A 55,554-nucleotide genomic window follows, 5' to 3' on the forward strand; every position below is an offset into this window, starting at 1 on the left:
TCCAAGTATGTGCTAGGGCTGTATGGTTTCAAACATGCATCCTATTTTCATCCATGGGGGTGGCCGTCAGGTCATGGGAGTTTTGAACAACCTCTCTAAGAGGGACCCCTTCATATGTTATAAATAGCTACTATGACAAGAGTGTTAATTTATTACATATGGAGGCTTCAATATATACCACTTGTCAAGGTCTTCTATACATGAGTAGCTTGTGATGGAGCTTCTTACTGCTATAAAGATATCCCCCTTTTTATCTTCATCCCCACTCGCTGCATGCCCTTGAGTGATATTTTCGATCAAATGAGCTTGTGATTTATCCTGCTGATGAGTATCATTAGCTTGAGGTGACTTTTGATAATGGAAAGATTACAGAAAATATTAGCACAAGCAGGAATCGCATCGAGACGTAAATGCGAAGAATTAATCGTTGCAGGTAAAGTGGAAGTTAACGGGGAAACCGTAACTACGCTAGGAACAAAGGCGGACCCCGACCAAGATATCATTACGGTAGCTGGTAAGCCGATTAAGCATGAGAAAAAGGTATATGTGGTTATGAACAAACCTAAAGGGGTTATTACAAGTGCATCAGACCCTGAGGGACGTAAAGTTGTATCTGATTATTTAAAGGGAATTCATGAGAGAGTATATCCAGTCGGTAGACTTGATTATGATACAGAAGGATTGCTTCTGCTCACAAATGATGGCGAGTTTGCTAATCTGCTTACACACCCCAAACACCATGTGCCAAAAACATATATGGCCACAGTAAAAGGTGTGCCGCACGGTAGTGAATTGGACAAGCTGAAGGCAGGTATTATGCTTGATGACGGCATGACAGCACCAGCGGAAGTGGAATACAAGGATATCGATACAGCCAAGAATGAATCCATTATTTCAATAACGATCCATGAAGGACGTAACCGCCAGGTTCGCCGGATGTTTGAAGCTATTTCCCATCCCGTTATTAAGTTGAAACGGATCGCATTTGGTGAATTGTTGCTGCATAATTTGAAGCGTGGTTTGTATCGTCATCTCACCAAAGATGAAGTGAATGATTTGATACAATTAGCTAAATCTCCGAAGCCTGCGAAAAAGAAATGGTAAAGGTCACATAACTTTCAAATATAGCGGCTACATTTATGACAAATTTCGTTATAATTGTTCATAGGATGTTCACAACATATGAATGAATTATGATTAATGTCATAGAAGAGGGGCTTCAAAATGGGGAAATCCAGAAAAAAAATTCAAATTATAATCCTCCTTGTGATCGTCATACTCGGAGGATATGCTATTGTATCGAATGTAATGGGCTCGAATAGTAAAGCTGAAGCAGGTAAAAAAGTACCTGATTTCAATTTACTGGGACTAGATGGTACAGTGCATAATTTGGATGAATACAAGGACAAAGCATTGGTTATAAATTTCTGGGGCACATGGTGTGAGCCATGTGTTAAAGAAATGCCGGCTTTGCAAGCGCAATCGGAGAAGTGGAAAGACAAGGATGTGGTGGTCATCGGGATTAATGCCGGAGAAGACCGGATGTCTGTTGAGAACTTTGTGAAGCAAGTGAAAGTTAGTTTCCCAGTGTTACTCGATCCCAACAAAGAAGCGGTTCAGAATTATGGCATATCGCCCCTTCCGACCACCATTTTTGTGTCGGCTAATGGTAGGGTGAATAACATCCATATTGGGCAACTGGATCTAAATACACTGGATACTCAAATTGAACAGTTGGTGGGATCACAATGATGAATAATTTGGTGTCTTTTAAGAATACGAAATGTGATTGTGGCCACCAGAACCCTGTTGGAACTGTGTTATGTGAAGCTTGTGGTAAACCCCTAGCTGAAGAGGATCAACAATCTCAAGAAGTATTAGAAATGAGATATGACGGGATGGCTCGGCGTTCTCAACGCGATAATCCCAATATCATTGACCGCATTTGGAATTTTTTCTCCTCGGTTAAGATCGCTGTGTACATGATTATATTCACACTTGTAGGTTCAATGCTAGGCACCATTTTCCCACAGGAGAGTACGTTCTTGAATGTCGATCCGTCAACTTATTATCCAGATACATACGGTACGGCGGGAACAATCTATTACAAGTTGGGTCTGTCCCACACTTATGAATCATGGTGGTTCGTATCCTTGTTAGTCATGATCGGAGCTTCACTCGTGATTTGTAGCTTGGATCGTGTACTCCCGCTATACAAAGCTCTTACTAAGCAAAAAATACGTAAACATATTCAATTTCTAACGCGTCAAAAAGTTGTGCTCCAAACTCCAATTGAAGGAGATCCCGAAGCGTGGGTGCAGAATATCGTGGCTCCGCTTAAGAAAAGAGGGTATCGAGTTCATACGGAAGGTACTGCGTTGCTTGCTGAGAAATACCGTTTCAGCCGTTGGGGGCCTTATGTCCTTCATATTGGTCTTATCATATTTCTACTGGCTGTATTGGCAAGAGGGCTTCCTGGTCTACATATGGACCAACATATGGCTTTTCCTGAAGGGGAAATTAAACATATTACGAATACCTCTTTATATTTAAAAAATGAGAAGTTCACCGTTGAGTATTACACAGAGGATGATCTTCCTGATGAATTTAAAGGTAAAGGGAAAATAATGCCTAAGCTATTTCAGACACAAGCTGTGCTTTATGAATGTACATCAGAATGTGATGATGTCACCAAGGAACCTGTTCTGAAGGAAGTTGCACGACATGATATTCAAGTAAATGATGCCTTAAATTATAAAGGACTCAAAGCCTATCAGTTTGATTATGATGTCACTCCGATTCTAAGATCCGTAACTCCAACACTTATTGATAAGACAACAGGTAAGGAATATGGCAACTTTAAATTAGATATCAAAAACCCAGAACGTAAATATGAGCTAGGTGATTTAACCCTTGAACTGAAAGAGAAATATATGGATTTTGGATTGAATGATCAAGGTGTGCCTGTTACTAAGTCACCTAATCCGAATGCGCCAGCTTTTCTCTTTCTAATCAAGGGACCGAATTTACCAGCTGAAGGTGTGCAATATTTCTACTTCCCTAAACAGATCGATAAAGAGCGTTTTCAACAAGATCAGATCAACGCTAGACTAGGCGGAGAAGATTACTCGTATGAATTAGATGTAAAAGGGATGGAGAATGTCGATTTCGCCATGTCTACCTCCTATTTAAACATTAGAGTAGATAAAGCTATGCCGTTCATATGGGTGGGTGCAGCTATTGTTATGTTAGGTCTGATTATGGGCTTTTACTGGCAGCATCGGCGGATCTGGCTTCGTATTGACGAAGGCATGCTAACTCTAGGTGCACATACGAACAAAAACTGGTTCGGGATTCGACGAGAAGTTTGTACTGTGTTGCAAAAGGTGAATTTGGAAGTGGACGAAAAGTCCTTGGAAAACGGAGGGAATCAAGCATGAATTTATTAGATATTAGTAGTGACTTTTTTATGATCTCATTCTTTATTTATTGTGTAGCCTTTATTCTATATGGTGTGGCCGTCATGGGACGCAATTGGAGAAATCGAGATGCTGAGAAGCATACGAAAAAATGGGGAAATATAGCTTTCGTTGTATCCTCTTTAGGTTTAGTTGCTCAACTCGTCTATTTTTTTACCCGCTGGAAGGGTGCAGGTCACACTCCTGTTAGTAACATGTTCGAGTTCATGGCTTTTCTGTCCATGATGATTATCGTAGCATTTACGGTTGTTTACATGATTTATAAGAAGACACTATTGGGACTCTTCGCTGTTCCTATTACCATTGTCATTATGGCATATGCGGCCGTATTCCCGCAGGAAGTGCAGCCGCTTATTCCATCACTTCAATCCTACTGGTTGAAAATTCATGTGACCATGGCGGCGTTAGGCCAATCCTTCTTTGCCATCGGTTCTGCTGCAGGCTTTATGTACCTCTTGCGTACTGTGAATTTTTCTAGCAAGAGTAAATCGGATCGACGTCAACAACGTGGCGTAGAGTTCACGTTATTCTCTATCGTCATTATTATTGGATTTCTTGTAGCCGTATTTGCATTCCGTCTTGGGGGATATGAATCCGTATTCACCCAAGAAAAAGCTGCACAAGGGGTGGAGACCGCAGCTACTATTACCACAGTAGAGTATAATTTACCTCCTATTGTAGCTCCCTATGATAGTAAAATTGAAAGTTATCAATCCTTCTTAGGCGTTAGCAAGCCTCTATTCGATGCTCCTTCTTGGATGAATGGGATTAATGCAGGTAAGAAGTTGAATACCGTAATCTGGTCCATTATCTCTGGAATAATTTTATATGCGCTCATTCGACTTATTCTTCGCAAATCTATTGGTAAGGCAATCCATCCTTTATTAAATGGGATAGATCAAGATGACTTAGATGAAATTGCTTATAGAGCCATCGCGATCGGATTCCCTATCTATACATTAGGTGCACTGATTTTCGCCATGGTGTGGGCACAGATTGCCTGGGGACGCTTCTGGGGATGGGATCCCAAAGAAGTATGGGCACTTATTACATGGCTCTTCTATAGTGTATACTTACACTTAAGATTATCACGTGGTTGGCAAGGTCAGAAGTCAGCTTGGCTTGCGGTAATAGGGTTTATCGTGGTAATGTTTACTCTTGTAGGTATTAATTTAGTTGTTGCTGGACTACACTCTTATGCAGGTACAAATTAGTTTATTCGTTAAAAAATAGTGTAATTCGACAATCCGTTTCACATTTGCTGTTGAATGTTGAAACGGATTTTCGTTATAATTGGTCTTTAGAAGTGGATCTTTTGTGGAGTGAGGTCTATCTTGATCATGAATAAGACTTTCTGCTTGGATGCCTTCTTAGGATAATAAAGGGGTTGTTGATGATGTCGGAGCATGTGAACCGAATACTAGTAGTGGACGATGAAGAACGAATTCGCCGCTTGCTCAAAATGTACTTGGAAAAAGAAGGTTATGAAGTTGATGAAGCTGAAGATGGTGAAATAGCACTACAAAAGGCTACAACCAATGAATATGGATTGATTGTGCTGGATTTAATGCTGCCTGGAATAGATGGGGCAGAGGTATGTTCGCGTCTCAGACAAGTGAAATCGACTCCGGTGTTGATGTTGACAGCAAAGGGAGAAGAGATTAATCGGGTACAAGGATTTGAAGTTGGTGCTGATGATTATGTTGTAAAGCCGTTTAGTCCACGTGAAGTCATCTATCGTGTGAAGGCGATTTTACGTCGTTCGTCTGCAACTGCTTATTTATCAAAAGAGAGCAATTCAAGTAATAATATTGTATTCCCGTATTTGATTATCGAACATGATGCGCACAGAGTAACCGCAAGCGGTGAGGAAGTCAGTCTGACACCTAAGGAATATGAATTGCTACATTATTTGGCGATTTCACCGGATAAGGTATTCTCTAGAGAAGAGCTACTGAAGGATGTATGGAACTACGAGTTTTTTGGCGATTTACGTACAGTGGATACCCATGTGAAGCGTTTGCGTGAGAAGTTGAACAAAGTGTCTCCAGAATCAGCAGCTATGATTACTACTGTATGGGGCGTTGGCTATAAGTTAGAGGTCGCGAAGTAACGTGAACTTCTGGAGATCACTTGTAGGTAAGCTGTGGATTACAATCATTTGTCTGGTGGCTTTTGTGCTCATCACATTAGGGCTGTTTCTACTTCCGTATATAGACACGAACTTTACGAATTCCGGTGATATCAAACGTTTGTTTACATACACCTGTATCATTGGGTTTTCTATGACCACTTTTTTCGCTTTGTTTCTATTAACTAAGATTACTCAGCCCATGAAGAAATTAATATTGGCAGCTGATGCGATCCGCCAAGGTGAATATGGAACCAGGTTATCCTTTGTTACTAGCGATGAAATTGGAGAACTTGCTAATACGTTTAATCATATGGCAGCTGAGTTAGAAGATAACATTCGTAATCTCAATCAAGAGAAGGAACATCTGGCAAGTGTACTCCGAAGTATGAGCGACGCTGTGATTACCTTTGATAACTCAGGAAAGGTCATCTTGACGAATCCTCAAGGTCAGAATGTGATCGAACTGTGGAAAGATTTGGATTGGGATTATGATTCTAAAGAGGGTCACATCAATGAAGTTCCCGGACCTTTGCTTGATTTATTTGATATGACGCTGAATGGTAGTGGAGATTCGAGCTCACAAGTACATGTTAAGGATGGCGTGTGGTCTATGCATATGACACCTTTGTATTCCGATGATCATATTCGTGGGGCAGTAGCAGTCATGCGGGATGTAACGGAACAAGTAAGGTTAGAGAAGATGCGAACAGACTTCGTAGCCAACGTGTCACATGAAATAAGAACACCACTATCGATGATGCAAGGTTATAGTGAAGCTTTATTGGATGGTATGGCAACATCTCCAGAAGAAAGCCAAGAGTTGATTCAAGTTATTCATGACGAATCGCTCCGGATGGGTCGACTTGTGAAAGATCTGTTGATTCTGGCAAGGATGGAAGCTGGACATACAGATGAAGCTATGGCTATGCTTGATCTACATGAGTTACTTGAGCGTGTGTTTCGCAAATTCTCTGTTCTTTCTAAAGAATATGGGATTAAGCTCCATTATATCAAGCATTCCGACAACCTGATTCTTGAATCAGCCGATGAGGATAAGTTGGAGCAAGTACTGACGAATTTACTTGATAATGCTTTCCATCATACACCTAGTGGTAAAAGTGTATATATTATAGCCGAACGAATTCAGAAGGATGATGCAGGAACGCTTCAACTGCAAATTATTGATGAAGGAGTCGGCATACCGAAAGAAGATATACCGTTTATTTTTGAAAGATTCTACAAGGCGGATAAGGCAAGAGTTCGTGGAAAGACCGGTGGAACAGGATTAGGTCTCTCCATTGTCAAGAATATTATTGAATTCCATCATGGGGGTATTAAAGTGGCAAGTAAACTTGGTGAAGGGACTTCGTTCACAGTGAGTTTACCTGTCGAATATCGGAAATAATGAAGAATTGTTTAGATGACACCTCTTACCAGAGGTGTTTTTTGTAGAAGTATACACATAAATATTGTTCAACGTGGAACAAATAGGGTTAATAAATAGAGTGAGTAAATATGGTAAATTAAGTAATTTTTATTCTTCGCTTGTATGGCAAGAACCTAAGGAGGATTAGCAATTGATGAGTAAACCTTATATATTAGCCCTTGATCAGGGGACAACAAGTTCACGGGCCATTATATTTGACAACAAAGCCATTGCTGTATCGCAAGGACAGACTACGATCAAGCAGAGTTATCCCGCTCCAGGTCTAGTTGAACATGATGGTGAAGAAATATGGGAATCGCAATTGCTCGCGGCGAAAGAAGCTTTGCATGCAGGTGGAATTTCATCAGACCAGATTCGTTCTATAGGGATTACGAACCAACGAGAGACAACGATCATATGGGACCGTGTTAGTGGGGAAACGATTCATCCGGCTATTGTATGGCAAGATCGACGCACTGCCACACTCTGTGAAGAGTTAAAAGCTCGAGGGCTTGGACAAAGGGTAACGGACAAAACGGGCCTTCTAATCGATGCGTATTTCTCAGCTACCAAAATCGCTTGGCTTCTTGATCATGTCTCAGGAGCAAGGGCCAAGGCGGAGAAGGGACAACTACTAGCGGGGACGATGGATACATGGATGATCTGGAAGTTGACTAGCGGCAAGGTGCATGCAACAGACGTCACGAATGCATCCAGAACGATGTTATTTAATTTAGAGACTAGAAGCTGGGATGAAGAGTTATTGTTAGAATTAAACATTCCCCGGTCGCTGCTTCCTCAGGTGTATATGTCGGGACACCATTTTGGCGATACAGATCCGAAATGGTTCGATGGTGTGTCTATTCCCATTCATTCAGTACTTGGTGATCAACAAGCTGCTTTATTCGGTCATACTTGCCTTGAAGCAGGGAGTGCTAAGAATACCTATGGAACCGGTTGTTTTATATTGATGAACACAGGCAATGAACGAGTCACATCCTCTCATGGACTACTTACAACAGTGGCTTGGGGTATAGGCGAAGAAATGTATTACGCACTAGAAGGTAGCGTATTCGTAGCTGGGGCTGCTGTCCAATGGTTAGAAGAAGGTCTGGGTCTAATTCATGAGCCTGCACAATCTGAAGAGGTTGCTCTTGGCGTGTCCAGCAGTGATGGAGTAGTGGTTGTACCTGCATTCACAGGTCTTGGAGCTCCTTACTGGGATATGTATGCTCGCGGAGCTATATTTGGCCTTACAAGAGGGACCACTGCGAATCACATCGTACGTGCGACGCTAGAGTCGCTTGCTTATCAATCAAGGGATGTCATTAATGCCATGGAGAAGGATGCAGGGATGCCGCTTCGAGAGCTTCGTGTTGATGGTGGAGCTGTATCTAACAATCTATTAATGCAGTTCCAAGCAGACGTTCTTGGTGTGGAGGTCATACGTACTCAGCATACAGAGACGACAGCACTTGGGGCGGCGTTACTCGCTGGCTTAGTTAGTGGAGTATGGACGAAAGAACAATTAAAGGAATTCAATACGGCTGAGAAGTCGTTTGAACCTCTTATGGACCAAGAAGAGCGTGAACGGTTATATCTCATTTGGCAGGATGCGATTCGTCGGACAATGGGCTGGGAACAGCACGAGATACAAGAGTAATCATTTGAAATAATAACAAAAAATATCAATTGGAGAAACGGGTCGATCGTGGAGCGTTTACTTGCCAGCGTATTCCTGCATATTTGTTATAAAAAAAGGCGTCCCTAAGCCATTTTCATGACTTTTGGGACAGCCTTTTTGTTATGACTATTAGACGATTAATATATCAGTGCTATATACCTATATTTTAGTCTAAAACAATCTCTATAGCGGTATTAATTTCTTGTAGTGCAGCTAATTGAATCAATACATTCTTAGGTACCTCTTTATCTACAGTAAGAATCATGATCGCTTCACCGCCAACAATTTTGCGTCCTACTTGCATCGATGCGATGTTGACATCATTTTGTCCTAGAAGTGTACCTACTTTACCAATGATGCCTGGTTTATCGTTATGAGAGATTAATATTTGATGTCCCGCTGGTGCGATATCAACTGGGAACTTATCTAGCAATACGATACGCTCTCCGTAACCTTGTAGCAATGTACCTGCAACGAGGGAATCTTGATTATTCTGTGTTTTTAAAGTGACAGAGATCAAGTTTGTGAAGCCTTTTGTTTTTGGTGCTTTAGATACAACGACATTCACATCGCGGGCTTTAGCAAGGTGTGTGCAGTTGACGATATTGACTTCGCTACCAAGGTGATGAGAGAGCACACCTTTAATAATATAACGAGTGAGTGGTAAAGTATCAACATCAGAGAGATCACCGGCATAGTCTACTTGGATCTCACTTACAGCCTGATTTGTAACTTGGGCAGCAAAGCGACCAAGCTTTTCACCAAGGGAGAAGTAAGGTTGTAGCTTATTCATCACACTAGGAGCAACAGGTGGAATGTTAACAGCATTTTTGAACGGTTCGTCGCGTAAGATGTGTAATACTTCTTCAGATACATCAATGGCTACATTCTCTTGCGCTTCGATTGTCGATGCACCTAAGTGAGGTGTAACGATAATTTGTGGATGACTTAAGAAAGGATGGTCTGCTTGTGGAGGCTCGTGTTCGAATACATCAAAAGCAGCTCCGGCTACAATACCTTGATCAATGGCTTCGATTAGGGCGTTCTCATCGATGACACCGCCGCGTGCACAGTTGATAATACGCATTCCTTTTTTCATCACTTCGAATTGTGGGCGAGAAATCATATTGCGTGTCTCAGGTGTCAGAGGCGTATGGACGGTAATAAAGTCCGCACCTTTAATAATATCATCGACAGAAGCTAGCTTCACTTCCATTTTCTCTGCACGTTCTTCAGTAAGGAACGGGTCATATGCAAGGATATTCATTCCGAACGCTTTAGCACGTCTTGCAACTTCGCTACCGATCCGTCCCATTCCCATAACACCTAATGTTTTGTTGTTAAGCTCAACACCGATAAATGTTTTACGATCCCATGTTCCTTTAATCGTCTTGGCATAAGCTTGTGGAATATGACGCGCTAGAGCCATCATCATTGCAAAAGTGTGTTCACATGTCGTAATCGTGTTACCGTCAGGTGCATTAATAACGATAATTCCGCGCTTCGTTGCTGCTTCAAGATCTATATTATCCACGCCAACTCCCGCACGTCCTACAACCTTAAGGTTGGTTCCAGCTGTCATGATGCGTTCCGTTACTGTAGTCTGGCTACGAACCAACAATGCATCGTATTCGCCGATAATTGCTACCAATTCGTCTTCGCTAAGACCTGTCTGTTTCACAACCGTTACATCACTTGCGTCCATCAATTGCTGAATTCCGAGATCACTGATAGGATCCGATACCAATACTTTAAACATGAGTTTGTCCTCCTTAAATGATTAAGCTAATATAATAAGGAATGCGCCTCTTTAAGATACATTCCGCAAAACCGTTGTAACGCGTTGACGCATCAAAGGAAAGGGATAACAAAAAAACTCTTAATCCGCATACTACTGGCGTGTAGTAAGGGACGAGAGTTGTTCGTGGTACCACCCTAATTCACTGCTAGACATCAGCAGCCTCAATGGTCAATCAAGACCATAACTGATAACGGATGTCATCCGACTGCACCTACTTCATTTCAATGCAGTTTCTCAGGAATGCTAAGAACACAACTTCGCCACCGGTTTGCACCATACACCGGCTCTCTGTAGACTATGTAATGTCTTGTTTCCATCATCGTTGTTTTCGAACTTAATTTTGTCATAATGTATCATGGTGACGTAATACCTGTCAATAGCAGTGCGCACAATTCTACAAGTGAGCCCCGAAATCCGGTTTCTTGAAATGTTCGGCAATATTCGCTATGCTATTTTGTAGAGTATTTCATGGGTTTACTAGATTTTTATTCGTAGAAAAAAGGGATTTGAGGAAGAAGTTCCTCCTGATATAGGTTTTTCTTTTTCATAAAGTCATTTTCTTTGACTGCATCGGTACGGTTAAGCAAATTGATGATAGATTGTACAGTTGTTAATTTAAGAGATTGGGCACTACCTGTATTAAGCATATAATCGATTTTTGCTGTCATATCATGTGGATCGTAAGCACCATACATGGAGTTATTTAATAGAATTGCCGATACAGCAGCATTTTTGACAATTAAAGGATACTCATCCCATTCTTTTAGTGAGAGTTGTTTTTGATATGCATATTGCTCAGGAATATCAGGATTTACTTTAGCTCCCCATTTTAGCATAGCAGCATAAAAATTCTTTTGTGCAAGAAGACCATATTTGGTAGCACTTTTGTAATAGGTTTCTTGTTGAAGTTCCTTCATGATCTGCTCGCTACTCTTCTGATTGGAGGCAGACAGATTAGTTATGGAATCTCCAAATAAACGAATGCTTTTGAGTAGATTCGTTTGGGCATCTTGCAGTAGTGGGGAGGAAGTATACATGGTATCTTTCATAACCTCATTATATTTTTTATCTGCAAGATTGCTCAGTTTTTTGAGCAACTTTTTATTCTTGCTTGCATCTTCATTCCGAATGAATGCTTCAGTCTGAGAGACCCATTCTGATTTGAACTCGCGATAGGGTAAAAATACGGTATGATAGAAAGTAACTAAATCCTTTTGCTGATAAGAATCTGAGAATTCAGGTGCGGTAGGGGATACTTTTAAATATTCGTATTTAGCATCCGTTCGATCTGCTCCCACCTTTACGCCCGAAAAAAAGGCGGCTACAGCTAGAATAAGTACGAAAATAAAGGCTAAGCTGAAGTACATTTCACTTCTAGAGGATTTGTTTTTCATCGTTAATTAGCTCCTTTAATAAAAAATAAAACAAATTGTAGAACAGGTAGGCCATAATGAAAAAAATCAAACTAAAAATTCCGAAAATTAAGATCAAGCAAGTGACTGCAGACCAGTTAACAGAGCGGTTACTCTTGCTCAACTTATACATTACACAGGGCCTTACATTGTTTATCGGTATCGTGTGGTTATTATTACAGAAGAGAAACCCTTTTGAACTATTTTCTATAGGTGAAAATGAAAGTTTTGTGGCATGGGGTCTTGGATTGGCAGCTATAATGCTTGCTGTTGATTTCTTAGTGTCTAGAATAATGCCAGAAGATAGTATGGATGATGGCGGGATTAACCAACTTTTATTTGGGAATCGTCCGATCTGGCATATCATTTGTATTGCAGCAATAGTTGCGGTATGTGAAGAGATGTTATTTAGAGGGGCCATGCAATATGCTATAGGTCCATATTGGACTAGTATTATATTCGCAGTTATTCATATACGTTATTTGAAACACTGGATCCCGACAGGATGGGTATTTCTCAGCAGCTACGGTTTGGGTTACATATATATTCACTCGGGGACCATACTCGCTCCAATTTTGTGTCATTTCGTTATTGATTGTATATCTGGATTTGTGATTCGTTTTCGGAGGGAAGAAGCATCATGAGTAATCAACTAAGTCGGGTAGAGAGCCTGAAGAAAAGACGTTTAGAAGAGAAAAGTAAGCCATTGTTACAAAGGGTTACACGGAAAGTAACCGACACAGCAGATGTTAAAGAAACAGTTTCATCTCCAGCTATAGATACGCAGAATGATGATCAGGAACCCGTTCCTGCAAGAACGGATACGTATTCATCGCAACGTATGAAACTTAGTAAAATATTCTTAAATACGCTCATCGTGTTATTCTTCTTGCTTACGATAGGATTAGTATGGTGGGGAATCGAGGGAGCACCTGATTGGAAGGAAATGTGGTGATAATTATAGGGATGATGTGGATCCTGGGTATGATTGTGATTGTGTCAGGTGTGTGTCTAATTAGTTGGATGATTCATGAAGCCATGCGGAATGATATTATTCCTATAGATGTTGAATTGGATAGACTTCCGGATGCATTTGATGGTTGTAACATTCTTTTGATAACGGACATTCATCGCAGAACGTTGCCACGTGATTTGTTGCTTTCTATGAAGGGAACTGTGAATTGGGTGTTCTTAGGTGGAGATATTATGGAAAAGAATGTGCCGCTATCTAAGGTGGAGCGTAACATTCAGTCTGTCCAAAGTGTCGCACCTGTTTATGCGGTGCATGGTAACCATGATCATGACGCAGATGTGGCTGGACTAGATGACTTATTGCATCGTTATGATGTGACCCTACTACAGAATGATAATACTTTATTAGAACATAACGGAGAACGAGTGTGGCTAACGGGGATGGATTACCCTCATGTATATAAACATGCGTATCCGGCGCTCCCTAGACTTCCTGAGGAAGAACTGGATCGATGTAGAGTCGTGCTTGTACATGACCCAGCTTGGGTTACGCGCTATACGACGCTGCCAGCAGATTTGATATTGTCGGGTCATACGCATGGCGGACAGATCATTATTCCATTTATAGGAGCCCCACAATTGAGTGGCTTTTATCAACAACATGCGCACGGCTTATTCAAGTGGAAACAACCTTATGGGTTAGTGAGGAATGCTCAGATGTTGGTTAGCCGAGGATTTGGGTATAGGCATGTTCCACTTCGGTTTCGCTGTTCAGCGGAAATGAACCTCATTACATTACGCAAGAAAAGTCTTCAGTCTTAACATCATCAAAAAGGTTGCCCTGATGTTCTTGTCAAACATCAGGGCAACCTTTTTGTTCATACATAATGAAATGTTTCTTAACGCATGGATAGCTCAATGCTACGTGGATCAACAAAGGAATATCCCTTAGCCTCTAGCTTGGTAAGTAAAGTATCTAAGGTTTCAACTGTCCAAGGTAACTCATGCATTAGAATGTTACTTCCTGAATGTAGTTGATCCATTACGTTCGCAATGATTTTTTCTGTTTTATTCTTGTCTTTTGACTTCATTTCCCAATCTAATGAACCATTAGACCATGTCATATAGAGTAGTCCATTCTCTTTGGCTACTTTCTTCCCTACATCACCGCCAGAGCCATGAGGTGGGCGAAAGAATACAGGAGTTTCACCGATGGTATCTTTAACAATTTTTTGTACATCTTCAATTTGTTTCTTTACCGTTGTCTCCGATTCCTTGTTCAATTCAATATGATCCCAACTATGGTTACCAATAATCTGCTTTCGATCATGAATGAGTTTCAGCAGTTCGGGATGCTCTTTAACACGGTAGCCATTTACAAAGAAAATCGCTTTCGCCGAATGTTTATCTAGCGTGTCGATCAACTGATTAATCATCGCTTCTTCCTTAGGCCCGTCATCGAAAGTAAGCAGAACGACCTTTTTAGGAGAGCTTTCATCGTTAGGAACAATATCATAATTACTGTTCATATGGTACTTGATGGGAACTTCTAATTCAGCTTCTTCAGTTTCTGGATCAGCTTCTGAATCAGAAACTTCAGAAACTTCTGGAACTTCTACTTCTGTTGAAGGTTCCTTATTTTCTTCGATGATAGCGGCAGGTTCAGGTTCTAGCTGCTGTACTTCGCCTGTGGGAACTGCAGGTTCTGGCTGTGAGCTTTGTGTATTTTCTTGATTGTTACAGGCACTAAGTACAAGACTTATGGCTAGGAATAGCACTGCTGTAGGTTTTGTCATTATTCCATCTCACTTTCCTATATTTAGCCGTATGAGCTTTGTTGATTAAGCAAATACTAGGCATGATTCTATCACATAAGGAGGTAGTAAATGTGAATACTTCGTCATTTTTAACGGGTGTTTTGATTGGAGCAGCAGCAACGAGTATGATTTCTAAGAATAAAGGGACAACGGGACAAGGTAATGGACCTGTCAGTCAAATGGCTGATAAAGCCATAGATAAAGTGATGGATTTTGCGACAATGGGCGGCATCATGAGCGGCAACGATAGTGGGTATCCCACCCAAGGCTCAAGTTCTCACTCATCTCAAAGTTCCAGCGCAACTTCCGGAAGCAAGACACCGACCTATTCGAAGGAATCTAACCTAAGCATGGTAAAGGATTTCATTCGTAGTAATCCAGATGTAAAACAAGAAGTAGATTTGATTCTTAGAGAAACAAATACGGTCATACCCGGATTGTAAACTTGAATCAACAATTAGAATCATTTCCAGGCATTTATTGCCTGTGATAAATGATTCTTTTTTTGTCTTTTTTATTACGTGCATTTGTGGATATAAAATGATACGATACTTACATAAGAACCATTTTCAGCACACATTAAATGAGACATCATAACTTGTTATATCTCATTGTTACAGAGGAGGATCCTGTCATGAAAATAGAACGTTTAAGTCCAGATAAGATACGGATTTTCCTCACGTTTGACGACCTGAGTGAGCGGGGCATCCAAAAAGAAGACATGTGGCAAGAAATACCGAAGGTGCATGACCTATTTACTGACATGATGGATCAAGCCTATAATGAAGTCGGTTTCGATGCAACAGGGCCATTGGCTGTAGAGGTTTTCGCTTTGCCTGCTCAAGGAATGGTCGTAATAGTGACTCGTGGGAAATACGATCATCATCTATACAGTAGTCTCGGAGAAGATGAAATGCCTGAAGAAATCTATGAAATGGAAGTTACGCTGGAACAAAGTGATTCCATTGTGTACGCTTTTAGTGATTTCGAAATTTTAATTGAAGCGGCACATGTACTTCAAGGGCATATTACTGAGGCAGGCATACTGTATAGCTATAAAGATAAGTGGGTTCTATACTTGGACCCTGCAGATTTAGAGGATGATAAACATCCTGCGTTGATTGCGGTGCTGGCGGAATTTGGAGAGGCTACTTCCACTACTGAAGCAGTTCTTGAAGAATACGGTAAAGTAATCATGGCGCAAGATGCAATCAAGATCATTTGTGAGCATTTTGCACGCCAAGAATAAGATGAATCTTAGTAATACACAGATGGAGGGAAGTAACGGTGCTATTGTTTTCGATTATTGCGTCATCAGTGGCGCCGAGCCTTGCCTTACTGACCTATTTCTATCTTAAGGATAAATATGATCAAGAACCACTTCATATGGTGCTCAGAGTGTTCCTGCTAGGACTATTAATCGTCTTTCCGGTGATGATAATCCAGAGAGGACTTACACTAGGTCTTGGAGAGAATCCCTTCGTTGATTCCTTCTTTATCTCATCAGGTGTAGAGGAATTCTTGAAATGGTTCGTATTATATCACATGATTTATAACCATACCGAGTTTGATGAACCATATGATGGCATTCTTTATGCAGTAGCCATTTCGCTTGGTTTTGCAACGGTGGAGAACGTACTTTATGCCTGGTATAGTCATGCATCAGTAGGAACTATGTTTATTCGGGCCTTACTTCCTGTATCGGGGCACGCTTTGTTTGGAGTGATGATGGGCTATTATATTGGTCGAGCTCGGTTTGCAGAAGGTAAAGTGGTCAAGAAGTACCTTATATACTCATTTCTCTTCTCATGGTTTGTTCATGGGGTATACGATCTCATCCTATCAACTATGGCTAATTACTGGATTTGGTTCATTATCCCATTGATGGCGAGCTTATGGTATGGGGGAATGGGGAAGGTGAAGAGAGCGAATAGTCGTTCACCCTTTCGATTTCTAAAGAGAGAAGAAGAGGTTAATATATACAAATAATGGACAGACTTGATCTGATGAAGTGATAACTTTTAGAGTTATTACCTAAGGCTGGAGGTGTCTTTTTCTTTGCGCGTTAAAGTGAAAATTGTTTGTGGACAATGTGGAGAGCGTTTCTTCCTAGCTGGCAAAAAGGAACAAGGTAAAATCGAGACGGGATTTAAACAGTGTATATGCGATAATCAGCAACATTTTGAAATCGAAGAGGTTCCTTTCTAGTATGAAAATTCGATTAGAAGTGTTCGAGAAATTCATTGAAATGAAACAAGTAACTTTTTTTGCGAATTTCTCGCATAAGACTTCCTTCTTCTTGTCACACTACTGATAGTGATTAGAAGAAGGGAGTTTTTTAGTTATGTATAAGCGATTGAGTGCCGTATTGTTTCCTGTTATGACGATATTCCTCATTGGTGCGCTCGTATGGGGGTATCAGGAGAATCAAGAAAAGAACGCCGTATTGATTAAAGCGGAGAACCAATATCAACGTGCGTTTCATGATTTGTCTTACCACATGGATCGATTGCATGGTGAAATTGGGAATACTTTAGCTGTTAACTCAACATCTAATGCAATGCACCGTAAGGGCTTGATCAATGTTTGGCGCCTAACTAGTGAAGCGCAAAATGAGATTAATCAACTACCTTTAACGATGCTTCCTTTTAATAAAACAGAAGAACTCTTATCCAAAATTTCGAAATTCTCTTATCTGACTTCTATAAGAGATATGGACAAGGAGCCTCTTAGTGAACAGGAAGTCAAGAACTTGAAGGTGTTATACAAAGATTCAGCAGACATCACCAAAGATTTAGAAGAGGTACAGAATAAGGTTATTAAGAATCGTCTGCGCTGGATGGATGTGGAGAGTGCTATGGCCAACGAAGATAAGGTGATGGATAACACCATTGTTGATGGCTTTAAAACGGTTGATAAAAAGGTGGGCGAATACCCAGAGCTGGATTGGGGACCCTCTGCATCATCAATAGAGGATAAACGTGCAATTAAGAAATTAGACGGAATTCCAGTTACCAAAGAAGATGTTAAGCGTAAAGCAATTAAATTTGCTAATTTAGGCGAGAATCCTGAGGTTCAAGTTACAGAGAATGGTCAAGGGACAGAGTGGGCTTCATATACAGCAAAAGTTAAAAGTGGTAAGAAGGGAGAAGCTTCATTATCCATGGACTTTACTCAAAAGGGTGGTTTATTGATTTCCTACACGGATAACCGTAAAGTAGGAAATAAAGCAGTATCTATGGACCAAGCCGTTGAGAAAGCGGATAAATTCCTTGATAAAAAGGGGTATCCCAATATGACAGCTATTACCTCAGATGACTATGGTAATATGGGGAACTTCACCTATGTTAGTAAGCAGGATGATGTTCTCATCTATCCTGAGAAAATAACGGTACGTGTCGGACTTGATAACGGAGAGGTTATTGGGTTCCAATCAAGTAACTTTATATATGAACACGAGGATAATCGTACTATTCCACAGCCCAAGCTCACTGTTGAACAGAGTCGAAAAATGTTGAATCCTGAATTTAAAGAGGATTACCATCGTAAGGCTTTAATTGAAAACGAATTGTCGAAAGAAGTACTATGCTATGAATTCGGGGGTTCAATCAACGGGGCTCAATACCGGATTTATATCAACTCAGAGAGTGGTGCAGAAGAAAGTGTGGAGGAAATGAGAATGCAGACGAGATAATAGCTGTTATTTAATGGTAGGGAGGTCTTCTAGGAACGATTACTAGAAGACTTCTTTTTTTATAAACCTCTTAATTACAGCAATCCAGATACATGTTATAATAATTGTCGAATCATAAATAACATGTGGTGGTGGATAGACTTGTTACCCAAAATTAATGATATTTTGTTTATCAGATTAGATTCTGCTAATGAGAAGGAATCTAAAAACGAGTACAAATCAAGAATAACTGAGATGGAAGATAATACAATTTTAATTGAAATACCGATGCAAGAAAACAATGGACATCTGAAAAAGCTTTTCCTGGGAGATGAACTGTCCATTTTCTTCATGACTGATGGTGGAGTTAAAAATTACTTTAATACATATGTAACGGGATTTAAAGAAGATGTGATCCGAATGGTAAAGCTTCGGATGCCAGAATTAGATAATATCTCTCAAATTCAGCGTCGTACTTTTTTAAGGGTAATGACTGAATTAGAGCTATCTGTTAAAGCAGGGGATTTACCGCGCTTTTTAGCTAGAACAATTGATATCAGTGGTGGAGGGCTTTCATTCATATGTGATTCAGGTTATGAGCTTATTGAAGGAAGTACAATCTCCTGCTGGGTTCTAGTTACTTATAAAAATGGTTCCTTGGAACATGTCCCCTTCAATGCTGAAATCGTGCATATAAAGACAAATGAGGCTAATCGGAAAGTAGTGATGCTTAAATTTTCTGGAATATCCGATATGGAGTGTCAAAAAATTATTAGATATTGCTTTGAAAGACAATTCGATTTCCGTAATCGATAATTTTCGAATTGATTTAAACGAATGAGTCTGGATCCCTCTGGATAAACTAACGTTAAAAATTGGGAGTTCATGAAAATGAATAATGATAAAAGACAAACGCACTCCATCATGAATACAGTCGAACGATGTTATGAACATGGTGGGAAGCTCGTTAAAAATCTGTTGCTCATACTCGTCATTGCGTTAGTTATATTTCAAGTTTGTCTCCATATTCCGTCATTGCGTGGTTATGTGTCATCTGTTTATAAATTGGACGGTGTGCTGGTGGAAGATAATAATGTCAAGGATTGGTATGAGAAATTGGACTGATCTCTTTTGCATCAGCATCTTATATGTGGTATAATTTTCACGTCGCAGGCAATGCCTGCTTTTTTCTTGAGGTTAACGTCATAGGAGGAATGCCCCATTGGATAGGCCTGACACAACGCAACAATACAGAATTAATATAGCAATCGATGGTCCTGCCGGGGCAGGCAAAAGTTCTGTAGCCCGTTTAGTAGCTAATCAGCTTTCGTACATTTATGTTGATACAGGTTCGATGTATCGCGCTGTGACATGGTACATGCTGAAACAAGGCATTGAACCAGAAATGGTCGATGAAGTACTTCATCATACCCTAAACATGGTGATTGAATTAATACCTGGAGTTGATGGACAGAAAGTGCTTGTGGACGGAGAAGATGTTACATATTATATCCGTACTAACCAAGTGAATGGAATAGTATCTCGATATGCGCAAATCGAGGGGCTGCGTAACCATATGGTTCAATTACAGCGGCAAATGGCTTTGCGCAAAGGCGTCGTTATGGATGGACGCGATATCGGTACTACTGTACTTCCAGATGCTGAAGTGAAGATCTTTATGACAGCGACTGTGAAGGAACGAGCGCTCCGCCGATTCAATGAACTGAGTGAAGCAGAACAGACAACACTTCAACAGCTTGAACGCGATATTGCACAGCGAGATTCACTGGATGAACAGCGAGAAATTTCTCCACTTCGGTGCGCTGATGACGCAATAGTGCTTGATACCACACATATGGAGATCAATCAGGTTGTAGACAGGATTGTTTCTTATTGCAGAAGATCTCAGAGGGATGGAGAGAGCGTATAATGATTTACATTTTTTGTAGGGCGCTACTACGTGCAATCTTTGCCTTTCTCTATCGATTAGAAGCGGTTGGTAAGGAGAATGTTCCTAGTGAGGGTGGGGTTCTTCTCTGCTGTAATCACACTAGTCTTCGAGATCCCATTGTACTCGGAATTAAATTAAAGCGTTCGGTGAAGTATATGGCTAAGGCAGAGTTGTTTAACATCCCTGGATTTGGTTGGCTACTTCGGCAGCTTGGTGCATTCCCTGTTAAAAGGGGTGGTGTGAGTAAAGAATCAATTCGCTACTCTATTAATATCTTGCGTCAAGGTGATATGATGGGTATTTTTCCTGAGGGTACACGTAACTCTACATCAGGGATCGCTAAGAAGGGTGCAGCTAGTTTTGCACTTAGAAGCAATGCGGCGGTTGTCCCAGCAGCAATAGTCGGTGAGTACAAGCTTTTCCGAAAAATGAAAATTGTATACGGAGCGCCAATCGATTTATCCGAATTCAAGGGTGAAGGCTCTGGAGATCAATTAGAAGCTGCAACAGACAAAATTATGTCTCGCATTTATGAAATGCAGAAAAGTGGCAAACCATCACGCGATTAAATTAAAATGCATGAACAATAGTACTTTTTGGAAAGCTATAATTGTCTATTATTAGTTTTGAACACTGCTTTAGCAGGTTTAAATAAATGGGATTTTGAATTGAGGAGGGTATTGATATGTCGGAAGAAATTAAGAATGAAGAAGTAGTTGAAGTATCAAACCAAGAGGAAATGGAACAAATCGTATCCTTGAAAAAAGGGGACACCGTGAAAGGAACGATCGTCAAACTGGAAGATAACCAAGCTTATGTAAGCATTGGATATAAATATGACGGTGTAATTCCTGTTCGTGAACTGTCTTCAGTTCAAGTGGACAACGCTTCTGATGCCGTAGCAATTGGTCAAGAAGTTGAATGTAAAGTGGTAAGTATTGATGACGAAAAAGAAAAGATGGTCCTGTCGAAACGCGCGATTGATAGCGAAAATGCATGGGAAGATCTTGAGAAATTTTTCGAAAGTCAAGAAATTATTGAAGTAACTGTATCAGACGTTGTTAAAGGTGGTCTAGTAGCGGATGTGGGTGCTCGTGGATTTATCCCTGCTTCCATGGTAGAACGTCATTTCGTTGAAGATTTCAGCGAATACAAAGGTCGCACTCTTCGCGTTAAAGTGAAGGAACTTGATCGTGAGAATAATAAAGTGATCTTGTCCCAAAAAGATGTTCTTGATGCTGAATTTGAAGCTAAGAAGCTTGAAATTATGGCTAACCTTAAAGAGGGTCAAGAGCTTGAAGGTACTGTTCAACGTCTGACTCAGTTCGGTGCCTTCGTAGATGTAGGTGGAGTTGACGGATTGGTTCACGTTTCAGAAATGGCGTGGAGTCATGTTGACAAACCTTCTGACGTAGTATCTGAAGGCGACCAAGTTAAAGTGAAGGTACTTAAAGTTGATCCTGAAAAGGGCAAAATTAGCCTAAGTATTAAAGCTGCTCAACCAGGTCCTTGGGAAAGTGCTTCAGGACAATTTAATACTGGTGATGTTGTAACGGGTGAAGTAAGACGCCTTGTTGCTTTCGGTGCGTTTGTAGAGCTTGCTCCAGGAGTAGAAGGTTTGGTGCATATTTCTCAAATTTCACACAAACATATTGCTACACCGCAAGAAGTTCTAAAAGAAGGACAACAAGTTCAAGTTAAAATTCTTGACATGAACCCAGTTGAAAGACGAGTTAGTCTTAGTATCAAAGAAACAGAAGAAGCACCAGCTCAAGCTCCACGATCTGAGAAGTCTAGCAGCAGAGCGCCAAGAGAAGAACTTAACAATCCTAACGTATCGTTAAGTAATCAAGGACTTAGCATTAACCTTGGAGATTTGTTTGGCGATAAGCTCGATAAATTCAAATGATCGGGATCTGATATTCTTCTTCATCGGCGAACCCTCCCGCGGGTTCGCCGATATTTTTTTTTGTGATTGCACATAATAGTATTGGCAATGAAGAAGTGATTACGGGAGTATGGTACGTCAATTCCCCCCGTAAACAACTTATTACATACTAGAGCAATAAGGGACTTCATGATTCGTTAGCCAAGACTAACGTTTTTTGATATGATGATAACCGAAAGAATTGACTGGAGGAGAGAAATATGGCAAGACCTGTTGTAGCGATTGTGGGCAGGCCTAATGTAGGTAAATCAACTATTTTTAACCGATTAATTGGTGATCGTCTAGCTATTGTAGAAGACAAGCCGGGTATTACACGTGATCGGATATATGGAGTATCTGATTGGAACGGTAAGGCATTTAGTGTGATTGACACGGGTGGTATTGAGATTGATGGTGATGACCACATGCTTAAGTCGATCCGAATGCAAGCGGAGCTGGCGATTGAAGAAGCCGATGTTATTGTCTTTATGTGTGATGCGAAGACTGGGATCACAATGGCAGATGAAGAAGTTGCTCAGATGTTATTCCGCTCAGGCAAACCTATTGTGTTGGCTATTAACAAAGTAGATAATATTCGCCGCAATGAGGATATTTATGAGTTCTATAGTCTGGGTTTTGGGGATCCTATTGCGATCTCAGGAAGTCACGGTACAGGCATAGGCGATTTGCTGGATGAAATTGTTATCAATCTTCCGGAACTTAAAGATGATGAATATGATGCTGACGTAATTAAGGTAGCTTTGATTGGTCGTCCGAATGTAGGTAAATCTTCTTTAGTTAATGCGATTTTAGGCGAAGAGCGAGTTATTGTAAGTGAGGTTGCGGGTACGACTCGTGATGCGATTGATACACCGTTTGAGCGTGATGGACAACGTTACGTTATTATTGACACCGCGGGTATGCGTAAGCGTGGTAAAGTGTATGAAACAACTGAGAAATATAGTGTGATGAGAGCGATGAAGGCTATTGAGAGAGCGGATGTAGTACTCGTGGTCATCAACGTAGAAGAAGGTATTATTGATCAGGATAAACATATCGCTGGTTATGCATACGAAGCAGGGAAAGCGTCTATATTTGTCGTTAATAAGTGGGACGTCGTAGATAAGGACGAACGTACGATGAAAGAATTTGAGACGAAGATTAAGGATCATTTCTTATTCATGACTTATGCACCGATTGTCTTTCTTTCGGCCAAAACGAAACAACGCCTTCAAAAGTTACTTCCAGTGGTACAGCGAGTTGCGCAGCAGCATTCACTACGGGTTGCAACCCATTTGTTAAACGATGTTGTATCTGATGCTGTAGCATTGAATGCACCACCAACGGATAAGGGTCGTAGATTGCGTATTAACTATGCAACCCAGGTAGCAGTTAAACCACCGACCATGGTCATTTTTGCTAATGATCCTGAACTGATGCACTTCTCTTACGAGCGTTATTTAGAGAATAAAATTCGTGCAGCTTTTGATTTCGAGGGGACGCCAATTCGTATATTCACACGGCGTAAGTCTGATGAAAGTTAGGTGAGGAACGTTTGTTGGTGCAAATTCTTGCAATCATCATGAGTTATCTGCTTGGCTCCATTAGTTTTAGTGTTTTACTTGCTAAAATGCTTAAAGGCATTGATATTCGTCAGCATGGAAGCGGAAACGCCGGAGCTACCAATACACTGCGGATATTAGGAAAAGGGCCAGCCATTATTGTGCTCTGTCTAGATGTGATTAAAGGTATTGTGGCTATATCGATTGGTAAGTGGCTTGGAGGTGATAGCACATGGATTCCTGCTTTATGTGGGATTGCTGCTATCATTGGGCATAACTGGCCACTATATTTCCATTTTCGTGGGGGAAAGGGGATTGCTACTACAATCGGCGTGTTGGTGTCCATTTGCTTTTTACCAGCTCTTTACGCAGGTATTCTAGCTATTCTAATTATTATCGCAACTAGATATGTTTCACTCGGATCATTAGTATTTGTTGCATTCACACCTGTATTTCTATTGATTCTAGGTGGGTACACAGCTTCTGTTTTTTGGACTAGTCTTATTATTTGCCTGTTTGCGTTCTGGCGCCACAGAGGTAATATCGTCAAGATAGTTCAGGGACGTGAGAATAAGATTGGTTCTAAAGGGTCTAACAAAAGGGGGAAACAAGGTGTCTAACAAAGTTACTGTACTGGTTGCTGGAAGTTGGGGAACAGCTTTGGCCAGTGTTCTAGCTTCCAATCATAGGGAAGTTGCTTTGTGGAGCCATAACTCCGAACAGGTTCAGGAAATAAACACGAAACATACGAACAGTCGCTATCTACCAGATATAGAGCTCGCTCATAACATAAAGGCTACGAACAGCATGAAGGAAGCTGTCGAAGGGTCTTCTGCTGTTGTTATTGTTGCTCCTTCATCTGCGATGAGAGAAGTATGTCATGAACTAAGTTCTTTTTGGGAAGAGGATATGCTTTGTATCCATGCTACTAAAGGCTTTGAGAGTGCGACCTTAAACCGGATGTCAACGGTGATTTCCGAAGAACTTGGATGTGATGAAGGCGATATCGTCGTTCTTTCAGGACCAAGTCATGCTGAAGAAGTGATCCGTCAATGTCCTACAACCGTTGTAGTGGCTTCACTGAACAAAGAACGTGCTGAAGCAGCACAAGACTTATTCATGAACTCCTATTTTCGCGTCTATACTAACCGCGATACCGTGGGTGTGGAACTCGCGGGAGCGCTTAAGAACATTATTGCCCTAGGTGCGGGCATGTCTGATGGCTTGGGCTTCGGAGATAATGCTAAGGCAGCTTTATTAACTAGAGGCCTTGCTGAGATATCTCGAATCGGCGTAGAATTAGGAGCTAATCCGCTCACTTTTTCGGGACTTGCGGGTATTGGTGACCTTGTAGTTACAGCGACGAGTCAGCATAGTCGAAATTGGCGTGCGGGTTCATTGATGGGTAAAGGTAATAAACTTAAGGACGTACTGGATTCCATGGGTATGGTTGTGGAAGGAATTCGTACAACCGAAGCAGCCCATACGCTCTCCCTTAAGCATAATGTTCAGATGCCGATTACGGATCAGATTTATCATGTACTCTTCAAAGAGCGTGATCCTCGGATTGCTGTAGAGTCACTGATGGGACGAGATCCTAAGACAGAAATGGAAAGCATGCGGATCGAGACGTGGGAGCAGTGGCATACGTAAGACAATAAACACATTCACCTTTTACAGCTAAGCCTCATATAGTAACTTGAGGTTTGACGGAGGAGGGACGAATTGTGAGCAAAAATATATCAAAAGATGCGTTGAATGCAATTAATAAAAAAAGCGGTAAAAACATTACTGAAGGCGCAGTCAAGAAGCTTGCAAGTACGGTTAAACCGTCTACGTTGCAAAGTGAGGATCAGCTTCGTCAATTGATTAAGCAGGTATCGGCGATGGCTAAAGTGCCCGTAAGTGAAGATACTGTTAGGGATATTGTGAATGCCGTTAAGAAAAGTGGCATGAACTCGCAGAGCATGGAAACGTTGATGAAAATGATGATTAAGAAATAGAATCACAACGACCATAGGTTTAGAACAGGGACATGAATAGCATAAAGCCTTAGGCTTTATGCTGTAGTGTCTCTGTTTTTGCGTCATAAGGTGTTAATTCATGATATAATAACGGCATATTATGAAGAAGAAATGGAGAGTTAGCTATATGGATCCTATGACTAAAATGTGGATTTCCCTGATTGCCGTACTGATTATGGGGTTATCTGTTTTTTTAATAACTTATGCTAGGAGCAGAAAAAAAGGATTTATTAGAGTGATGCTCTCATTCGTAGCTTTTATTATTATGATACTCGGATTTATGGGTGGCATGGCAGTACTGTTATAAAGATGTAATACTTGATATTGTATAACACAGCGAAGGAGTAGGTGAAATAATTCATGGAATCATCTTTACAACTTATTGGCAAAAGTGTAAACAAGAATGTGGAGATTCAGCTAGGTGTGACTATTCTCCAGCATGCTCTTGAGCATAAGGTAGACTTTCAGAATTTATGTACGCGAGGTACATGTGCTCGTTGCCGTTGCTTGATTGAAGAAGGTAGAGAACTCTTGGCGGATGCAACAGAAGCAGAACATAGACGACTTGATCCAGAAGAACTCGAGGAGGGTTATCGTCTAGGCTGCCAAACTGTCGTTGCTCAAGCGGGTATCATCGTAGCCCGAAATAAAACGTATTTTTAAAGGACAGGGAAGTGACTTGAAATGCAGTTCTCGCTTGACTTGCAATATGCATTAAAAGAATCTGCACAATATCTGAATCTAACCCATAAGAAGTGGTTGCTTGGAGGGAGCTGTGGTTTGCTGCTTCAAGGTGTGAAGCTAACAACTCCTCCGCATGATATTGATCTGTATGCAGATACTGATTCGATAAAGGTACTGCATCAAGCCCTAGCTAAGTGGTCTGTGGATGAGCAAGTGATTAATCAAAGTGGCTTGTATTCATCAATACTAAGTCATTATCAATATAATGGAGCTCAAATGGAGTTAGTGGGCAACTTTAAAGTGATGGTAGGCAGATCCGTATATGAAGTGCAAGTGGAAACTACACTTGAACAGCACGCAGTGGCTAAAGAGCTTGAAGGGGTTGCCATACGCCTAATGCCACTTAGTCATGAGCTTATATTCAACTTATTAAGGAATCGTCCAGATCGTTATCAAGCCATCGCTAAGATCATGAAGGATGAACCGGAGGTTCACGCGCCACTAATGGACGAGCTCTTATCTAGAAACCTATTAGAGGATTGCTACTTACAACAGTTATCTACCTTACTTGATTATTCTAGTTTGCAGAAATATAGCTAGTGTAAGTGGCACAGAGGAAGGTGATTTATGATGGAGGTTGAAGTTACATTTAAGCCGATGGGGAAGAAGATTACGGTTAGAACGGGAACCACGATTCTGGATGCAGCTCGTAAATGTGGAGTACTTATTGCAACTAGATGTGGAGGGAAAGCTGCTTGTTTAATGTGTAAGGTGGAGTTGAGTCAAGGGGAGGAATCATCCGTCTCCCTTGCTAATGATGCTGAAAAACGTAAATTGGGATCGTTATTGGATCGAGGCATACGATTGTCTTGTCAAGCAAGAGTTCAGAATACAATGACGGTTATGATTCCTGAGGACCCTCTAAAGGCGGCGGTTCGTAAGCAACTTGAGGCGGCTAGAAACAAGGATCATGATGATGAACTCTGGTAGGATCTGTGGATGATAATCAGGTGATTTTATAGTAAAGGATGATGTTCGTTTGGGACTTAAAGTAGTTGCACAGCAATGGAATATGCGCTATAGAAAAGCTGCTTCCATGGTCATGGTGATATTGCTAATGTTGATGGCTACAGGCTGTCTTTATTCTGGAGAGAACAAGAAACAGAATTTAGTCTCTTATCGTGAAAGTGTGAATCGTATTCAATTAGCCGTAGACGACTATCAGAAGGAAGAAGGTTTGCTTCCGATAATAAATGCTGATCAGGATACACCTCGATATGAGAAATTCAGAGTTGATATGAACAAACTGAAGAATAAAGGTTATATCGATGAAATTCCAGCCACCTCCTTTGAGATGGGCGGAAGTGCATATTTCCTTATTTTGGATGAAGAGACTAATCCAACGATTAAGGTAATGGATTTAGTAACCGTTCAGAAGGTCAACGAAGTACAGCAAGCTGTGGATAAATATAAAAGGAATCACGCGAATGATCTACCTTTAGGTGAATTGTTATATCCTAATGTTCATACCGTTGATCTCGTCAAAATAGGTGTCCCCAAGATTGAGCTTACCAGTGTATACTCAGGGCAGGATATGAAGTTTATTATGGATGGCGAAGGGATTGTATATGCTGATTATGCCTTTGATATCATGCAAGCGATTGATAATAGTGATACTAAACCGACAGCTAATAAGGACTTAAGAGTATATTTAGAAGAATCCTCGCAGCTCGTTCCTGTCAAATCATTACCCTATGTATGGGAGAATGGTGAACCTGTAGCTAGTTTTGAATGAATCGATAACCGAGTGAGGTATTTTGATCCGTCTAATAAGACGGGTCTTTTTGGTGTTTAGAGTCATAACAGTAGTCATTCATGAATATAATGAGTTGGATGGCACAGGCGTATGATGATGTGAAAGAAAGAAGTTGTCCAAATATATTAAATACCCGTCATATTGTTTTGAAATGGTACATAATATGATACTAGTCCAAATGCCCGAACGAGCAACGCCGCTTTGCCGTTCTGATCCGATTCTTAACTTCCGGCGGCGGACTACTAACGACATGACAAGGTTGCTCATCCGTAGCATGGTTGAGGCCTCAGATGGAACACGAAGCGGATGCTCTAAAAGCATTTTTCCTTCGGAGTAATATGAGGAGGGGATCTCTCTTGGAAAAGGTAGATATTTTTAAGGACATTGCCGAGCGCACAGGTGGCGATATATACCTGGGGGTCGTCGGCGCAGTCCGCACGGGTAAATCGACATTTATCAAGCGATTCATGGAAACGATCGTACTTCCAAACATCACGAATGAAGCAGATCGAGCTAGAGCGGTGGATGAACTTCCACAAAGTGCTGCGGGAAAAACCATCATGACAACAGAACCGAAATTTGTTCCCAATAATGCAGTCCAAATTAATGTGGCCGAGGGATTAGATGTAAACATACGCCTCGTAGATTGTGTTGGATACGCGGTGGAAGGTGCAAAAGGCTACGAGGATGAGAACGGACCTCGAATGATTTCTACACCTTGGTTTGAGGAACCTATTCCTTTTCAGGAAGCAGCTGAGATTGGCACGCGAAAGGTCATTCAGGAGCATTCTACGTTAGGTGTAGTGATCACGACGGATGGATCTATTGCTGAGATTCCTCGTGGTTCATATGTGGAGGCAGAAGAACGTGTTATCGCAGAACTCAAAGAAGTAGGTAAACCCTTTGTGCTTGTAATCAATTCGACACGGCCTCGGAGTGAAGAGGTTCTACAATTGCGGAGTGAATTGGCAGTGAAGTATGATATTCCTGTCATGTCCCTAAGCGCAGCTACGATGACTGAAGATGATGTTACGGGCGTTCTACGTGAAGTTCTATACGAATTCCCAGTCCATGAAGTGAATGTTAACTTACCAAGCTGGGTTATGGTATTGAACGAGAAACACTGGTTACGTAACAATTATGAGAATTCAGTTCGCGATACGGTAAAAGATATCCGTCGTCTCCGTGATGTGGATCGGGTTGTTGCTCAGTTCATGGATTATGGATTTATTGATCGTGCGGCACTTAGTGGTATGAACATGGGCCAAGGTGTTGCTGAGATTGATTTGTTTGCACCTGATGAGTTATATGATCAGATTTTGATGGAAGTTGTGGGCGTTGAAATTCGTGGCAAAGATCACTTGCTGCAAATGATGCAAGAGTTCTCTCATGCCAAGCGTGAGTATGATCGATTCGCAGAGGCGCTGGAAATGGTTAAGACTACGGGATATGGTATTGCTGCACCATCACTTGCTGAAATGACGCTAGATGAACCTGAGTTAATTAGACAAGGATCAAGGTTCGGTGTTCGGTTGAAAGCGACTGCTCCGTCTATTCATATGATTCGTGTCGATGTCGAGTCTGAATTCTCACCTATTATAGGTACCGAGAAGCAAAGCGAGGAGCTTGTTCGCTATCTGATTCAGGATTTCGAGAATGATCCGATTAAGATTTGGGATTCAGACATCTTCGGACGTTCGCTACATTCCATTGTTCGTGAGGGTATTCAGGGTAAAATCGCGATGATGCCAGATAACGCACGTTACAAATTGCAGGAGACATTAGGTAGAATCATTAATGAGGGTTCTGGTGGATTGATTGCCATTATTCTTTAGAAAATCGTATTAGGGTAAGATAGAATAAAACCGTAAGCAGGATGTACATCCTGTTTACGGTTTTTTTATTTGTAGTTGTAGAAACTCATAAAGATGCAGTTTTTTACATGTATTACATGTTCTTTCTCCGCTTCTCAGAGCTTCATATCACATAATATATTCCATATTAGAACTCCTTATATCATAACTTATGGTTGATGCTAACGCGCTTACAAATTCATGGATTGACAGGTATTTAATAAATTCGTATAATACCTAGTAGATAAGTTGGTATTATACAATGGAGTAAAAAAACTACATAACCAAAGGAGATTTATAATATGGCCGTTCAAACCTTTAAAGCAACTGCACAATTACTAGAAGGTGTTAAAGTTAAAGCTACTTCTAGAAATTTCGAATTAACCATCGACGAACCGGAGAGCTTGGGGGGAACAAATACAGGGATGAATCCAGTAGAAGCGCTGCTTGCATCTTTAGGAGCTTGCCAGTCTATTGTTGCCAGAGTCTATGCGCCAAAGTTCGATATTAAACTCGATGATTTCAGCGTGGATGTTGAAGGAGACCTTGATCTCGATGGGTTTTTCAACAAATCTGAGGTTCGTCCTGGTTACTCCGATATTCGCTATACATTCCGAATCAAGACCGATGCACCGGAAGATAAAGTAGAGGAATTTGTACGATTCTTGGAGAGTAAATGCCCTGTCGGAGACACCATTGCGAATCCAGTTAATGTTAATTTGAACAACATTATTATCGAACGTTAATACTCAATAAATGACTAGAAAAACAAGTCGAAGTAACCTCATCTTATCTGCAATTATAGCTTATATATAGAACAAGAAGGCCGTTTCTCTCCTGCCAGAGAAGAGATAACGGCCTATTTTACAGGTGCTTAGGTGAGGAAATAAGAATGAAATCGGAACTAAATATCCGAGTTTTATATTAATAATCTGACTAAAATCTTAAAAACCGATTTACATACTTGGGATTAAGTCTTATAGTAGTAAATATTCAAATGATAATATCACATAGAGAACTCAAGGGGGAAACGAAATCATGGTATTAAAATTCAGAAAGAGTCCAACTTTATTGCTGTCATTACTGTTAGTGTTAGTGCTCATTACGAGTGCTTGTGGAGCAAAGTCAGCATCGAATGGAAATGAAGAACAAGGGGCGGGAGTTTCTTCAGATAAGCCGTTGCAAGGTAAACGAATTGCTCTCATCATGGAATTTAATACAGGGACCTTCTCACAACAGTACGTACAAGGGGTAACAGAAGAAGTTGAGAAGTTTGGGGGAACGTTAACAAAATTTGTAGCGGATAATGATAAGGCCAAAATGGCTTCATTGCTTGATTCTGCAGTTACACAAAAATTCGATGCCATTCTAACGGATCACGGTACTGCGGAAATTTTAACTCCAGGGGTAAAAAAAGCTGTAGAACAGAATATACCGATTATTGTGTTTGATGCCTCTGTGGAAGTTCCAGGAGTGACTGTATTATCACAAGACGATCAACAGATGGCTGAGCTGACGTTGGAACAACTAAAGAAAGATATTGGCGGTAAAGGGAATATCGTGAAGGTATGGGTGGCGGGTTTTGCACCGATGGAAAGACGTCAAGTCTCCTATGCTAAGTTTTTAAAAGAAAACCCGGACATTAAAGAAATTGCTTCCTTCGGTAACGCACAGAATCCTGCGTTGGATACACAAACACAAATGGACGCCATCTTGAAACAGTATCCAAAAGGTGAAATATCCGCTGTATGGACGGCTTGGGATGAATTTGCTAAGGGGGCTTCACGTGCAATACAACAAGCAGGACGCGATGAAATTAAAGTATATGGTATCGATATGAGTGATGAGGATTTACAAATGATACAAGACCCTAGCAACCCATGGGTGGCTTCAGCTGCAGTTGATCCGAAGGATATCGGACGGATACAAGTTAGATATGCTTACCAGAAGTTGCATGGTGACAAGACCGATGATGCGGTGGTTCTAAATCCTGTATATGTATCCAATGATCAATTACCTGACGAGCAAATCTCCACAAGTGAACTGTCCAAGTATGTAGAAGGATGGGGCGGTAGTGGGCAAGGTCTTCAAGATTGGATGAAGGAATATAGCAAATAGAATTGAATTACCGAACAGTTGATTTTCGTAAACGATGACAAAAGGGAGGAACCTAATCATGGCATCATCACCATTTCTACTCGAAATGAAGAACATTAGCAAAAAATTCGCCGGGGTTCCTGCCTTGCAACAGGTTGATTTAGCCGTAAGTGGTGGAACGATTCATGCTCTTCTTGGAGCTAACGGAGCTGGGAAGAGTACACTAATGAAAATTCTGTCTGGTGCCTACCTTCCGGATAGTGGTTTGATTGAAGGCAATGGAACAGCTCTTGATATACATTCACCAGCGGATGCCAAAACAAATGGTATTTATTGTGTATACCAAGAGGTGGATGCTGCGTTGGTTGCACAGCTTAGTGTGGCGGAGAACGTCATGCTAGACCGTCTAGCATCATCTGACTCCAGTGTATGGATTAAGCCAAGCAGGATGGCAACTTTGTCTGCAGAAATTCTTGCACAGCTGGGAGTAAACATAGATGTTCACCAACAGGTAAGTGCGTTAAGTTTAGCAGAGAAGCAGATGGTACTCCTTGCCAGAATTCTGGCACAGGACGCTAAGCTAATTATCTTCGATGAACCGACAGCGCCCCTGAGTCAGAGTGAGAGTGAATCCTTTTTTCGAATTCTTCATTTGTTAAAAGATCGAGGTGTTGCTTGTATATTTATTACGCATCGATTATCAGAGGTGTTGACCCATTGTGATTTGGTGACGGTGATGAGAGATGGTCGTAACGTAAGTACATCAAAGACTAACGATACAGACTCAGAGTCTATCATCAGGAACATGCTGGGTAAAACGTTCACGGAAGAATTCCCTAAGGTCCAGGCTCCTATAGGAGATATCGTTCTACAAGCTAAGGGGCTTCGAAGAGGGATGAAGGTCCGAGGGGTAGACCTTGAAGTACGCCGTGGTGAGGTTCTCGCGATTGTCGGGTTAGTAGGAGCGGGAAAGACAGAGTTAGCACGTTTACTGAGTGGTGCAGACACTTTTGAAGCTGGGGTATTAAGTATCCATGGGAAGAGATTAAAGCTGAGGGAGCCAGCGGATGCTGTTCAATCAGGCATCGTGTCTATCCCTGAAGAGCGCAGAAAGCAAGGTATATTTATTCATGAATCTGTTCATCACAATCTCAGCTTGCCGATCCTTACTAAACTTAGTAGATTGAGTTTTATTTCTAGTAAGCAAGAGAAGAGTCATGGAAATAAAGTCATCGATACATTGGGAATTAAAGTGTCTTCAGGCAAACAAATGGTGCAGTATTTAAGCGGAGGTAATCAGCAGAAAGTTGCCATTGGTAAATGGCTGGAAAGTGACGCTGATGTATTTATTTTTGATGAGCCTACCAAAGGGGTAGATATAGGTGCCAAGAGTGATATTTTTCGTATCATAGGCTCTCTAGCAGCTCAGGGGAAAGGTATTATCTATTTAACATGCGAGCTCATGGAAGGTATTGGAATAAGTGACCGTGTAGCGGTCATGTGCGATGGCGAAATCACCAAAGAATTTGGAGCTAGTGAGGCTACTCCAGAACAGCTTTTATATTATGCCAGTGGGGGTCAGGAGATTAACGATGAAGGATAAACTGATGAACTTGGCGTTTCGTTATGGCGCAATTGTGGTAATCTTAGGAGTCATTGCATTCTTTTCCATCAAACTGCCTTACTTTTTTACATATGGGAATATGGCAGATATACTCGGTTCGATTACTATTGTGACGTTTGTAGCCATAGGCGTGACGCTGTCTCTTATCGTAGATGGATTTGATTTATCGGTTGGCTCAACGGTTTCTTTAACTACGGTCGTTGCGGCCTCGTTAATGATCTGGTATCAGCAGCCATTGTATATTGTTATCATAGGTTCTCTTTTGATAGGGGCGCTCATTGGCTTGTTGAATGCTCTGCTTATTGTGAAATTAAAGATTCCTGATCTACTGGCTACGTTGGCTGTGATGTATATTGTTAGTGGTATTCATAAGACCTATGCTCAAGGATATACGATCTACAATCATATGGAATTTCCAGATGGAACCAAGGCGCCTGGGGAGATGAATCCGACCTTTCTCCAACTAGGTCAAGGCAAATGGCTCGGCGTTCCTATATCTGTTATTCTATTGTTGATTGCTGTCGCTCTTGTTCATATCTTCTTGACGCGAACGAAATACGGACGGCAAATGTATGTGACAGGTGGAAATGAGGAAGCGGCGCGTTTGTCAGGAATAAAAGTTAAGAAGGTTCGGACTTGGGCTTATATAGCTTCAGGTTTGTTCGCAGCGATCGGTGGAATTGTATTTGCATCCCGGGTTGGGTCAGGACAGATTGACGCTGGCGCGCCTCTGCTAATGGAGGCTGTTGCTGCTGTATTTGTCGGTTTCTCGGTGTTTGGTGCAGGCAAACCGAATGTCATAGGTACATTTATCGGGTCCGTTTTGATTGGTGTACTAGTGAATGGTCTGACAATGATGAATTTGCAGTATTTTACACATGATATTGTCAAGGGGACGGTTCTTGTGCTGGCATTATCGGTAACTTTTTATGTTTTAAATCGATCAAAGACCTAAAATGCTTGATATTATGGATTAGCTGTATTAGTATAAATCTGTTCCGCGTACACGTTTTTACACTTTTTAGGGTGATTCTGTCTGTAAAAAGTCATTTAAATGTATATTTTACGGCAAAGCGGAAACAAAGATTAACAATCGATCTCATTCTTAATGGGGAGGTGAATAGAAATGAATAAATCTGAACTGATTTCCCAAGTTGCTGAAACTTCTGAGTTGTCTAAAAAAGACGCTACGAAAGCAGTTGATGCTGTATTCGAAGCAATCGCTGGAGCTTTGCAAACTGGTGATAAAGTACAATTGGTAGGATTCGGTAACTTTGAAGTTCGCGAACGTTCTGCACGTAAAGGACGTAACCCGCAAACAGGTGAAGAAATCGAAATCGCTGCGAGCAAAATTCCTGCATTCAAACCAGGTAAAGCGCTCAAGGATGGAATTAAATAAGATTTCCACAAAATCCATAGAACAAATAGAGTATGAGAATGAGGCCCGTGACGTTTGTTCACGGCCTTTTCTTTTCTATTTATCGTGAAAGAATGGGAGGCATGTTGATATGGACCAAGTGAATAACGATGATTATATTGTTGTCAAAGCTAAAGAGAACGGTGTACAAGTCATTGGGCTTACTCGGGGGCAGGATACTCGCTTTCACCATACAGAGAAGTTGGATAAAGGTGAAGTGCTCATCGCTCAATTTACCAATCATACCTCAGCTGTGAAAATCCGTGGGAAAGCTCAAGTAATGACTAAACATGGCATGGTGGAGAGCGAAAGCTAAAAAAAGCAGGCATAGCCTGCTTTTTTCCATTGTACAATGAGGTATGGACTCCAATAGTGAAGACGACACTAGAAGAGACAGGTGAAAGGGGTTTTTATATGAATCGCTGGACTCTGCTGGGTAGTACGATGTTACTTTGTTTAGGTGCTGTATTAATCCTTCCAAAGTTGTTTTCATTCCAGACCTCATTGGAACAACAAAAAGCTACGGCTACATTTACCCCTCAGTCACGTGTTGTACTTAGTCCTGATAATTTAGTGGATGAGCTTAGTTCGCTACCGCTGACATTGCCGATAGTTAGGGTGGAATGGAAAAGTTCGATTCTCAGCTTGGATCTGAAGGTTGAAGGACCAGAGCGTTCGGTTGCGGATATGTATCAGAATATGGCAGAAGCTTTGACATTCAGTTTTCACAACACACCGAATGTAGATCAATTGCTGCTTCGACTCGTTGCTGAGGATAGATGGTTAAATACAAGGTACTTACTTCTGGCTATAAATGTCAGTCGTTACGAATGGAGCTCGGAGCTCACTACAAGCCTGCAGAACAACGGTGACAGACCTCTGACAGCCCTCTTGAAACAAACCTTACATGTGACCGAAACGAAACTATGGAACAATCAGTTTAACATGCAGTAAACGCTTGGAAAAGAAAGAGAAACCCCTGTGCGCCGTGTTTTAACATGTGCTATAATAGTCGAGATTGTGAACATCACAAATGTTTAAAGCTAATGGCTCGGAGGCTAATCATGAAACCTTACCGCATTCCCTTACTCGTAAAAGACTATACCGAATATGATATGATCCAAAAGCACACGGAACTGCCCTCCTTTCCGGATGCCCGTGTGCATTTATTATATATTTTTTTGAATCAAGGTAGCCGTAAGCCATTGCATCACGAAGAGTTGTACGCCTTAGTTACTTCTTTGGTGCAGATGGGTCTCGATACACACGAAACCATTGATACCGTTGAAGGGAGTCAGGCAGAAGGTCAAATGCGATGCCGGCAATTGAAAGTACTCGCAGGAGATTACTTTAGTAGCCGTTTCTACCAGCTATTATCCGCTCAAGGGCAGATCGAGGTCATTAGACTTTTAAGCCAATCGATCTGTGATTTGAACATACAGAAGATGAACCTTTACAGCAAGATCAGTAGCTCGTTATTATCTGCAGAACAATATTTGCGGCTAAAGGTACAGCTGAATATGCAGCTGTTTCTTTCTTTTACTCCGATGTTAGAAGAATCTGTGCAAGGATTGTGGCAAGAACTGCTGCGAGAATTCAGTCTTTGCGATACACTCATGCAAGAGCTTTATGCTGTCAATAAAGGGCCACGACGATCGGTGGGCTATCCTTTTATCTCAGGTGTAGAACTAATGGACAAGTTACGCCATACCATCACTAGGATACAATATACTCTACAAGTAAATAACAGTGATATGCGTTTTCGTGCAGTTGGACAATTACTGGAACCATTCGCTAGCTATCAGAATGTTTCCGAAACTGTGTAAGAGAGGGATAGGGTGAATATTGTTGGAGAGAACAACGTCAGAAAGTAAAGAAAAGCCTAAGGAACAATATGTTCAATCTGTATTTGAGAGTATTGCTGGCAAATACGATATCATGAACGATATATTAAGCTTCCGTAGACATAAGGCTTGGCGGAAATTTGCCATGCGCAAGATGAATGTTAAATCTGGGGATACCGCGATTGATCTTTGTTGTGGCACATGTGATTGGACACTCAGTCTGGCTGAGGCAAGTGCAACGAGTAACATTGTCGGTTTAGACTTTAGTCCTGGCATGCTGGAGGTCGGCCGCAGTAAGATTGCGAAACGGCAGATGAACGATAGGATTACTTTGGTTGAGGGAAACGCTATGAACCTTGAATATGAGGATAATAGCTTTGATTATGCAACGATAGGTTTCGGACTTCGTAATGTCCCGGATCTGAAACAAGTGCTTGAAGAAATGAAACGAGTCGTTAAGCCTGGCGGAATGGTCGTATGTCTGGAATTATCGAAACCAACACGTCAGCCTTTTAAGGGAGTCTATTTTTTCTATTTCCAGAAAATATTGCCGAATCTAGGGAAGTTATTCGCTTCAAAATATGAGCAATACAAATGGTTACCTGAGTCACTTGCTCTATTTCCAGGAAGGGATGAACTCGCTGATGTTTTCCGTCAGATTGGATTACAACAAGTTGAAGCCTATTCCTTAACCGCTGGTATTGCGGCATTACATATTGGGATCAAGGAGAATCAGCATGTTTAAGAAAATAGGTATTTACTTAGAAATGATCAAAATTGAACATACATTATTTGCTTTACCTTTTGCCTTCATGGGGGCATTACTGGGGTCGGTGAGTGTCAATGGAGAGCTTCCTTCATGGGCGCAGATAGGCTGGATACTTATGGCTTTATTCGGTGCACGTAGTGCGGCATTTGGTTTAAATCGAATGATTGACCAAGTGATTGACAAGAAGAACCCAAGAACAGCTAAACGGGCAATTCCAGCCGGACTACTCAAAACGATCGAGGTTATTGTTTTCACCGTGATATCATTTGTTCTTCTCTTCTGGGCAGCTTTTGAGTTATCTCCACTGGCAGTCAAATTACTTCCGGTTGCTGTGTTCATGCTCGTTATTTATTCTTACACCAAAAGATTTACATGGCTCTGTCACGTCGTGCTTGGGTTAACCACAGCTTTGGCTCCACTTGGAGGATGGGTGGCGGTTACGGGTAGCGTGGACTTAAATGCTTGGATATTCTATATTACGCTGGCATTCTGGACAGCAGGTTTTGATATTATATATGCGATTCAGGATTTGGATTTTGATAAAAAAGAAGGATTACACTCTATTCCGGTTCGTTTTGGACTTCATCGTTCTTTAATCATTGCACGCGTATTTCATGTGATTACCGCTGTTGGTTTTCTACTTCTGTTCTTCTTGACAGAACTTAGCTGGTGGTATTTTGCAGGAATGATCATTGCCTCTGCCATTCTATTCTATGAACATTTCATTCTGTCGCCTAAGGACATGAGTAAGCTACAAACAGCTTTCTTCACGATGAATAGTGTGCTTAGTATTGTTGTATTTGTCTTCACTATGATTGATTTGGTGGTGCAATACTCTTGAACGATTCTTTAAAGAAGCAACGTTGGATTGTTGGAATAACAGGAGCAAGTGGTTCGATCTATGGCATTCGGTTGATCGAGACTTTACTATCGCAGAATAAGGATGTACATCTGGTTATATCTAACGCTGGTTGGCGTGTGCTGAATGAGGAGTTAGGATGGAAAATATCAGATAGGGAAGCTGTTCTGAATGAGAACTTCGGACAATATTCTGGATCTTTTCATTATCATCCTATAGCTGATATCGGTGCCTCGATTGCTAGTGGTTCTTTTCAAGTGGAGGGAATGATCATCGTTCCTTGTTCCATGGGGACATTATCGGCAATCGCGAATGGCTCCTCGGATAATTTGATGACACGTGCGGCTGATGTGATGTTAAAGGAAGGTCATCCATTGGTACTCGTACCACGTGAAACTCCCCTACATGCTATTCATTTGGAGAATATGCTTAAGTTGTCGCGATTAGGTGTCAGAATGATCCCGGCGATGCCAGCTTTTTATTTCAAACCACAAAGTTTGGACGATATGATTAATTTCGTCGTTGGTAAGGTACTGGACAGTCTACGAATGGAACACCAATTATTTAAGAGATGGGAGGGATAAGGATGTCAGTGCTTGGCAATAAGAAGACCATCATTGGAAAAATAAAATATACAAATGCATGGCCTATTTTTCACTACTTTGATCCTAGTACTCTTCAAGAGCCAGCATCTATGGTGTCGGAAGTCCCCTCCTTTTTAAACCAAGGGATGAGTGATGGAAGTATTGATATAGGAGGCTTGTCCTCATTCGCCTATGGATTGTCTTCAGAACAGCTATTATTGCTTCCAGAATTATCTGTAAGTGCTGACGGACCTGTGAAATCCATCTTGCTGTTCTCGCGTAAACCTCTAGATATGATGGAGCATGGAACCATTGCCCTTACTAATACGTCTGCTACCTCTGTGAATTTGCTCAAAATTCTAATGAGTAAAGCGTTAGGAGTACATCCAACGTATATTACAACAGAACCTAATTTAGAGGACATGATGAGTATAGCTGATGCGGCACTTCTAATTGGAGATAACGCCATCAAAGCTTCGTGGGAAGATCATGGATATGTTGTCACTGATCTGGGGGCATGGTGGAAAGAATGGACCGGATATAGTATGACATTCGCAGTGTGGGCTGTTAATCGTTCCGCAGTGCTAAGAAAGCCCGAGGCTATTGCTGAGATTGTAGAAGCCCTTCAAGAGAGCAAGGCACGTAGTCTGGCCAATTTGAAGCCTCTTGTTGAAGAAGCGTGTTCTACCGTCGGTGGAACTGCGGAATATTGGGATAAATATTTTAAGAATTTATGTTATGACTTTGGAGAGAGACAGTATGAAGGGTTGCAACTTTATTTCCGATACGCCTATGAATTAGGGCTTGTGCAACATGAGATACACATGGAAATATGGGACCATAAAATGCTGGCATGGGTGAAGGAATGAAGAGATTAGACATCTTCGGCACGCTCAGAAAAGATATGGAATACATAGAGCGAGAATTGTTCCGAAGCATCGAGGGAAATGAATTACTGAATGAAACGTCTCTTCACCTACTGAAGGCAGGGGGGAAAAGACTGCGTCCTGTTTTTGTATTGATGGGTGGGAAATTCGGAGATTATGAGATTGAGAGTTTGAAGAATGTGGCTGTCTCACTTGAACTTATTCATATGGCTTCGCTCGTTCACGATGACGTTATAGATGATGCAGATACTCGTCGTGGTCAATTGACTGTGAAATCTAAATGGGATAATAAGATCGCTATGTATACAGGTGATTTCATATACGCTAAAGCATTGCTAGTGGCCACCCAATTGCCTAACCCAGAAATTCATCAGAGATTATCCAAAGCTATGGTTGAAATGTCTATTGGTGAAATGGAGCAAATTCGGGATTTCTTCAACACAGAGCAGAGTGTAAGGCGTTACTTGTTACGGATTCGTCGGAAGACGGCTCTTCTGATCGCAGTTAGTTGTCAGCTTGGTGCCATTGCGGTTAATGCAGATCCTAGAATCAGTAACTTGTTGTATCAGTATGGGTATAACGTAGGGATGGCTTTTCAAATTCAAGATGATTTATTAGATCTATGTGGAACCGAGAAGCAGATTGGTAAACCACCAGGCAACGATATTCGGCAAGGGAATATTACGTTACCTGTTATTTATGCTCTGCAAGATCAAGTCATACGTGAACGTTTACTTTACGAGATTACACGTATTCATCATATGAACGGCCAATGTGATGTATCAAACGCTATACGAATGATCAAAGACAGTTCTGGAACTCAAAGAGCAGAGCAACTCGCTACCCAATATATTAATAAAGCTCTCGGAGCTCTAGCGGAGCTCCCAGACCTCAAAATCAAAAGAAATTTGAAGGATATCGCCCATTTTGTCACGAAACGAGCATATTAGGCATTAACCGATTGCAAGCTTTCTGTTAATATACAAATATGGATGAATCAATCCAGTGATGAATGGCTTCACGACTTGTATAAAAAATGGAGAGTGAGTCTATGGAACGTACTTTTTTGATGATTAAACCTGATGGAGTTCAACGGGGTCTGATGGGTCGTATTATAAGCAGGCTAGAAGAGAAGGGTTTTACCATGGTGGCCGGTAAGTTAGTAAGAATGACTGAGGAACAGGCTAAAAGTCATTATGCAGAACATGTAGGGAAAGATTTCTTTCCTAATCTGTTAAACTTTATTACTTCGGGTCCCGTGTTTGCTATGGTATGGGAAGGGGACGATATCGTGACATTGTCTCGCATACTCATCGGTAAAACGAATGTCAAAGAAGCGCTTCCAGGTTCTATTCGTGGGGACTTCGCTGCACATACACCAAATAATTTAATTCATGGTTCAGATTCATTAGAGAGCAGTAAGCGCGAAATTGCCAATTTCTTCGAAGCTGATGAGCTTGTGAACTATGAGAAAAGTATTTCCCAATGGATATAAAATCGCCCCCATCGCTTCTAAGTGATAACCAAGCAGAAAATGTCTCTATCGACACGGATTATTTAAATTTTATTCAACGTATTAATAAAGCTACGGGAATTAATCTTTCTGAATACAAGGAAGCGCAGATGAAGCGTCGTTTAACGACACTTCGGTTGAAGAATGGCTACGATAACTTTGCTTCCTTCTATGAGGCTATGATGAGCAACAAGAACTTGTTTAATGAGTTTTTGGATCGGATGACGATCAATGTGTCGGAATTTTGGCGTAATCCTAATCGCTGGGAAACACTGCGGGATGTTATTCTTCCAGAGTTACAGGAGAGTAAGCGTCGTCTTAAGGTCTGGAGTGCGGCTTGTTCTACAGGCGAAGAGCCTTATACGTTGGCCATGATAATGTCTGATCGGAAGGTGCTAGGAGAGTGTTCTCTTGAGGCTAGCGATATCGATGATGGTGCGCTAGAGAAAGCCAAGCAGGGACTCTATGTAGAACGATCTCTTAAGGATGTGCCAAAGGATGTGGCAGCCCGTTATTTCTCACAAGAAGGGGCTATGTTCAAGGTTAGTGAGTCGTTGAAGAAAGCTGTTCAATTTAAGAAACAGAATTTGTTACTAGATAAGTTTGATACTTCCTATGATCTCATCATCTGTCGAAATGTCATGATCTATTTCACAGAAGAGGCTAAAAGCAAGTTATATCAGAAATTTGCTGATAGTTTAAGACCCGGAGGATACTTATTTGTTGGAAGTACAGAACAGATCTTCTCACCAGCTCAATATGGGCTTGAGTCTACAGAAACGTTCTTCTATCGTAAAAAAATCTAGCTTAATAGAAATACTTAGGGTATAGAATGGACGCCACTTTGCGATACTAGATATCATAAGATAAATTATGGTAATCATAAAGTGGAGGTCAGTATAGTATGGATAAGCGAAAGGTGATTACTGCGTATCAACGTGGATTTATTACCATTCAGGAATGTAGTCAAATACTTGGGGTTGAGAACGTTCACCTTAGTCGATTGATTCAAGAAGCTATGAATAATTGTGAAACAGATGATATACGTATCCAACCGATTAACGGGTGAGATCATGGATGAAAGCGCCGTACCTGCCATTATGGAGGTGCGGTGCTTTTTTTTGCAAATGGCGCATCCCCTTTCTTGTCAAAGTTTATGACCTATACTATAATGAGCAAAGATATTGGCGGATTTTAGTCATGTACAGTTTAAAAGTTTAAAGGGGGAAAGCAACATGAGTTTGCGCTATTTAACTGCTGGTGAAACACATGGACCTCAGCTTACGGCAATTATTGAGGGGTTACCTAGCAATTTAACATTAGATTTCGAAGCATTGAATTTTCAGCTACAACGTCGCCAAAAAGGATATGGACGTGGACGTCGTATGCAGATAGAGAAAGATACAGCACAAATCGTGGGTGGAGTGCGTCATGGTTATACAACAGGTGCACCTGTAGCTCTGGTCGTCGCTAATAATGACTGGACACATTGGCAGAATATCATGAACATAGAGCCGATAGAAGGCACGGATGAAGAGAAACGTCGTGTTCATCGGCCTCGTCCAGGTCATGCGGATCTTAATGGCGGACTTAAATACAATTTGAAAGATCTGCGTAACGTACTAGAACGTTCTAGTGCGAGAGAAACGACAGTTCGGGTGGCCGTAGGTGCCATAGCACGTCAGTTCCTTGAGGAATTTGGAATAAAAATTGCTGGTCAAGTCATTCGTATAGGAGAAATTGAAGCCCCTCCACATGATTTATCCATAGATGAACTGATCGAGAAGACCGAAGCTTCTTCTGTGCGAGTAGTTGATGCTGAAACAGAGAAGCAGATGGAAGCTTACATCGATCAAATTAAACTAGATGGCGATTCGATTGGTGGAATTGTTGAATGTATCGTTGAAGGTGTTCCGATTGGACTAGGAAGTTATGTCCAGTATGATCGAAAGCTGGATGCACGTATTGCGCAAGGCGTAATGTCAATTAACGCATTCAAAGGCGTAGAGATCGGTATCGGATTCGAAGCAGGCATATTACGTGGTTCTCAAGTGCATGATGAGATTATGTATGAGAAAGAACGTGGATATCACCGTGCTAGTAATCGTCTAGGTGGTTTTGAAGGTGGAATGACGAACGGGATGCCCGTGGTTGTTCGTGGCGTCATGAAGCCGATCCCAACCCTCTACAAACCATTACAAAGTGTAGATATTGATACGAAGGAAGCTTTCACTGCCCAGGTAGAGCGTTCAGATGCTTGCGCAGTTCCAGCAGCGAGTGTTGTTATGGAGCATGTTGTAGCATGGGAAATTGCTAAAGCCTTCTTAGAGAAATTCGGTGGCGACTCGATGGAAGAGATCAGAACCAACTATAATCAATACCTTGCGCAATTAGAGAGGTACTAAAGATGAGAATCGTGACAGTAGATTTAGGGGAGAGATCTTACCCGATTTATATCGGGCAAGGTCTTATTGATCAAATAGGGCCGTACTTCCAGCGTCATGGCATATCTACTAAAAGTCCTTTGTTAATCGTTACAGACGAGTTAGTTGCTTTTCATCACTTACATAGAGTAGAGAAGCAATTGGCTTCAGCAGGATTCCAGACAGTGACCAAGATCGTGAAATCTGGAGAAACGTCGAAATCGCTAACTGTATTTGAAGAAGTCATGACGACAGCTATTCAAGGTGGTCTTGATCGTAGCTCGACTGTTGTGGCACTTGGTGGTGGGGTAGTAGGCGATTTGGCTGGATTCGTTGCTGCAAGTTATATGCGTGGAATTAAGTTCGTGCAGGTTCCGACGACGATTCTAGCACATGATAGTAGCGTTGGGGGGAAGGTGGCTGTAAACCACCCGCTCGCCAAGAATATGATCGGTGCTTTTCATCAGCCTGAATTAGTATTGTATGATTTAGATACGTTACAAACATTGCCTCCACGGGATGTATCGGCAGGACTGTCAGAGATGGTTAAGCATGGACTGATTCAGGATGGTGACTTTGCCAGATGGTGCAGAGATCATGCTGCTGAGCTACTGTCATTAGATCCTGAGGCACTAGGATATGGTTTAGAACGTGGTTGTAGCATTAAAGCCGCAGTTGTATCTCGTGATGAACGGGAGAATGATCTTCGAGCCATTCTTAATCTAGGTCATACGATTGGTCATGCGATTGAAGCTGTGGGTGGATACGGTGAGTATTTACATGGTGAAGCTATCTCTATTGGCATGGCGGGTTCGGCACTGCTAGCAGTCAAATTAGGCCGTGATGAGAGTATATACGATGAGACAGTGAGTATGTTAACATCGCTAAGGTTGCCTGTGAAGATGGCAAATCATTTGTCTACAGACGATATTATGGCAGCTATGATGCACGATAAGAAGTTCAAAGAAGGTCATATGCTATTTATTATTCCAGATTCCATTGGGTCAGTAAGTATCGTTAAGGATGTACCTGAACAACTCGTTCGAGACGTAATAGACCAACTTAGAGAAGGAGGGGAGATTCATGTATAATAGGGGAATTCGTGGTGCCACAACAGTCCTACAGAATGAAGAGCAGGAGATTCTAACAGAGACAGTGATATTACTTCGTGAAATGATTACCCGTAATGAAATTGAACCTGAAGACATCTGTAGCGTCTGGATCACGATGACGAACGAGCTTGATGCTACGTTCCCAGCAAGAGCCATACGGCAATTGGAAGGTTGGGATTTAGTGCCTCTAATGTGCTCGGTAGAAATTCCTGTACAAGGAAGCTTGCCCAAATGTATTCGACTTATGATTCAGGTGAATACGGAGAAAAGTCAACGGGAAATAAAACATGTCTATTTGAATGATGCCAGCAAGCTAAGACCGGATCTAGCTATTTCTAAGAACTAAATATTTTTGATATCTGGGTTGTCAAAGGTAACATGAATCATGTATAGTGGTTTTAGTCGAGTAGAGCAGAGCGTAGTTGAGATGAGTATAGCTGAGCAGAGTCCATATTTAATTAATGTCGGTAGAGAATCAATTTCTGATCTCTAAAACTTCTCTTTGATATTTTAGAAGAGGTTTAGTAGAGGGATGAATGAATGAGATGATTACCGGACTCTTTCATATACCTAATCACCGTGAAAACCTCTACCTTGTAGAGGTTTTTTTGTTTAAGTCGCAAGACAAATTTAGATATCAGAAGCGTACGATGAAGGAGGCTGGTCATCATGACCCCCAGTATAGAACAGGTAATTTCTCTTGCAGGCCAATATAACTTAATTCCTGTTGTGAAGCGATTGTTATCAGATATGGAGACGCCCATACGGATATTCCAGCGTTATGCTCAGCGAGATCATGCATTTCTGTTGGAAAGCGTAGAGGGGGGAAGTCAGTGGGCTAGGTACTCCTTTATTGGTACAGATCCTTTTCTCCTGATTTCCGGTAAGAAGGGCAAAATCGTTCTAGAAAAGAACGGTGAACAAGAAATAATGAAGGGGAAACCCGTAGAAGAATTGAAGGCGCTATTGCGTATGTATCGAAGTCCTAAACTGGATGAGATGCCACCCTTTACAGGAGGAGCTATCGGATTCTTTGGATATGATCTATTACAGTACTATGAGAAATTGCCAGCGCATGCGGTGGATGATCTCAAGATGGATGATATCCGGTTTATGTTCTGTGATACGATCATCGTATTCGATCATGTGAAGCAACAAATATTGTTAGTAGGTAACGTTCATATCAAAGAAGGAGATACGGACAGCGACATTCAAGCTACGTACGAGCTAGTTAGTCGTAAACTGGAAGATATTGCGGAGCAGTTACAAGAGCAAGGGCCGCGTGAGAATGTCAATAGCCGTAGTATTCCGCAGGATGTGCCATTAGGTGATATTAAATCCAATATGACGAAAGAGCAATATATTTCAAATGTAGAACAGGCGAAAGAGTATATTCGCTCAGGAGATATTTTTCAGGTGGTATTATCTCAGAGGTTTCATATCGAGACAGAGGTATCCCCATTGCACGTATATAGAGTACTAAGAACGCTTAACCCCTCACCTTATATGTATTATCTCAAAATGAATGAGGAAATCATTGTAGGTACCTCGCCAGAGGCACTAGTTAAGGTCGATGGAGATCGTGCAGAAACAAGACCAATAGCGGGTACAAGACCTCGTGGAGAGAACGAGCAAGAAGACCGTGAGCTTGGTGAAGAGTTAATGGCAGATGAGAAGGAACGTGCAGAGCATCTTATGCTGGTTGATCTAGGGCGTAATGATCTAGGGCGTGTATCTCAATTCGGAACCGTGAAGTGCGATTCATTTATGGAGATCGAGCGTTATTCACATGTTATGCATATTGTGTCCAACGTGTCAGGGAGACTGCGAGAAGATAAAGACTTCTTCGATGCTTTTCTTTCTTGTTTACCAGCGGGAACGGTATCAGGAGCACCGAAGCTACGAGCGATGGAAATTATAGCAGAATTAGAAAAAGAAGCTCGTGGTGCTTATGCGGGAGCTATCGGATATTTAGGATTTACAGGTAATATGGATTCGTGTATTACGATTCGAACTTTGATCTTTCGTAAAGGGAAAGCATATGTTCAAGCCGGAGCAGGTATTGTATGGGATTCGGTTCCAGAGAAGGAATATGAAGAAACTGTTAATAAAGCCAAAGCACTGCTAAAGGCTATTCGCACGGCCGAGGCTATGTTTCCTCCATTGACGGGTGAGACAGGAACCATTAATCAGGATTATTTATATGAATACACACCAGAAGGGTAAGGACTAAGCGGTTAAGGCGATGCCAACGGATGAAAAGCTATTCATAGGCAGTAGAACTAAATATATTGGAGATGAGCAAAGTGGAGAAAAGCCTAGTTGAGAAGAAGTTGGATAATGTGAATCATATCAAAGATACAGAATTGCTACAGAGTAGCATCGCCAAGCTGATTAAAGGTACTAGTCTTACACGCCAAGAGGCACGAAATATCATGGAGAGCATTATGGTGGGCTCGGCAACGCATACACAGATAGGTGGGTTGTTGACGGCCTTAAGAATAAAGGGTGAAACGATTGAGGAAATAACGGGATTTGCTGAAGCTATGAGAGGTGCAGGTAGCCGAATGGTGACAGAGAGTGAGCATCTGCTCGACACATGCGGAACAGGTGGATCTGGAATACACAAATTCAATATTTCTACTACGTCAGCTATTATTTCATCTGCTGTATCGGTTAGAGTGGCTAAGCATGGTAATCGATCTGCATCAGGACGCGCTGGAAGTGCAGATGTATTGGAAGCACTAGGCGTAAATATTAATATTTCTACTGAACAAGCGAAGCGTTGTTTAGATGAGATTGGGATATGCTTCTTGTTTGCGCAAATTTATCACCCATCGATGAAATATGCAGCGGCACCTCGTAAAGAGCTTGGTATCCGTACGGTGTTCAATATGTTAGGTCCATTGACTAACCCGGCAGGTGCCGATCGACAATTGTTGGGTATCTATGATCGCAATATGACAGAAACGATTGCGCATGTGTTAAAGGAATTAGGGTTGAAGCGTGCTTTAGTTGTTTCAAGCATGGATGGTTTAGATGAGATTAGTATTTCGGCACCCACTCAAGTATCAGAATTACGTGGTGGAAAAGTGAATACTTATAGCATTCATCCTCATGATCTTGGGCTTGATATACATCCGATTGAGGATGTTCTTGGCGGAGATGCAGCCCAGAATGCTCAAATTATACAATCGGTTCTGCAAGGGACAAAGAGTCCTTATCGTGACGTCGTATTAGCGAATGCAGGGGCTTGTATTTATGTATCTGGATTATCAGAGTCCATTGCTGAGGGTGTGAAATTAGCGGCTGAGGCTATTGATAATGGAAAAGCGTACGATAAACTGAATCAGTTGATTCTAATGACGGGAGAACAATCCAATGTATCTTGATAAAATAGTGGTGACGAAGGTCGAAGAAGTGAAGAAACTTGCAGCGCATTTCAATCTTAAGGAAGCAGAACGAGATATCGCAGCTTTACCTCAAACCAAAGGATTTATAAAAGCGTTAAACGAAAGACGCCATCGAGACATGGGGTTGATCGCCGAAGTGAAGAAGGCTTCACCTTCTAAGGGGTTAATTCGGCCAGATTTTCATCCCGTAGACATTGCGCTGGCTTATGAGCAAGCAGGAGCGGATTGTTTATCTGTGCTGACGGATGAATCTTATTTCCAAGGGTGTGGGGAATATTTAAAGGCCGTTCGTGCTGCGGTGAGTATCCCATTACTACGTAAAGATTTCATCATTGATGAACGACAAATATTCGAAGCACGGCTACTTGGCGCCGATGCAGTACTCCTTATAGCTAGCATTCTTGAACCTGCACAGATCTCTTCGTTCCTCAAGATTGCGACATCGCTCGGTATGGATTCATTAGTAGAAGTTCATAATCAGCAAGAGTTGGAAGGCGTACTAAAGCTGGATCAAGCCCGTTTAATTGGTATTAACAATCGAAACTTGCAAACATTCGAGACGTCTCTTCAGACTACTGCTGCGTTGGTGCGACTTATTCCTGAAGGGATTACGATTATTAGTGAGAGTGGTATATCAGGCGTTGAAGATATGGCCTACCTAGAGCAAGCAGGTGCAGATGGCGTGTTAGTAGGAGAGTATTTCATGCGTCAGCAGGAGATTGGCACTGCTGTACATCATCTTATGGGTCCTCTTAAGGATCAAGGAGGAAACGTTTAGGATGGGAAGTACATTAGTTAAAATTTGTGGACTTCAGGGCGTTGAAGTGCTAAAATATATGAACAACTTACCTGTGGATTACATAGGATTTGTATTTGCGACAAGTCGTCGCCAGGTTTCCATAGAGACTGCAGCTTTGCTTGTAGCACAGTTATCGCAGTGGCAGAATGAGACGACACCAGAAAGTGTGGGTGTGTTTGTTAATCCAACGATGGAGCAATTATCCGAAGTAATGGATCGTGTTTCATTAGATGTGATTCAGTTACACGGACAAGAGAAACCTGAGTTCTGCCGTGAGGTAAAGCAGACTTTCGGGGCTAAAATATTTAAGGTCATTCAAATTCAAGGGACAGATGACACTTCAACAGAATCTGATATTGAGACTGCTCTGCAGGAATATGAGGGGGTCATCGATGCTGTATTATTGGATACATTCGACCCTGTTCATGGGGGCGGGTCTGGGAAGACTTTCGCTTGGGAGCAAATAAGACGTTATCAAGTTTGGAGCCATAGTAAAGGCCTTCCACTATGGATTGCAGGTGGGCTTGATCCAAATAATGTCGAGGAATTATTGGAACGCTATCATCCAGATGGAGTAGATGTTTCTAGTGGTGTTGAAAGTAATGGAATCAAAGATATAGATAAAATTAGAGCTTTTGTCGAAAGGGTGAAAGGTTTATGACACAAGTACCAGATAAAGACGGTCGTTTCGGTCCATTTGGAGGTCGTTTCGTACCTGAAACCTTAATGAATGCACTGATCGAATTAGAGAATGCTTACACTGAGAATGCAGCAGATGCAAGTTTTCAAGCAGAAATCGATTATTTACTTAAACAGTATTCAGGTCGCGAGACTCCTCTGTATTATGCAGAACGTTTAAGTCAACGCTTAGGTGATGCTAAGATCTACTTAAAGAGAGAAGACTTGAATCATACTGGAGCTCATAAAATCAACAATGCTATTGCACAAGGTGTACTCGCTAAACGTATGGGCAAGAAAAAAGTGATTGCTGAGACAGGAGCTGGACAGCATGGCGTTGCAACGGCTACGGTAGCTGCACTTCTGGGGATGGAATGTAAAGTATTCATGGGTGAAGAAGATACGAAACGCCAAGCGCTTAATGTATTTCGCATGAAACTACTGGGTGCGGAGGTTATTCCTGTGAGTTCGGGGTCGCGTACACTGAAGGATGCTGGAAATGAGGCACTTCGTTACTGGGTTAGTAATGTAGAGGATACGTTCTATATCTTGGGTTCAGCTGTAGGTCCGCATCCGTATCCGATGATGGTACGTAACTTTCAGCGAATTATCGGAGATGAGACCAGAGCACAAATACTGGAAGTTGAAGGCCGTTTGCCGAATGTGCTTGTAGCCGCTATTGGAGGAGGAAGTAATGCGATTGGCATGTTCTACCCTTTTCTTGAAGATAAAGACGTGGCTATGATTGGTGTAGAGGCTGCGGGAAAAGGAGTCGATACGAAGTTCCATGCAGCAACGATGAGCAAAGGAACCCAAGGTGTATTCCAAGGGTCGATGAGCTATCTTCTGCAGGATGAATACGGACAGGTTCAAGAAGCTCACTCGATCTCGGCGGGTCTTGATTACCCAGGTGTGGGTCCAGAGCACTCTTATCTTAAAGATATCGAACGTGTGCAATATGTACCTATTACAGACCAAGAAGCACTGGATGCGCTAGAGCTCCTCTGTCTTACGGAAGGCATTATACCTGCACTGGAATCTTCACACGCCATTGCTCAAGTGGTGAAGTTGGCACCAACACTTACCAAAGATGATATTGTGGTTATCTGTTTGTCTGGTCGAGGCGATAAAGATGTGGAGTCCATCATGGCATACAGGGGGGGAGGGCAGTCATGAATCTAATGGATCAAACATTCGAGCTATTGAAGAGTCAGAACCGTACAGCCCTTATTCCATTTCTAACGATAGGTGATCCTGATCTGGATACTACAGTGGAGATCATTCAAGCGCTAGAAGCCGCGGGTGCTGACATACTTGAGCTAGGGGTACCTTATTCTGACCCACTTGCTGACGGACCTGTCATTCAACGGGCATCAGAGCGTGCGCTGAAGCAAGGTGTAACCATTCGTACCTGTATGGAGACAGCAATGAAAGCACGTCAAGCAGGTGTAAAGATGCCATTCATTCTATTCACCTATTACAATCCAGTATTACAAATGGGTCTGCCTTACTTTTTTGAGCAAGTCAAAGCCCACGATATTAGTGGACTCATTATTCCGGATCTTCCTATTGAAGAGTCTGGGGAAGTAAGACGTCTTGCTGATGAAAGTGGTGTAAGTCTCATTCCTTTGGTAGCTCCAACATCGCACGAACGGATTGCTAGAATTGTAGGTAATGCTAGCGGTTTTGTTTATTGTGTATCATCTCTAGGTGTGACTGGAGAGAGAGCAACATTCCATCAAGGTGTAGAAGAGTTTATTCAGACCGTTAAGAAATATACGACGCTTCCTGTTGCTGTTGGTTTTGGAATCTCTACGCGAGAACAGGTAGAACATTTCTCGGAAATTTGCGATGGCGTAGTTGTAGGTAGCGCTATTGTTCGTCAGATTGAATCGGTCATTCCATTGCTAAGCAATGCTAGCACCAAGCAAGAGGGATTGTTACAAATAAGAAATTTTGTTGCGCAATTAAAAGTGTAATTAACAGAAGAATGAGGGGATATCATGAAACCGAAATCTACTATAGTTAACCTTCCGGTATATCAACCAGGTAAGCCCATTGAAGAAGTGAAGAAAGAATTTGGTTTGAATGATGTTGTGAAGCTAGCATCCAATGAGAATCCCTATGGATCATCGCCTCGAGTGAAGGATGCTATTCTAGCTGAGTTGGACAATATTAGTATTTATCCAGATGGCAGTTCGGCAAGCTTAACTGCAGCGGTAGGTAAAGATTTAGGTGTGAACAGTAACCAGATCATTTTTGGATGTGGATCGGATGAAATTATTGCCTTGATTACTAGAGCCTTTTTTGTGCCTGGTGATGAGACTATTATGGCTGATCAGACATTCTCAGTATACAAAAGTAATGCTGATATAGAGGGCGCAATTAGTATTGAGGTTCCACTTAAAGATGGTACGCATGATCTAGATGCTATGCTTGCAGCTACTACGGATCGAACCAAGATTATATGGATTTGCAATCCTAACAATCCAACGGGGACAATCGTTTCTGAGCAGGCCCTTATTTCTTTCTTAGATGCTGTTCCTTCAAATATCATGGTTGTGCTTGACGAAGCGTATTGTGAATATGTGACGGATCCTACTTATCCGAACAGTCTGAATATTCTATCTAAATATGCCAACTTGGTTATTCTTCGTACCTTCTCCAAAATATATGGTCTTGCTTCTCTTCGGATTGGTTATGGTGTGGGGCATCCTGAAGTGATTAAGCTAATAAATCAGGTTCGGGAACCTTTCAATACATCGCGTATCGGTCAGGCAGCTGCTAAAGTAGCGCTGGAAGATCAAGAATATGTGAACTATTGCCGGGAGCATAATACGCGGGGAATATCATATTTACAAGGAGAATTTGACCGTTTAGGTCTAGCGTATTTCCCAGCTCATGGTAACTTTATCATGGTGAACGTTGACAGAGCCGGGCTGGAAGTATTTCAGGAACTGATCCAGTTAGGTGTCATCGTGCGTGCAGGACATCAGCGTTACCCTGAATATATCCGTGTATCCGTAGGTACACAAGCACAAAATGTTGTGTTCATTAAAGCGCTTGAGCAAGTTCTTCGTGCTGAATCTGCTCACGTATAAGCTATTCATTTAATAAGAATTGATGTGAGGGACATGACAATTAAAATTGCAATCTTTGGAGTAGGACTTATAGGTGGTTCATTGGCTTTATGCTTTAAAGGGAAGCCTGGAATTACGGTGGTGGGGCATACCCACCGCCCCTCCTCCATTCATAAATATATGAGTAAGGGTGTCGTTGACATGGCTACTCTCTCTATGGAAGAAGCGGCTATGGATGCTGACTTTATTTTTTTATGCGTACCTGTGGGGAATTTAGAAGAGTACCTAGAGCGTTTGAGTACCTTGCCGTTAAAAAAAGGTTGTATTATTACCGATGTGGGCAGTACGAAGGCCAGTGTTGCTGCTTCAGCCGAAGCATTGCAATTGCAAGATGTATATTTCATAGGTGGACATCCTATGGCTGGTTCAGAACGTTCTGGTGTTGAAGCAGCATCCGTTCTATTGTTCGAGAATGCGTATTATGTGTTGACTCCGCCTGCTCATATGCCAGAAACGGTGTATAACTCTCTAGTGCAACTATTATCTTATACACGTGCGCAGATCGTAAGAGTCGAACCTAAGCTTCATGACGAGATCGTTGGGGCTATTAGTCATTTGCCCCATATTATCGCTGTAGCTTTAGTTAACCAAGTTCGTGATTATAATGATTCAAATCCTCTATATCGCAGATTAGCTGCAGGCGGATTCAGAGACATTACCCGGATCGCATCAAGCGACCCTGTGATTTGGCGAGATATTTTGTTAAATAACAAGGATGTTATGCTTCGTTTGCTTCAGGATTGGAATCAAGGGATCGAAACTTTTATTGAGCTACTAGAGAATAAAGATGGTGAAGGGATCGAGGGTGCCTTTGCCAAAGCGAATGCCTTCCGTAGTGAGCTCCCTGAGAGAGGTAAGGGGATGATCGCACCTTTATTTGATCTATATCTAAATGTTCCGGATCATCCGGGTATTATTGGTCAGATTGCAACAGAGTTAGGTGTGAATCAGATCAACCTTAGCAATATGAGAATTATCGAAAGTAGAGAAGATGTTCCGGGTGTTATGCGACTTTCTTTCCGTGTTGAAGCGGATATGGAGCGAGCTAGAACCCTTCTGCAAGAGCTGAAATACGTGGTGTATGTATAGTTAAGAAAAGGAAATGATTGCGATTTCAAAATGTTGTTGACAGAATGAAAACGTATACATTATAATGAACGTACAGTATGGTTTCTCTCCACTCCTATCCAAATACTATATTGCTCTGAAAATGAGCAATGGCCGCTAATGTAGCGGTCTTTTTTTTGTGTTTTTATAGAAATATTCGGAACATGTATTTGATTCGGTTATGCTTCAGTATAGACTAGTTGCTCAAAAAATGGATATATGCCGAGGTGCAGGTTTTTTATTGGTAATAACTTGTAAGAGTTTACCTGTACAATATGATGATAAAAAGGTATTATGCAAAATGCAGAATATTTATAGGTAATAAATACTACATAAGGGGAGAAAAATATGAAAGATAAGCTAAAGGGATTGATTTTAGGTGTGACTATTGGATCATTAATTACTGGGGCAACAGCTTTTGCTGCCGGAGGAAAAATGATTGAGGTATTTTATAGCGTAAAAGATATCAAAATTAACAATATATCGAAAATGCCAACTGGAGATGATAAGCCATTTGTTTATAACGGGAAAACTTATGTCCCATTAGGCTATATTTCTAGTGAACTAAAAGAACCAGTTAAGTGGGATGGTAGTTCAAAGGTCATTTATATCGGCGAAACAGGAGATGCTAACGCGTTATATTTGGATAAAGACATTAAACATATGAATTATCAAACAGGATATTCTTCAAACAAAACGATTTATAGCTACAACGCAGACGGTTATACTGTTAAAGACAATATAGGAACTGAATATTCTAATTATTTAACAATGTACACGGTTTCGGATTCCAATTACGAGAAATATTCTTGGCAGTATGTAGAATTCCCTCTAAATGGAACTGTCAAATCATTCAATACGAAATTAGGATCAACAAATAAATACTTAAGTACTACCGCCAATGTTAAAATAACAATTTCAGCTGATGATAAAGTCGTATATACTCATGAGTTTAAACCGGGCGATTTCCCAGAAGATGGGTCTGTCAATAGTTTTGTGTAAACTCTTTTAATATGGCTTCTCCCCGAGGGGAGATAAAAATCATTTCACATACTGCCCAACACGTTCTGGAA

The 55,554-nt window shown here is 41.5% G+C and carries 61 protein-coding genes and 1 other annotated feature; of the genes, 58 read left to right on the top strand and 3 right to left on the bottom strand.

Going from position 1 to position 55,554, the window contains the following annotated elements; translation table 11 throughout:
* Positions 1 to 357: 357 nt before the first annotated feature.
* The 7 genes from J2T13_RS22070 (at position 358) to glpK (ending at position 8,702) form a co-directional block, all read left to right on the top strand.
* A complete protein-coding gene (locus J2T13_RS22070) occupies positions 358 to 1,104 on the top strand; it encodes a pseudouridine synthase (protein ID WP_429374523.1) in 747 nt (248 codons plus the stop codon).
* 120 nt (positions 1,105 to 1,224) lie between these two features.
* Positions 1,225 to 1,752 (top strand): redoxin family protein, encoded by a 528-nt coding sequence (locus J2T13_RS22075; protein ID WP_429374524.1) that lies wholly within the window; start codon positions 1,225 to 1,227, stop codon positions 1,750 to 1,752.
* Positions 1,749 to 3,440: a cytochrome c biogenesis protein ResB gene (gene resB, locus J2T13_RS22080; protein ID WP_429374525.1), complete on the top strand. Its 1,692-nt coding sequence runs from the start codon at positions 1,749 to 1,751 to the stop codon at positions 3,438 to 3,440. The genes J2T13_RS22075 and resB overlap by 4 nt, the downstream gene beginning before the upstream one ends.
* Positions 3,437 to 4,693, top strand: coding sequence for a cytochrome c biogenesis protein CcsA (gene ccsA, locus J2T13_RS22085; RefSeq protein ID WP_429374526.1), 1,257 nt, complete (start codon positions 3,437 to 3,439; stop codon positions 4,691 to 4,693). Before resB ends, ccsA begins: the two co-directional genes overlap by 4 nt.
* 182 nt (positions 4,694 to 4,875) lie before the next feature.
* Positions 4,876 to 5,592, top strand: coding sequence for a response regulator transcription factor (locus J2T13_RS22090; RefSeq protein ID WP_429374580.1), 717 nt, complete (start codon positions 4,876 to 4,878; stop codon positions 5,590 to 5,592).
* 1 nt (position 5,593) lies between these two features.
* On the top strand, positions 5,594 to 7,018 hold the full coding sequence (locus J2T13_RS22095) for a HAMP domain-containing sensor histidine kinase (protein ID WP_429374527.1): 1,425 nt from the start codon (positions 5,594 to 5,596) through the stop codon (positions 7,016 to 7,018).
* A 175-nt stretch (positions 7,019 to 7,193) separates the two neighbouring features.
* Positions 7,194 to 8,702 (top strand): glycerol kinase GlpK, encoded by a 1,509-nt coding sequence (glpK, locus tag J2T13_RS22100; RefSeq protein WP_429374528.1) that lies wholly within the window; start codon positions 7,194 to 7,196, stop codon positions 8,700 to 8,702.
* 187 nt (positions 8,703 to 8,889) lie between these two features.
* Here the strand turns inward: glpK and serA are convergent, their stop codons facing one another.
* Together serA and J2T13_RS22110 are read right to left on the bottom strand one after the other, a co-directional pair.
* Positions 8,890 to 10,482, bottom strand: a complete 1,593-nt coding sequence (gene serA / locus J2T13_RS22105) for a phosphoglycerate dehydrogenase (protein ID WP_429374529.1) — start codon at positions 10,480 to 10,482, stop codon at positions 8,890 to 8,892.
* A 145-nt stretch (positions 10,483 to 10,627) separates the two neighbouring features.
* Positions 10,628 to 10,853 (bottom strand) — a binding site (T-box leader).
* A gap of 156 nt (positions 10,854 to 11,009) precedes the next feature.
* Positions 11,010 to 11,918: a hypothetical protein gene (locus J2T13_RS22110; protein ID WP_429374530.1), complete on the bottom strand. Its 909-nt coding sequence runs from the start codon at positions 11,916 to 11,918 to the stop codon at positions 11,010 to 11,012.
* Between the two features lie 56 nt (positions 11,919 to 11,974).
* Between J2T13_RS22110 and J2T13_RS22115 the strand changes: the two genes are divergently transcribed.
* Genes J2T13_RS22115 through J2T13_RS22125 form a run of 3 tightly spaced genes read left to right on the top strand, consistent with a single transcriptional unit; the run spans position 11,975 to position 13,730 of the window.
* Positions 11,975 to 12,580: a CPBP family intramembrane glutamic endopeptidase gene (locus tag J2T13_RS22115; protein WP_429374531.1), complete on the top strand. Its 606-nt coding sequence runs from the start codon at positions 11,975 to 11,977 to the stop codon at positions 12,578 to 12,580.
* Complete coding sequence (locus J2T13_RS22120; protein WP_429374532.1) at positions 12,577 to 12,891, top strand: hypothetical protein; 315 nt, start codon at positions 12,577 to 12,579, stop codon at positions 12,889 to 12,891. The genes J2T13_RS22115 and J2T13_RS22120 overlap by 4 nt, the downstream gene beginning before the upstream one ends.
* A gap of 11 nt (positions 12,892 to 12,902) precedes the next feature.
* Positions 12,903 to 13,730 (top strand): metallophosphoesterase, encoded by an 828-nt coding sequence (locus J2T13_RS22125; RefSeq protein ID WP_429374533.1) that lies wholly within the window; start codon positions 12,903 to 12,905, stop codon positions 13,728 to 13,730.
* Between the two features lie 77 nt (positions 13,731 to 13,807).
* Here the strand turns inward: J2T13_RS22125 and J2T13_RS22130 are convergent, their stop codons facing one another.
* Positions 13,808 to 14,704, bottom strand: a complete 897-nt coding sequence (locus J2T13_RS22130) for a polysaccharide deacetylase family protein (protein WP_429374534.1) — start codon at positions 14,702 to 14,704, stop codon at positions 13,808 to 13,810.
* A 92-nt stretch (positions 14,705 to 14,796) separates the two neighbouring features.
* On the opposite strand from J2T13_RS22130, the gene J2T13_RS22135 reads away from it, so the two are divergent.
* From J2T13_RS22135 to J2T13_RS22370, 48 genes are all read left to right on the top strand, one after another.
* Entirely contained in the window at positions 14,797 to 15,168 is a 372-nt protein-coding gene (locus J2T13_RS22135; protein ID WP_429374535.1) for a hypothetical protein, read from the top strand.
* A 191-nt stretch (positions 15,169 to 15,359) separates the two neighbouring features.
* Positions 15,360 to 15,974: a genetic competence negative regulator gene (locus J2T13_RS22140; RefSeq protein ID WP_429374536.1), complete on the top strand. Its 615-nt coding sequence runs from the start codon at positions 15,360 to 15,362 to the stop codon at positions 15,972 to 15,974.
* 38 nt (positions 15,975 to 16,012) lie between these two features.
* On the top strand, positions 16,013 to 16,714 hold the full coding sequence (gene prsW, locus J2T13_RS22145; RefSeq protein WP_429374537.1) for a glutamic-type intramembrane protease PrsW: 702 nt from the start codon (positions 16,013 to 16,015) through the stop codon (positions 16,712 to 16,714).
* Positions 16,715 to 16,783: 69 nt separating this feature from the next.
* Positions 16,784 to 16,933 (top strand): hypothetical protein, encoded by a 150-nt coding sequence (locus J2T13_RS22150; protein ID WP_429374538.1) that lies wholly within the window; start codon positions 16,784 to 16,786, stop codon positions 16,931 to 16,933.
* Between the two features lie 136 nt (positions 16,934 to 17,069).
* Complete coding sequence (ypeB, locus tag J2T13_RS22155; RefSeq protein ID WP_429374539.1) at positions 17,070 to 18,419, top strand: germination protein YpeB; 1,350 nt, start codon at positions 17,070 to 17,072, stop codon at positions 18,417 to 18,419.
* Positions 18,420 to 18,560: 141 nt separating this feature from the next.
* Positions 18,561 to 19,214: a flagellar brake protein gene (locus J2T13_RS22160; protein ID WP_429374540.1), complete on the top strand. Its 654-nt coding sequence runs from the start codon at positions 18,561 to 18,563 to the stop codon at positions 19,212 to 19,214.
* A gap of 75 nt (positions 19,215 to 19,289) precedes the next feature.
* Positions 19,290 to 19,523: a hypothetical protein gene (locus tag J2T13_RS22165; RefSeq protein ID WP_429374541.1), complete on the top strand. Its 234-nt coding sequence runs from the start codon at positions 19,290 to 19,292 to the stop codon at positions 19,521 to 19,523.
* A 97-nt stretch (positions 19,524 to 19,620) separates the two neighbouring features.
* Positions 19,621 to 20,328: a (d)CMP kinase gene (gene cmk / locus J2T13_RS22170; protein WP_429374542.1), complete on the top strand. Its 708-nt coding sequence runs from the start codon at positions 19,621 to 19,623 to the stop codon at positions 20,326 to 20,328.
* The gene (locus tag J2T13_RS22175; protein ID WP_429374543.1) at positions 20,328 to 20,918 is read left to right on the top strand and encodes a lysophospholipid acyltransferase family protein; all 591 of its coding nucleotides are present in this window, start codon (positions 20,328 to 20,330) and stop codon (positions 20,916 to 20,918) included. The genes cmk and J2T13_RS22175 overlap by 1 nt, the downstream gene beginning before the upstream one ends.
* 116 nt (positions 20,919 to 21,034) lie before the next feature.
* Positions 21,035 to 22,258 carry a 30S ribosomal protein S1 gene (gene rpsA / locus J2T13_RS22180; protein WP_429374544.1) on the top strand — a complete coding sequence of 408 codons (1,224 nt, stop codon included), beginning with the start codon at positions 21,035 to 21,037 and terminating at the stop codon, positions 22,256 to 22,258.
* A gap of 239 nt (positions 22,259 to 22,497) precedes the next feature.
* Positions 22,498 to 23,820 carry a ribosome biogenesis GTPase Der gene (gene der / locus J2T13_RS22185; RefSeq protein ID WP_429374545.1) on the top strand — a complete coding sequence of 441 codons (1,323 nt, stop codon included), beginning with the start codon at positions 22,498 to 22,500 and terminating at the stop codon, positions 23,818 to 23,820.
* Between the two features lie 11 nt (positions 23,821 to 23,831).
* Positions 23,832 to 24,458, top strand: coding sequence for a glycerol-3-phosphate 1-O-acyltransferase PlsY (gene plsY / locus J2T13_RS22190; RefSeq protein ID WP_429374546.1), 627 nt, complete (start codon positions 23,832 to 23,834; stop codon positions 24,456 to 24,458).
* A complete protein-coding gene (locus tag J2T13_RS22195; RefSeq protein ID WP_429374547.1) occupies positions 24,451 to 25,491 on the top strand; it encodes an NAD(P)H-dependent glycerol-3-phosphate dehydrogenase in 1,041 nt (346 codons plus the stop codon). Before plsY ends, J2T13_RS22195 begins: the two co-directional genes overlap by 8 nt.
* Positions 25,492 to 25,565: 74 nt before the next feature.
* On the top strand, positions 25,566 to 25,841 hold the full coding sequence (locus J2T13_RS22200; RefSeq protein WP_429374548.1) for a stage VI sporulation protein F: 276 nt from the start codon (positions 25,566 to 25,568) through the stop codon (positions 25,839 to 25,841).
* 148 nt (positions 25,842 to 25,989) lie between these two features.
* Positions 25,990 to 26,169: a DUF2768 family protein gene (locus tag J2T13_RS22205; RefSeq protein ID WP_429374549.1), complete on the top strand. Its 180-nt coding sequence runs from the start codon at positions 25,990 to 25,992 to the stop codon at positions 26,167 to 26,169.
* 53 nt (positions 26,170 to 26,222) lie between these two features.
* On the top strand, positions 26,223 to 26,525 hold the full coding sequence (locus J2T13_RS22210; RefSeq protein WP_429374550.1) for a 2Fe-2S iron-sulfur cluster-binding protein: 303 nt from the start codon (positions 26,223 to 26,225) through the stop codon (positions 26,523 to 26,525).
* 21 nt (positions 26,526 to 26,546) lie between these two features.
* Positions 26,547 to 27,146 (top strand): hypothetical protein, encoded by a 600-nt coding sequence (locus J2T13_RS22215; protein WP_429374551.1) that lies wholly within the window; start codon positions 26,547 to 26,549, stop codon positions 27,144 to 27,146.
* 30 nt (positions 27,147 to 27,176) lie between these two features.
* Positions 27,177 to 27,536 (top strand): 2Fe-2S iron-sulfur cluster-binding protein, encoded by a 360-nt coding sequence (locus J2T13_RS22220; RefSeq protein WP_429374581.1) that lies wholly within the window; start codon positions 27,177 to 27,179, stop codon positions 27,534 to 27,536.
* 49 nt (positions 27,537 to 27,585) lie between these two features.
* A complete protein-coding gene (locus J2T13_RS22225) occupies positions 27,586 to 28,341 on the top strand; it encodes a DUF3939 domain-containing protein (RefSeq protein ID WP_429374552.1) in 756 nt (251 codons plus the stop codon).
* Between the two features lie 377 nt (positions 28,342 to 28,718).
* Positions 28,719 to 30,197, top strand: a complete 1,479-nt coding sequence (spoIVA, locus tag J2T13_RS22230; protein ID WP_429374553.1) for a stage IV sporulation protein A — start codon at positions 28,719 to 28,721, stop codon at positions 30,195 to 30,197.
* 320 nt (positions 30,198 to 30,517) lie between these two features.
* Entirely contained in the window at positions 30,518 to 30,961 is a 444-nt protein-coding gene (locus J2T13_RS22235; RefSeq protein ID WP_429374554.1) for an OsmC family protein, read from the top strand.
* A gap of 292 nt (positions 30,962 to 31,253) precedes the next feature.
* Positions 31,254 to 32,333 carry a sugar ABC transporter substrate-binding protein gene (locus tag J2T13_RS22240; RefSeq protein WP_429374555.1) on the top strand — a complete coding sequence of 360 codons (1,080 nt, stop codon included), beginning with the start codon at positions 31,254 to 31,256 and terminating at the stop codon, positions 32,331 to 32,333.
* Positions 32,334 to 32,391: 58 nt separating this feature from the next.
* On the top strand, positions 32,392 to 33,915 hold the full coding sequence (locus J2T13_RS22245; RefSeq protein ID WP_429374556.1) for a sugar ABC transporter ATP-binding protein: 1,524 nt from the start codon (positions 32,392 to 32,394) through the stop codon (positions 33,913 to 33,915).
* Positions 33,905 to 34,891: an ABC transporter permease gene (locus tag J2T13_RS22250; protein ID WP_429374557.1), complete on the top strand. Its 987-nt coding sequence runs from the start codon at positions 33,905 to 33,907 to the stop codon at positions 34,889 to 34,891. Before J2T13_RS22245 ends, J2T13_RS22250 begins: the two co-directional genes overlap by 11 nt.
* Before the next feature lie 171 nt (positions 34,892 to 35,062).
* Positions 35,063 to 35,335 carry an HU family DNA-binding protein gene (locus J2T13_RS22255; RefSeq protein WP_429374558.1) on the top strand — a complete coding sequence of 91 codons (273 nt, stop codon included), beginning with the start codon at positions 35,063 to 35,065 and terminating at the stop codon, positions 35,333 to 35,335.
* A gap of 109 nt (positions 35,336 to 35,444) precedes the next feature.
* On the top strand, positions 35,445 to 35,669 hold the full coding sequence (gene mtrB, locus J2T13_RS22260) for a trp RNA-binding attenuation protein MtrB (protein ID WP_429374559.1): 225 nt from the start codon (positions 35,445 to 35,447) through the stop codon (positions 35,667 to 35,669).
* 98 nt (positions 35,670 to 35,767) lie between these two features.
* A complete protein-coding gene (locus J2T13_RS22265; RefSeq protein ID WP_429374560.1) occupies positions 35,768 to 36,307 on the top strand; it encodes a hypothetical protein in 540 nt (179 codons plus the stop codon).
* A 110-nt stretch (positions 36,308 to 36,417) separates the two neighbouring features.
* On the top strand, positions 36,418 to 37,179 hold the full coding sequence (locus tag J2T13_RS22270; RefSeq protein ID WP_429374561.1) for a heptaprenyl diphosphate synthase component 1: 762 nt from the start codon (positions 36,418 to 36,420) through the stop codon (positions 37,177 to 37,179).
* A 16-nt stretch (positions 37,180 to 37,195) separates the two neighbouring features.
* Entirely contained in the window at positions 37,196 to 37,942 is a 747-nt protein-coding gene (locus tag J2T13_RS22275; RefSeq protein ID WP_429374582.1) for a demethylmenaquinone methyltransferase, read from the top strand.
* Entirely contained in the window at positions 37,935 to 38,807 is an 873-nt protein-coding gene (locus J2T13_RS22280; protein WP_429374562.1) for a UbiA-like polyprenyltransferase, read from the top strand. Before J2T13_RS22275 ends, J2T13_RS22280 begins: the two co-directional genes overlap by 8 nt.
* Positions 38,804 to 39,409 (top strand): UbiX family flavin prenyltransferase, encoded by a 606-nt coding sequence (locus tag J2T13_RS22285; RefSeq protein ID WP_429374563.1) that lies wholly within the window; start codon positions 38,804 to 38,806, stop codon positions 39,407 to 39,409. Before J2T13_RS22280 ends, J2T13_RS22285 begins: the two co-directional genes overlap by 4 nt.
* Positions 39,410 to 39,411: 2 nt before the next feature.
* Complete coding sequence (locus J2T13_RS22290) at positions 39,412 to 40,278, top strand: menaquinone biosynthetic enzyme MqnA/MqnD family protein (protein ID WP_429374564.1); 867 nt, start codon at positions 39,412 to 39,414, stop codon at positions 40,276 to 40,278.
* Positions 40,275 to 41,246, top strand: coding sequence for a polyprenyl synthetase family protein (locus J2T13_RS22295; RefSeq protein WP_429374565.1), 972 nt, complete (start codon positions 40,275 to 40,277; stop codon positions 41,244 to 41,246). The genes J2T13_RS22290 and J2T13_RS22295 overlap by 4 nt, the downstream gene beginning before the upstream one ends.
* A gap of 101 nt (positions 41,247 to 41,347) precedes the next feature.
* Positions 41,348 to 41,791, top strand: a complete 444-nt coding sequence (gene ndk / locus J2T13_RS22300; protein WP_429374566.1) for a nucleoside-diphosphate kinase — start codon at positions 41,348 to 41,350, stop codon at positions 41,789 to 41,791.
* Positions 41,782 to 42,615, top strand: a complete 834-nt coding sequence (locus J2T13_RS22305; RefSeq protein WP_429374567.1) for a CheR family methyltransferase — start codon at positions 41,782 to 41,784, stop codon at positions 42,613 to 42,615. Before ndk ends, J2T13_RS22305 begins: the two co-directional genes overlap by 10 nt.
* Before the next feature lie 98 nt (positions 42,616 to 42,713).
* Positions 42,714 to 42,878, top strand: a complete 165-nt coding sequence (locus tag J2T13_RS22310) for a hypothetical protein (protein ID WP_429374568.1) — start codon at positions 42,714 to 42,716, stop codon at positions 42,876 to 42,878.
* A 166-nt stretch (positions 42,879 to 43,044) separates the two neighbouring features.
* The gene (gene aroC / locus J2T13_RS22315; protein ID WP_429374569.1) at positions 43,045 to 44,214 is read left to right on the top strand and encodes a chorismate synthase; all 1,170 of its coding nucleotides are present in this window, start codon (positions 43,045 to 43,047) and stop codon (positions 44,212 to 44,214) included.
* Between the two features lie 2 nt (positions 44,215 to 44,216).
* Complete coding sequence (gene aroB, locus J2T13_RS22320) at positions 44,217 to 45,323, top strand: 3-dehydroquinate synthase (RefSeq protein ID WP_429374570.1); 1,107 nt, start codon at positions 44,217 to 44,219, stop codon at positions 45,321 to 45,323.
* Positions 45,316 to 45,690, top strand: coding sequence for a chorismate mutase (gene aroH, locus J2T13_RS22325; protein WP_429374571.1), 375 nt, complete (start codon positions 45,316 to 45,318; stop codon positions 45,688 to 45,690). The genes aroB and aroH overlap by 8 nt, the downstream gene beginning before the upstream one ends.
* A gap of 320 nt (positions 45,691 to 46,010) precedes the next feature.
* Positions 46,011 to 47,570 carry an anthranilate synthase component I gene (gene trpE / locus J2T13_RS22330; protein ID WP_429374583.1) on the top strand — a complete coding sequence of 520 codons (1,560 nt, stop codon included), beginning with the start codon at positions 46,011 to 46,013 and terminating at the stop codon, positions 47,568 to 47,570.
* Between the two features lie 71 nt (positions 47,571 to 47,641).
* Entirely contained in the window at positions 47,642 to 48,736 is a 1,095-nt protein-coding gene (gene trpD, locus J2T13_RS22335) for an anthranilate phosphoribosyltransferase (protein WP_429374572.1), read from the top strand.
* Complete coding sequence (gene trpC / locus J2T13_RS22340; protein WP_429374573.1) at positions 48,726 to 49,535, top strand: indole-3-glycerol phosphate synthase TrpC; 810 nt, start codon at positions 48,726 to 48,728, stop codon at positions 49,533 to 49,535. The genes trpD and trpC overlap by 11 nt, the downstream gene beginning before the upstream one ends.
* 1 nt (position 49,536) lies before the next feature.
* Positions 49,537 to 50,217, top strand: coding sequence for a phosphoribosylanthranilate isomerase (locus J2T13_RS22345; protein WP_429374574.1), 681 nt, complete (start codon positions 49,537 to 49,539; stop codon positions 50,215 to 50,217).
* Positions 50,214 to 51,410, top strand: coding sequence for a tryptophan synthase subunit beta (gene trpB / locus J2T13_RS22350; RefSeq protein WP_429374575.1), 1,197 nt, complete (start codon positions 50,214 to 50,216; stop codon positions 51,408 to 51,410). Before J2T13_RS22345 ends, trpB begins: the two co-directional genes overlap by 4 nt.
* Positions 51,407 to 52,213 (top strand): tryptophan synthase subunit alpha, encoded by an 807-nt coding sequence (gene trpA, locus J2T13_RS22355; RefSeq protein WP_429374576.1) that lies wholly within the window; start codon positions 51,407 to 51,409, stop codon positions 52,211 to 52,213. The genes trpB and trpA overlap by 4 nt, the downstream gene beginning before the upstream one ends.
* A gap of 24 nt (positions 52,214 to 52,237) precedes the next feature.
* The gene (gene hisC / locus J2T13_RS22360) at positions 52,238 to 53,335 is read left to right on the top strand and encodes a histidinol-phosphate transaminase (RefSeq protein ID WP_429374577.1); all 1,098 of its coding nucleotides are present in this window, start codon (positions 52,238 to 52,240) and stop codon (positions 53,333 to 53,335) included.
* 33 nt (positions 53,336 to 53,368) lie between these two features.
* Positions 53,369 to 54,463, top strand: a complete 1,095-nt coding sequence (locus tag J2T13_RS22365; RefSeq protein ID WP_429374578.1) for a prephenate dehydrogenase — start codon at positions 53,369 to 53,371, stop codon at positions 54,461 to 54,463.
* Between the two features lie 366 nt (positions 54,464 to 54,829).
* Positions 54,830 to 55,483, top strand: a complete 654-nt coding sequence (locus tag J2T13_RS22370) for a stalk domain-containing protein (RefSeq protein WP_429374579.1) — start codon at positions 54,830 to 54,832, stop codon at positions 55,481 to 55,483.
* Positions 55,484 to 55,554: the final 71 nt, after the last annotated feature.

The sequence above is a fragment of the Paenibacillus sp. DS2015 genome, assembly GCF_050433705.1.
Taxonomy (GTDB): Bacteria; Bacillota; Bacilli; order Paenibacillales; family Paenibacillaceae; genus Paenibacillus_AQ.

What these genes read in the sequence shown, in the direction of transcription:
- J2T13_RS22240 (WP_429374555.1), top strand. Translation starts at nt 31,254, where the DNA reads ATGGTATTAAAATTCAGAAAGAGTCCAACTTTATTGCTGTCATTACTG.
- resB (WP_429374525.1), top strand. Translation starts at nt 1,749, where the DNA reads ATGATGAATAATTTGGTGTCTTTTAAGAATACGAAATGTGATTGTGGC.
- der (WP_429374545.1), top strand. Translation starts at nt 22,498, where the DNA reads ATGGCAAGACCTGTTGTAGCGATTGTGGGCAGGCCTAATGTAGGTAAA.
- J2T13_RS22115 (WP_429374531.1), top strand. Translation starts at nt 11,975, where the DNA reads ATGAAAAAAATCAAACTAAAAATTCCGAAAATTAAGATCAAGCAAGTG.
- ndk (WP_429374566.1), top strand. Translation starts at nt 41,348, where the DNA reads ATGGAACGTACTTTTTTGATGATTAAACCTGATGGAGTTCAACGGGGT.
- rpsA (WP_429374544.1), top strand. Translation starts at nt 21,035, where the DNA reads ATGTCGGAAGAAATTAAGAATGAAGAAGTAGTTGAAGTATCAAACCAA.
- trpD (WP_429374572.1), top strand. Translation starts at nt 47,642, where the DNA reads ATGAGCAAAGTGGAGAAAAGCCTAGTTGAGAAGAAGTTGGATAATGTG.
- J2T13_RS22090 (WP_429374580.1), top strand. Translation starts at nt 4,876, where the DNA reads ATGTCGGAGCATGTGAACCGAATACTAGTAGTGGACGATGAAGAACGA.
- J2T13_RS22255 (WP_429374558.1), top strand. Translation starts at nt 35,063, where the DNA reads ATGAATAAATCTGAACTGATTTCCCAAGTTGCTGAAACTTCTGAGTTG.
- J2T13_RS22125 (WP_429374533.1), top strand. Translation starts at nt 12,903, where the DNA reads ATGATGTGGATCCTGGGTATGATTGTGATTGTGTCAGGTGTGTGTCTA.
- J2T13_RS22175 (WP_429374543.1), top strand. Translation starts at nt 20,328, where the DNA reads ATGATTTACATTTTTTGTAGGGCGCTACTACGTGCAATCTTTGCCTTT.
- J2T13_RS22075 (WP_429374524.1), top strand. Translation starts at nt 1,225, where the DNA reads ATGGGGAAATCCAGAAAAAAAATTCAAATTATAATCCTCCTTGTGATC.
- J2T13_RS22130 (WP_429374534.1), bottom strand. Translation starts at nt 14,704, where the DNA reads ATGACAAAACCTACAGCAGTGCTATTCCTAGCCATAAGTCTTGTACTT.
- J2T13_RS22245 (WP_429374556.1), top strand. Translation starts at nt 32,392, where the DNA reads ATGGCATCATCACCATTTCTACTCGAAATGAAGAACATTAGCAAAAAA.
- hisC (WP_429374577.1), top strand. Translation starts at nt 52,238, where the DNA reads ATGAAACCGAAATCTACTATAGTTAACCTTCCGGTATATCAACCAGGT.
- J2T13_RS22235 (WP_429374554.1), top strand. Translation starts at nt 30,518, where the DNA reads ATGGCCGTTCAAACCTTTAAAGCAACTGCACAATTACTAGAAGGTGTT.
- aroC (WP_429374569.1), top strand. Translation starts at nt 43,045, where the DNA reads ATGAGTTTGCGCTATTTAACTGCTGGTGAAACACATGGACCTCAGCTT.
- J2T13_RS22365 (WP_429374578.1), top strand. Translation starts at nt 53,369, where the DNA reads ATGACAATTAAAATTGCAATCTTTGGAGTAGGACTTATAGGTGGTTCA.
- serA (WP_429374529.1), bottom strand. Translation starts at nt 10,482, where the DNA reads ATGTTTAAAGTATTGGTATCGGATCCTATCAGTGATCTCGGAATTCAG.
- J2T13_RS22265 (WP_429374560.1), top strand. Translation starts at nt 35,768, where the DNA reads ATGAATCGCTGGACTCTGCTGGGTAGTACGATGTTACTTTGTTTAGGT.
- J2T13_RS22270 (WP_429374561.1), top strand. Translation starts at nt 36,418, where the DNA reads ATGAAACCTTACCGCATTCCCTTACTCGTAAAAGACTATACCGAATAT.
- trpA (WP_429374576.1), top strand. Translation starts at nt 51,407, where the DNA reads ATGAATCTAATGGATCAAACATTCGAGCTATTGAAGAGTCAGAACCGT.
- J2T13_RS22250 (WP_429374557.1), top strand. Translation starts at nt 33,905, where the DNA reads ATGAAGGATAAACTGATGAACTTGGCGTTTCGTTATGGCGCAATTGTG.
- J2T13_RS22215 (WP_429374551.1), top strand. Translation starts at nt 26,547, where the DNA reads ATGCAGTTCTCGCTTGACTTGCAATATGCATTAAAAGAATCTGCACAA.
- J2T13_RS22280 (WP_429374562.1), top strand. Translation starts at nt 37,935, where the DNA reads ATGTTTAAGAAAATAGGTATTTACTTAGAAATGATCAAAATTGAACAT.
- mtrB (WP_429374559.1), top strand. Translation starts at nt 35,445, where the DNA reads ATGGACCAAGTGAATAACGATGATTATATTGTTGTCAAAGCTAAAGAG.
- J2T13_RS22210 (WP_429374550.1), top strand. Translation starts at nt 26,223, where the DNA reads ATGGAATCATCTTTACAACTTATTGGCAAAAGTGTAAACAAGAATGTG.
- J2T13_RS22120 (WP_429374532.1), top strand. Translation starts at nt 12,577, where the DNA reads ATGAGTAATCAACTAAGTCGGGTAGAGAGCCTGAAGAAAAGACGTTTA.
- J2T13_RS22305 (WP_429374567.1), top strand. Translation starts at nt 41,782, where the DNA reads ATGGATATAAAATCGCCCCCATCGCTTCTAAGTGATAACCAAGCAGAA.
- J2T13_RS22295 (WP_429374565.1), top strand. Translation starts at nt 40,275, where the DNA reads ATGAAGAGATTAGACATCTTCGGCACGCTCAGAAAAGATATGGAATAC.
- ccsA (WP_429374526.1), top strand. Translation starts at nt 3,437, where the DNA reads ATGAATTTATTAGATATTAGTAGTGACTTTTTTATGATCTCATTCTTT.
- J2T13_RS22345 (WP_429374574.1), top strand. Translation starts at nt 49,537, where the DNA reads ATGGGAAGTACATTAGTTAAAATTTGTGGACTTCAGGGCGTTGAAGTG.
- J2T13_RS22290 (WP_429374564.1), top strand. Translation starts at nt 39,412, where the DNA reads ATGTCAGTGCTTGGCAATAAGAAGACCATCATTGGAAAAATAAAATAT.
- trpC (WP_429374573.1), top strand. Translation starts at nt 48,726, where the DNA reads ATGTATCTTGATAAAATAGTGGTGACGAAGGTCGAAGAAGTGAAGAAA.
- J2T13_RS22140 (WP_429374536.1), top strand. Translation starts at nt 15,360, where the DNA reads ATGAAAATAGAACGTTTAAGTCCAGATAAGATACGGATTTTCCTCACG.
- J2T13_RS22205 (WP_429374549.1), top strand. Translation starts at nt 25,990, where the DNA reads ATGGATCCTATGACTAAAATGTGGATTTCCCTGATTGCCGTACTGATT.
- J2T13_RS22370 (WP_429374579.1), top strand. Translation starts at nt 54,830, where the DNA reads ATGAAAGATAAGCTAAAGGGATTGATTTTAGGTGTGACTATTGGATCA.
- J2T13_RS22165 (WP_429374541.1), top strand. Translation starts at nt 19,290, where the DNA reads ATGAATAATGATAAAAGACAAACGCACTCCATCATGAATACAGTCGAA.
- J2T13_RS22220 (WP_429374581.1), top strand. Translation starts at nt 27,177, where the DNA reads ATGGAGGTTGAAGTTACATTTAAGCCGATGGGGAAGAAGATTACGGTT.
- ypeB (WP_429374539.1), top strand. Translation starts at nt 17,070, where the DNA reads ATGTATAAGCGATTGAGTGCCGTATTGTTTCCTGTTATGACGATATTC.
- aroH (WP_429374571.1), top strand. Translation starts at nt 45,316, where the DNA reads ATGTATAATAGGGGAATTCGTGGTGCCACAACAGTCCTACAGAATGAA.
- trpB (WP_429374575.1), top strand. Translation starts at nt 50,214, where the DNA reads ATGACACAAGTACCAGATAAAGACGGTCGTTTCGGTCCATTTGGAGGT.
- aroB (WP_429374570.1), top strand. Translation starts at nt 44,217, where the DNA reads ATGAGAATCGTGACAGTAGATTTAGGGGAGAGATCTTACCCGATTTAT.
- J2T13_RS22310 (WP_429374568.1), top strand. Translation starts at nt 42,714, where the DNA reads ATGGATAAGCGAAAGGTGATTACTGCGTATCAACGTGGATTTATTACC.
- J2T13_RS22110 (WP_429374530.1), bottom strand. Translation starts at nt 11,918, where the DNA reads ATGAAAAACAAATCCTCTAGAAGTGAAATGTACTTCAGCTTAGCCTTT.
- glpK (WP_429374528.1), top strand. Translation starts at nt 7,194, where the DNA reads ATGAGTAAACCTTATATATTAGCCCTTGATCAGGGGACAACAAGTTCA.
- J2T13_RS22070 (WP_429374523.1), top strand. Translation starts at nt 358, where the DNA reads ATGGAAAGATTACAGAAAATATTAGCACAAGCAGGAATCGCATCGAGA.